General features: G+C 64.9%; 40 protein-coding genes and 1 pseudogene. 19 read left to right on the plus strand and 22 right to left on the minus strand.

The features are described from left to right. The 8 genes from RSW2DRAFT_RS14780 to RSW2DRAFT_RS14815 all read right to left on the minus strand — a co-directional run. The coding region (locus RSW2DRAFT_RS14780) for a DUF7507 domain-containing protein (protein WP_232209695.1) at positions 1 to 5,352 on the minus strand (5,352 nt) is incomplete at its 3' end. Positions 5,353 to 5,623: 271 nt separating this feature from the next. Further along, positions 5,624 to 6,508: a 3-hydroxy-5-phosphonooxypentane-2,4-dione thiolase gene (gene lsrF / locus RSW2DRAFT_RS14785; protein WP_008032364.1), complete on the minus strand. Its 885-nt coding sequence runs from the start codon at positions 6,506 to 6,508 to the stop codon at positions 5,624 to 5,626. Positions 6,509 to 6,583: 75 nt separating this feature from the next. Continuing rightward, positions 6,584 to 7,621, minus strand: coding sequence for an autoinducer 2 ABC transporter substrate-binding protein LsrB (gene lsrB, locus RSW2DRAFT_RS14790; protein ID WP_008032366.1), 1,038 nt, complete (start codon positions 7,619 to 7,621; stop codon positions 6,584 to 6,586). An 84-nt stretch (positions 7,622 to 7,705) separates the two neighbouring features. Next, positions 7,706 to 8,770, minus strand: a complete 1,065-nt coding sequence (locus RSW2DRAFT_RS14795) for an ABC transporter permease (protein ID WP_008032368.1) — start codon at positions 8,768 to 8,770, stop codon at positions 7,706 to 7,708. Further along, the gene (locus RSW2DRAFT_RS14800; protein ID WP_008032370.1) at positions 8,767 to 9,780 is read right to left on the minus strand and encodes an ABC transporter permease subunit; all 1,014 of its coding nucleotides are present in this window, start codon (positions 9,778 to 9,780) and stop codon (positions 8,767 to 8,769) included. Before RSW2DRAFT_RS14800 ends, RSW2DRAFT_RS14795 begins: the two co-directional genes overlap by 4 nt. After that, positions 9,777 to 11,261 (minus strand): sugar ABC transporter ATP-binding protein, encoded by a 1,485-nt coding sequence (locus tag RSW2DRAFT_RS14805; RefSeq protein WP_008032373.1) that lies wholly within the window; start codon positions 11,259 to 11,261, stop codon positions 9,777 to 9,779. Before RSW2DRAFT_RS14805 ends, RSW2DRAFT_RS14800 begins: the two co-directional genes overlap by 4 nt. Then, positions 11,251 to 11,979, minus strand: a complete 729-nt coding sequence (locus RSW2DRAFT_RS14810) for a ribulose-phosphate 3-epimerase (protein WP_008032375.1) — start codon at positions 11,977 to 11,979, stop codon at positions 11,251 to 11,253. Before RSW2DRAFT_RS14810 ends, RSW2DRAFT_RS14805 begins: the two co-directional genes overlap by 11 nt. A gap of 4 nt (positions 11,980 to 11,983) precedes the next feature. After that, on the minus strand, positions 11,984 to 12,349 hold the full coding sequence (locus RSW2DRAFT_RS14815; protein ID WP_008032376.1) for an antibiotic biosynthesis monooxygenase: 366 nt from the start codon (positions 12,347 to 12,349) through the stop codon (positions 11,984 to 11,986). A gap of 209 nt (positions 12,350 to 12,558) precedes the next feature. Here RSW2DRAFT_RS14815 and RSW2DRAFT_RS14820 point away from each other — a divergent pair, with 209 nt between their 5' ends. The 8 genes from RSW2DRAFT_RS14820 (at position 12,559) to RSW2DRAFT_RS14855 (ending at position 18,929) form a co-directional block, all read left to right on the plus strand. After that, positions 12,559 to 13,518 carry a sugar-binding transcriptional regulator gene (locus RSW2DRAFT_RS14820; RefSeq protein WP_008032378.1) on the plus strand — a complete coding sequence of 320 codons (960 nt, stop codon included), beginning with the start codon at positions 12,559 to 12,561 and terminating at the stop codon, positions 13,516 to 13,518. After that, positions 13,515 to 15,080, plus strand: a complete 1,566-nt coding sequence (gene lsrK / locus RSW2DRAFT_RS14825) for an autoinducer-2 kinase (RefSeq protein ID WP_008032380.1) — start codon at positions 13,515 to 13,517, stop codon at positions 15,078 to 15,080. Before RSW2DRAFT_RS14820 ends, lsrK begins: the two co-directional genes overlap by 4 nt. A gap of 380 nt (positions 15,081 to 15,460) precedes the next feature. After that, positions 15,461 to 15,751: an ArsR/SmtB family transcription factor gene (locus tag RSW2DRAFT_RS14830; protein ID WP_008032382.1), complete on the plus strand. Its 291-nt coding sequence runs from the start codon at positions 15,461 to 15,463 to the stop codon at positions 15,749 to 15,751. Continuing rightward, positions 15,748 to 16,809: a permease gene (locus RSW2DRAFT_RS14835; protein WP_008032383.1), complete on the plus strand. Its 1,062-nt coding sequence runs from the start codon at positions 15,748 to 15,750 to the stop codon at positions 16,807 to 16,809. The genes RSW2DRAFT_RS14830 and RSW2DRAFT_RS14835 overlap by 4 nt, the downstream gene beginning before the upstream one ends. A gap of 11 nt (positions 16,810 to 16,820) precedes the next feature. Further along, complete coding sequence (locus RSW2DRAFT_RS14840) at positions 16,821 to 17,051, plus strand: thioredoxin family protein (protein ID WP_008032386.1); 231 nt, start codon at positions 16,821 to 16,823, stop codon at positions 17,049 to 17,051. An 11-nt stretch (positions 17,052 to 17,062) separates the two neighbouring features. Then, a complete protein-coding gene (locus RSW2DRAFT_RS14845) occupies positions 17,063 to 17,572 on the plus strand; it encodes a rhodanese-like domain-containing protein (protein ID WP_008032388.1) in 510 nt (169 codons plus the stop codon). Positions 17,573 to 17,621: 49 nt separating this feature from the next. Further along, positions 17,622 to 18,026 carry an OsmC family protein gene (locus tag RSW2DRAFT_RS14850; RefSeq protein WP_008032389.1) on the plus strand — a complete coding sequence of 135 codons (405 nt, stop codon included), beginning with the start codon at positions 17,622 to 17,624 and terminating at the stop codon, positions 18,024 to 18,026. Positions 18,027 to 18,029: 3 nt separating this feature from the next. Beyond that, positions 18,030 to 18,929: a cation diffusion facilitator family transporter gene (locus RSW2DRAFT_RS14855; protein WP_008032390.1), complete on the plus strand. Its 900-nt coding sequence runs from the start codon at positions 18,030 to 18,032 to the stop codon at positions 18,927 to 18,929. A 220-nt stretch (positions 18,930 to 19,149) separates the two neighbouring features. On the opposite strand, the gene RSW2DRAFT_RS14860 is transcribed toward RSW2DRAFT_RS14855, so the two are convergent. The 8 genes and pseudogenes from RSW2DRAFT_RS14860 to fabG all read right to left on the minus strand — a co-directional run bounded on the left by RSW2DRAFT_RS14860 (position 19,150) and on the right by fabG (position 25,304). Beyond that, on the minus strand, positions 19,150 to 19,476 hold the full coding sequence (locus tag RSW2DRAFT_RS14860; RefSeq protein WP_040672365.1) for a hypothetical protein: 327 nt from the start codon (positions 19,474 to 19,476) through the stop codon (positions 19,150 to 19,152). Positions 19,477 to 19,496: 20 nt separating this feature from the next. Further along, positions 19,497 to 19,844: pseudogene (locus RSW2DRAFT_RS14865) on the minus strand (terminase large subunit domain-containing protein); the annotation flags it as partial. After that, on the minus strand, positions 19,837 to 20,163 hold the full coding sequence (locus RSW2DRAFT_RS18580; RefSeq protein ID WP_008032392.1) for a hypothetical protein: 327 nt from the start codon (positions 20,161 to 20,163) through the stop codon (positions 19,837 to 19,839). The pseudogene RSW2DRAFT_RS14865 and the gene RSW2DRAFT_RS18580, both read right to left, overlap by 8 nt. 196 nt (positions 20,164 to 20,359) lie before the next feature. After that, a complete protein-coding gene (gene mltG / locus RSW2DRAFT_RS14875) occupies positions 20,360 to 21,535 on the minus strand; it encodes an endolytic transglycosylase MltG (protein ID WP_008032393.1) in 1,176 nt (391 codons plus the stop codon). Next, positions 21,535 to 22,797 carry a beta-ketoacyl-ACP synthase II gene (gene fabF / locus RSW2DRAFT_RS14880; protein WP_040672369.1) on the minus strand — a complete coding sequence of 421 codons (1,263 nt, stop codon included), beginning with the start codon at positions 22,795 to 22,797 and terminating at the stop codon, positions 21,535 to 21,537. The genes mltG and fabF overlap by 1 nt, the downstream gene beginning before the upstream one ends. Before the next feature lie 275 nt (positions 22,798 to 23,072). Beyond that, positions 23,073 to 24,011 carry an agmatinase gene (locus RSW2DRAFT_RS14885; RefSeq protein WP_008032395.1) on the minus strand — a complete coding sequence of 313 codons (939 nt, stop codon included), beginning with the start codon at positions 24,009 to 24,011 and terminating at the stop codon, positions 23,073 to 23,075. A 146-nt stretch (positions 24,012 to 24,157) separates the two neighbouring features. After that, positions 24,158 to 24,391: an acyl carrier protein gene (locus RSW2DRAFT_RS14890; RefSeq protein ID WP_008032396.1), complete on the minus strand. Its 234-nt coding sequence runs from the start codon at positions 24,389 to 24,391 to the stop codon at positions 24,158 to 24,160. A 175-nt stretch (positions 24,392 to 24,566) separates the two neighbouring features. After that, the gene (fabG, locus tag RSW2DRAFT_RS14895) at positions 24,567 to 25,304 is read right to left on the minus strand and encodes a 3-oxoacyl-[acyl-carrier-protein] reductase (RefSeq protein WP_008032398.1); all 738 of its coding nucleotides are present in this window, start codon (positions 25,302 to 25,304) and stop codon (positions 24,567 to 24,569) included. 535 nt (positions 25,305 to 25,839) lie between these two features. Here fabG and RSW2DRAFT_RS14900 point away from each other — a divergent pair. Next, on the plus strand, positions 25,840 to 26,721 hold the full coding sequence (locus RSW2DRAFT_RS14900; RefSeq protein ID WP_008032400.1) for a lysophospholipid acyltransferase family protein: 882 nt from the start codon (positions 25,840 to 25,842) through the stop codon (positions 26,719 to 26,721). A gap of 64 nt (positions 26,722 to 26,785) precedes the next feature. Here RSW2DRAFT_RS14900 and RSW2DRAFT_RS14905 read toward each other — a convergent pair whose 3' ends face one another. Next, complete coding sequence (locus tag RSW2DRAFT_RS14905; RefSeq protein WP_008032401.1) at positions 26,786 to 27,496, minus strand: DUF1223 domain-containing protein; 711 nt, start codon at positions 27,494 to 27,496, stop codon at positions 26,786 to 26,788. Positions 27,497 to 27,739: 243 nt separating this feature from the next. Here RSW2DRAFT_RS14905 and acnA point away from each other — a divergent pair, with 243 nt between their 5' ends. Then, positions 27,740 to 30,424 carry an aconitate hydratase AcnA gene (acnA, locus tag RSW2DRAFT_RS14910; RefSeq protein ID WP_008032402.1) on the plus strand — a complete coding sequence of 895 codons (2,685 nt, stop codon included), beginning with the start codon at positions 27,740 to 27,742 and terminating at the stop codon, positions 30,422 to 30,424. Positions 30,425 to 30,439: 15 nt separating this feature from the next. On the opposite strand, the gene RSW2DRAFT_RS18060 is transcribed toward acnA, so the two are convergent. Beyond that, positions 30,440 to 30,805, minus strand: a complete 366-nt coding sequence (locus tag RSW2DRAFT_RS18060) for a hypothetical protein (protein ID WP_156790751.1) — start codon at positions 30,803 to 30,805, stop codon at positions 30,440 to 30,442. Between the two features lie 85 nt (positions 30,806 to 30,890). Between RSW2DRAFT_RS18060 and RSW2DRAFT_RS14915 the strand changes: the two genes are divergently transcribed. The 6 genes from RSW2DRAFT_RS14915 to RSW2DRAFT_RS17270 all read left to right on the plus strand — a co-directional run bounded on the left by RSW2DRAFT_RS14915 (position 30,891) and on the right by RSW2DRAFT_RS17270 (position 39,776). Further along, the gene (locus RSW2DRAFT_RS14915) at positions 30,891 to 32,516 is read left to right on the plus strand and encodes a glucan biosynthesis protein (RefSeq protein WP_008032403.1); all 1,626 of its coding nucleotides are present in this window, start codon (positions 30,891 to 30,893) and stop codon (positions 32,514 to 32,516) included. Next, positions 32,513 to 32,686 (plus strand): hypothetical protein, encoded by a 174-nt coding sequence (locus RSW2DRAFT_RS18065; RefSeq protein WP_156790752.1) that lies wholly within the window; start codon positions 32,513 to 32,515, stop codon positions 32,684 to 32,686. The genes RSW2DRAFT_RS14915 and RSW2DRAFT_RS18065 overlap by 4 nt, the downstream gene beginning before the upstream one ends. A gap of 41 nt (positions 32,687 to 32,727) precedes the next feature. Further along, positions 32,728 to 34,491 (plus strand): glucans biosynthesis glucosyltransferase MdoH, encoded by a 1,764-nt coding sequence (mdoH, locus tag RSW2DRAFT_RS14920; protein WP_008032406.1) that lies wholly within the window; start codon positions 32,728 to 32,730, stop codon positions 34,489 to 34,491. Further along, the gene (locus tag RSW2DRAFT_RS14925) at positions 34,484 to 35,617 is read left to right on the plus strand and encodes an OpgC family protein (protein ID WP_008032409.1); all 1,134 of its coding nucleotides are present in this window, start codon (positions 34,484 to 34,486) and stop codon (positions 35,615 to 35,617) included. The genes mdoH and RSW2DRAFT_RS14925 overlap by 8 nt, the downstream gene beginning before the upstream one ends. Positions 35,618 to 36,134: 517 nt before the next feature. Next, complete coding sequence (locus tag RSW2DRAFT_RS18070) at positions 36,135 to 37,061, plus strand: hypothetical protein (protein ID WP_156790753.1); 927 nt, start codon at positions 36,135 to 36,137, stop codon at positions 37,059 to 37,061. A 189-nt stretch (positions 37,062 to 37,250) separates the two neighbouring features. Continuing rightward, on the plus strand, positions 37,251 to 39,776 hold the full coding sequence (locus RSW2DRAFT_RS17270) for a M10 family metallopeptidase C-terminal domain-containing protein (RefSeq protein ID WP_008032413.1): 2,526 nt from the start codon (positions 37,251 to 37,253) through the stop codon (positions 39,774 to 39,776). Between the two features lie 110 nt (positions 39,777 to 39,886). Here RSW2DRAFT_RS17270 and RSW2DRAFT_RS14940 read toward each other — a convergent pair whose 3' ends face one another. The 3 genes from RSW2DRAFT_RS14940 to ftsY all read right to left on the minus strand — a co-directional run bounded on the left by RSW2DRAFT_RS14940 (position 39,887) and on the right by ftsY (position 42,509). Next, on the minus strand, positions 39,887 to 40,495 hold the full coding sequence (locus RSW2DRAFT_RS14940) for an inner membrane-spanning protein YciB (RefSeq protein ID WP_008032415.1): 609 nt from the start codon (positions 40,493 to 40,495) through the stop codon (positions 39,887 to 39,889). A 3-nt stretch (positions 40,496 to 40,498) separates the two neighbouring features. Next, on the minus strand, positions 40,499 to 41,398 hold the full coding sequence (locus RSW2DRAFT_RS14945; RefSeq protein ID WP_008032419.1) for an EamA family transporter: 900 nt from the start codon (positions 41,396 to 41,398) through the stop codon (positions 40,499 to 40,501). 91 nt (positions 41,399 to 41,489) lie between these two features. Next, positions 41,490 to 42,509 (minus strand): signal recognition particle-docking protein FtsY, encoded by a 1,020-nt coding sequence (ftsY, locus tag RSW2DRAFT_RS14950; protein WP_008032421.1) that lies wholly within the window; start codon positions 42,507 to 42,509, stop codon positions 41,490 to 41,492. A 235-nt stretch (positions 42,510 to 42,744) separates the two neighbouring features. Here ftsY and RSW2DRAFT_RS14955 point away from each other — a divergent pair, with 235 nt between their 5' ends. From RSW2DRAFT_RS14955 to RSW2DRAFT_RS14965, 3 genes are all read left to right on the plus strand, one after another. Next, positions 42,745 to 43,953 (plus strand): alkane 1-monooxygenase, encoded by a 1,209-nt coding sequence (locus tag RSW2DRAFT_RS14955; protein WP_008032423.1) that lies wholly within the window; start codon positions 42,745 to 42,747, stop codon positions 43,951 to 43,953. Between the two features lie 76 nt (positions 43,954 to 44,029). Next, entirely contained in the window at positions 44,030 to 44,425 is a 396-nt protein-coding gene (locus RSW2DRAFT_RS14960) for a hypothetical protein (protein WP_008032425.1), read from the plus strand. A 61-nt stretch (positions 44,426 to 44,486) separates the two neighbouring features. Further along, positions 44,487 to 44,879: a hypothetical protein gene (locus RSW2DRAFT_RS14965; protein ID WP_008032427.1), complete on the plus strand. Its 393-nt coding sequence runs from the start codon at positions 44,487 to 44,489 to the stop codon at positions 44,877 to 44,879. Positions 44,880 to 44,882: 3 nt separating this feature from the next. On the opposite strand, the gene RSW2DRAFT_RS14970 is transcribed toward RSW2DRAFT_RS14965, so the two are convergent. Beyond that, positions 44,883 to 45,471 (minus strand): exodeoxyribonuclease VII large subunit (locus RSW2DRAFT_RS14970; RefSeq protein ID WP_008032430.1); only part of this gene is annotated, 589 nt, incomplete at its 5' end.

Below are 45,471 nucleotides of genomic sequence, written 5' to 3' on the forward strand. Positions count from 1 at the left end.
GTCCAGGATCGGATCGCCGGACGAGGTGACCGCAGCCCCCGTGGCCGTCGCCGTGTTCTGCACATAGCCGCGGTCCACGTCGGCTTGCGTCAGCACATAGGCCGCGGTGAAGCTGGTGCTGTCGGTGGCGCCAATGGCCAGGCTGACCGGCCCGCCCGAGACCGACACCAGCAGATCGCTGACCGTCACGCCTGCCAGCGCCACGTTGCCGGTATTGGTCACCGTGAAGCCATAGTTCGCCGTATCCCCCGCCCCGATCTGCCCGTCACCCGTGGTATCCACCAGCGAAGACAAGGACTTGATCAGCTCGATCCGCGGCGCTTGCGTCAGCGGCACAACGGTATCGGCATCCTCGGTCACATTGGCACCGGACTCGTCCTGCACGCTGATCGGATCGCCACCGTCGTCGGTGCCGTAAACCCCGTCCGCCGTGGCCCGGTTGATCACCTCGCCCGCGTCGATATCGGCCTGTGTCAGCGCATAGGTCGCCGTGAAGGTAGAGCTATCGGTTGCCCCCACCGCCAGCGACGGAATCGGGCCGCCTGTCAGCACGGCATCCGTCAGGATGTCGGACAGGGTCACATTGGTCAGCGGCACATTGCCGGTGTTGGTCACGGCAAAGTCATAGCTGATGATGTCGCCCACTTGTGGCGGCACCGACAGGAGCGAGGCATCGGCCGCTTTCACCAGCGCGATATCGGCAAAGCTGGTCGCGACCGTGTCCGGATCGGACACCTTCTGCGGATTGCCGCCGGCGTCCAGGCCCCAGGTGCCGGTCGCGGTGGCGGTGTTCGACAGGGTGTTGGCGGTCAGGTCGGCCGCGCTGAGCGGATAGGTGGCGGTGAAGCTGGTGCTGTCCACCTGCCCCGGTGCCAGCGTGATCGGCCCGCCAGTCACCACGGCTCCGGCCAGCGCATCGCTGAGGGTCACGTCGGTCAGCGTGATGTTGCCGCTGTTGGTTACCGTAAAGGTGAACGAGATCGGGCTGTCCGCCGCGATGGGCGAGGGCAGCACACTGAGGTCGATCGCCTTGGTCAGGGTGATCGCCGGGTTATAGACCGGGGTCACCGGCGTTGGGTCGTTCTCGCCCGCTTCATTGCCGCGGCCGTTGCCGTTGGCGTCGGCGCTGGTGCCGTTGTCCGACAGGTCGGTCAGCTGCGGGTTGCTGGCCGAGGTCTGGCCTGACAGCACGCCTTGCGCGTCGACCGTGGCCTGGTTGAGATAGCGCCCGGCACCGGTGAGCGGCGGCAAGGGCTGGGTTGGCTGCACCCGCAGTTGCAGGTCAATGGTGCAGGTCGCCCCGGCCGCAATGGCAAAACCCGAGGCCACAGTGGCCGGGCCTGCGCCGGTGAAGCCACCGTTCAACCCGCCGCAACTGCCCGAGGGGGCTGCGACCATGGTGTAGGTGCCGGGCACGGTGGGGGCGGCCAGCGCCACATAGGTGCCAAACAGCGGCGCCGCCCCTTCCAGCGGGTCGGTGACGGCCACGTTGGTCAGCCCTTCAAGGCTGGGGTTCTGCACCCGCAGCCGGAAGGTGACGTTGTAAGACCCGTCGGCGTTGATCATGGGTCCGGCCTGCACCGCCTTGGCGATGGCCACCCGCGCCTGCGGCACTTTGGGGAAGATGTAGCCGGGGCTGGCCGTGGCCGGCAGCAGCGGGATCGCGGTGATCTGGGTCGGTGCAGGCGTGCCGCCGCCCGGCCCCGCCGCTGTGGCGCCATTGGTCAGGTAAGACTCGCTGATGGCGCCTTGACTGATGGAATAGGTGCCCTCGGGCAGGAAGTCGAAGGCATAGGCCCCGCCCGCGCCGGTGGTGACGGTGCGGCTGACCGGCGTGCCGTCCAGCGCGGTGCCGGTCAGCGTCATGGTCACGCCGACGATGCCGGTGTCGCTGCCGTCCAGCGTGCCGTTGGCGGCAAAATCGCGGAACACCGTGCCCGACAGGCTGGAGGAATTTGCCACCACCGGGCCGGAGTTGGAATTGTTGCCCGGCAACACGTCCAGCGAACTGGTGCTGACGCTGGCGGTGTTGGTGAAGGTCTGCCCCAATGCCGTGACGGTCACGATCCGCGCCGGAACCGTGACATGCACCACAGCACCCGAACTGACCGTGCCAAGCGCGCAGGTAAAGCTTGTGCTGCCCGATGCCCCGGTGCAGGTGCTGGTGGTCGTAGTGCCGCTGATCACGCTGACGGTGGGGGCGCCGGAAAGTTGCATGCCCGAAGGCAGCGTATCCGAGACCACCACATCATCCGCCTCGGCCAGACCGGTTCCGGTGTTGTTTTCCACCACGATCAGATAGCTGAACGGATCGCGCAGGTTCACCGTCGCCGGCGTGGCGGTTTTCGAGGCCACCTCCATGTCGGCGCGGGTGCGGATCGAGGTCTGCTCGGTTGTCGAGTTGTTGCCGGTGTTCGGCTCGTAGCCAAGGGCGGTTTCGGCCGAACTGACCGAAACGGAGTTGAGGCCCACGCCCTTCGCCACGCCGCGCGCAGTGATGCTGATGGTGCGGCTTTCGCCCGCCGGAATGACCGGGAAGGTGCAGGCCAGTGTTTGGCCCAACGAATCCAACGCCGGAACGCTGTTGCAGGTCGCGCCTGTCGCCACATGGCTTTGATAGGTCAACCGGCTGGGCGGCATCGTGTCGGTGACAAGGACGTTTTCCGCTGACGACGGGCCAAGGTTCGCTACCGTCACCAGATAGGTCGTGTCATCGCCGATCGGCAATGGGTCCACCGTGTCGTCCTTGTTGACGATCAGGTCGATCCTTGGCGGCGAGACGAAGGTTGTAGCCGAAGCGGTATCGTTCCCCGTTTCGATGTCGGGCACAGCGCCGCTGTAGGCGACATCGTTTTGCAGCGTCGTGTTGCGGGTGATCAGGTTGGGACGCACGATCACCGTGACGGTCTGCTGCGCGCCGTTGCCGATGCTGCCAAGAACGCAACTGACGGTTCGGCTGCCGGCCGTCGTGGTGGAATTGGCGGGCGGCGTGGTGCCGCAGGTGCCCGACGACGGCGAGGCCGAGACGAAGGTCACGTTCAGCGGCAGGGTGTCGGTGATGGTCACGCCGGTGGCTGTGGACAGACCGTTGGCCAGGTTCTGCGCCGTAATCACATAGGTCAGGTTCTGCCCCGCCGCCGCCGGATCAGGGCTGTCGGCCTTGGACACCGCAACATCGACACGCGGTGCCAGCGTGAAGGGCGCGCTGTCGGCGTTGTTGCCGAGGTTCGAATCCGGCACGGTCTGGGAAATCGCGCTGGCGGTGTTGGTCCGCGCGCCACCGTCGCCGCCGGGGCGGACCTGAACGGTAAAGACCGGGCAATCGACGCCCGCGGTGCAGATCGGCAATGTGTCGATGACACAGCTCAGCTCGCGGCTGGTGCCGCCGGTGGCTGCGGTGCTGCAACTTATGCCGCCGGCCGCTCCGGTGGTGAAGCTGTCACTGATATAGCCTGCACCGGCGGCGCCGACGCTGCTGTTGATCAGGCCCTGCAGGTTGTCGGTCATTTCCACATCGGTCGAGACGACGGGCCCGTTGTTCACCACCTCGATGGTGAAGGTCTGCACCTCGCCTGCGTTCAGGCTGGCCAGTGTGGCGGACTTGATCACGCTGATATCGGCCGAATCCGGGCCTTCGCTGCTGGAAACCGCATAGGTCGTGGTGTTGTTGTCCAGGATCAACGGGTCTTTCAACGGGTCTTCCGGCAGGTTGCTGTCGGGCGACAGCACGGACATCGTGTTGACAACGCTGCCCGCAGTGGTGGCCGTGGTGGTCAGCGTCACGCTGGGGGTGGTGGCACCGGCGGCCAGCGGTGCGCCGGCCGTATAGACCCGGCTGCACAGGATCGACGCAGGCCCAACCACCGAAACGGCGGGCGTGCAGGTCCAGCCATTTTCGGCATAGGCCGTCACCGTCAGCCCGGCGGGCAGGGTGTCGGTCATCTCCAGCGTGCCAAAGAACGCGGCATTGCCGACGTTCGAGGTGCTGATGGTGAAATCATAGGAATTGCCCACCACCACCAGCGCCGGGAACGGGCCGGATTTGTTGGCCTGCAGATCCACAACCGGCTCTTCGATGGTCGCCCCGCCGTCGGTGGCGGAGTTGTTGCCCGGAACCGGATCATCCGGGCCAGCCGCGGTGATGCTGGTGGTGTTGGTGGGGGTGCCCGGCGTCGCCACCGTGGTGGCAATGCTGATCGGCCCCAGCGGCACGTTGGCCCCCGCCCCGCTGCCGGTGGTGCGGCTACATTCGACCACCTGCCCGGTGACCGTGCAGATCCAGCCCGGCGCCGTGACGGTGTCGATCGTGTAGTTGGCGGGAATGGAATCCGTCACCACAATGCCATTGGGCGAATCGCCGGTATAGCTGGGCGTCAGCGTGAACACCGCCGGGTTGCCAACCAGAAGCGACCCCGACGGGCTGCGCGATTTGGCGATCGTCAGGTCGCTTCCGGCGGTGACAGAGGTGTTGAGGCTGGCATTGTCATTGCTGTCGATCGGGTCGGACGGGTTGCCCGCGCCGACGCTGCCGATCGCGGTGACCGTCGATCCCGACGCCGCCGAGATCTGGCCGGTGAAATCCACGTTGACCGATGCGCCCACCGCGACCGGGCCGGGAATCGTGCAATCATAGGTCGTTGCCGTCAGCACGCAGCCCGCAGGTGCCACCACATTGGTGACGCCGCTGGGAATGGGGAACTGCAAGACGAGATCGGTCACCGGATCGGGGCCGTTGTTGGTGGCAGCGAAGGAATAAGAGATCACCTCGCCCGCCGAGGCCGTGGCAGGGCCGCGCAGAACCAGCCCGACATCGGCGCCTGCGGTGATGGTGGTCTGCTCGGTCAGGTCGTTGTCGGCCGGATCGGTGTCGCCCACCGGTGGAACCGAGGCGCTGAAGAAGACATCTCCGGACACCGACGTCAGCAGGTTGGCAGAAAGCGTTGCCACAGCGCTGGGGGCAAGCGGAGGCACGTTGCAGGTGACCGACGACGGGCCGATCGAGGGTGTGGGCGCGCAGCCGGTGATGCTTCCCGTGGCGCCTGTGAACCTGGTGTTGGCCGGAATCTGCAGCGTGATCGACGTGGGCGGTGCCGCATCAAAGCCGTCATTGGTCACCGACATCGTGTAGGCAATCGTGCCGCCCGCCGCCACCGGGTCTGACCCCGCATCGGACAGACTGAGCACCCAGTTCACGTCCTGCGCCTGCGCCTGCCCGGTGCCACCGATCAGAACCGACGCCAGCATGATCAAGGCCAGCAGACCCTGCGTCACCCGGCGAGGAACACCAAGAATTGTGGGTTTTTTCGGAGACCCTGCGGTCCAGCTTATCGTCGGGCAGGCAGAATCAAACACGGAATGTTACCCTTGAATGAACAGAGACCACTAGCGGTAGGTGTCGAGCACCATACAATCTACTGTTGAATGTGGCAATTTACAATTAGACTAAAATTCGTGGCTTCAGGGACACATTGTTTCCGCTGACATGCAAAAGGGCGGCCAGGCCGGGTCACTTCCGCAAGGTCATTCTGTGGTTGCGGGTCATGGCGGGCCGTTTGCCGGCCGCCAATACCGTCGCGGTTCACGCCAGCGATCTGCCGTTGCGTGAACCGCCCTGCGGCAGGGTTCAGACGCCCTGCGCCTTCAGATCAAGGTAAAACCTGTAGGCCTGGTCAGGCCGTTCGAGTTCGTGCACAACCTTGCCCACCGCCCTGATCATCGCGACCGGCGCATCGGACTGGAAGATGTTGCGCCCCATGTCCACGCCCGCGGCCCCCTGGTCGATGGCGCGATAGGCCATCTCCAGCGCCTCGCGTTCGGGCAGTTTCTTGCCGCCGGCGATCACCAGCGGCACCGGGCAACCGGCCACCACCTTCTCGAAGCCGTCCTCGACGAAGTAGGTCTTGACGTAATGCGCGCCCAGTTCGGCGGCGATTCTGGTGGCCAGACCGAAATAGCGGGCATCGCGGGCCATGTCCTTGCCCACGCCGGTCACCGCCAGCGTCGGGATGCCGTAGCGCGTGCCGGTGTCGATCAACTTGATCACGTTGGTGATGGATTTGTGTTCGTATTCCGAGCCGATGTAAACTTGGGCCGCCATGGCACAGGCACCGAGGCGGACGGCGTCCTCGATATCCACCGCCACAGTCTCGTTCGACAGTTCCGAAAGGATCGAGTTGCCGCCAGAGCAGCGCAGCGCCACGGGTTTTGTCACGGTCGGCGGAATGGTGGAGCGCAGCGCGCCACGGGTGCACATCATCACATCGCAAAAGGGCACCAGCGGCAGGATGCTCAGGTCCATCCGCTCAAGCCCGGTGGCCGGGCCCTGAAAATAGCCATGATCGAAGGCCAGCATGACGGTGCGGCCCGAGACCGGGTTGAAGATGCGGCTGAGGCGGTTCTTCATGCCCCAATCGTGATTGGCCGCACCTTTCAGAAAGAATCCCTGGGTATCGGCAGGTCGATCCAGCCCGAAATCCTTGCCTTCCTTGATGTCGTCGAGATCGGCCATGTGCTTTCCTTTCCACTGGCAGGACAAATGCAAGGGGCCGCCGCGCCGGCGCAGCGGCCCCTAAAGGTCAAACGATCAGAAGTCGAAGTTGTCGATATTCTCGGCGGTGAACACGGTGCGTTCCGGCAACAGGATGATGCCGTTGCCCTCGGCCTCGTAGCTGTAGCCCTGAATCGCGTTCGGGCTGACCTCGACGGTGCCGATGCCGGGGACGTCGATCTTGTCACCGACCTTGAACACCTTGCCATTCACCATTTCGTTGGCGATGAACACCGACAGCTTGCCCTGCACCACCACGTCCCACAGCCCGAACGCCTTGACGGTGCCGGATTTCACGTATTGCCGCATGGTGTTCGGCGTCGAGAAGCCGGTGATGATCACCTTGCCGGCGATGCCGAGGTTCTCGGCGGCCTGCGCCGTGCCGGGCAGGGCGTTGGCATCGGGGCAGATCACCGCGTCAAGGTCGGGGTAGGTCTGGAACAGCGCGGTCGGCACCTGCACGGCCTTCTGCGCGTCCTGGTTCGAGAACTCGGTCGCCACCACTTCCCAGCTGGGATAGTCCTTGGCAATGATCGCCTTGGCCACTTCGGCCCACTGGTTCTGGTCGGTCACTGTCGGCGAGGAATAGTGGAACGCCACCTTTTTCGGCGCGGTCGGGTCTTCCATCTGGTCGGCTGCCATGCTGACCAGCAGCGCGCCCAACTGCTCGGCGGTGCCCTGGTTGATGTAGTAGCTGCGACATTCGGGGTTCACGTCGCTGTCCCAGGTCAGCACCTTGACGCCCTTTTCCTGGGCACGCTTCAACGATTCACACAGCCCGTCGGGCGACAGCGACGAGATGGCGATGGCGTTGTAGCCCTGGTTGACGAAGTTGTTGATGAATTCGACCTGACCGCTGACGCTGGCTTCGCTGGGGCCGTCGTATTTGACGTCGATGCCCAGTTGCGTGCCCATTTCCATGGCACCCTTGCCGCCGGATTCAAAGAAGCCGACGCCGGTCAGCTTGGGGATGAAGGCGATCTTCGCACCGTCGGCAAATGCCGCGCCGGCCAGCAGCCCAAGGCCAAGCGCCGAGGCGACAGCGGTTCGGATGGTGATGCGTGAAAGGTTCATTTCATTGGTCCTCCTCATGGGTGTTTTCGTTCGGTGTCCGGTCTTGGCGGGCCGTTGATCGGCCTCTGGTCGTAATGGCGGTCGTCACGGTCGGGCGACGGTTTCCTCCACGGCGCGCCGCCCGGTCTCCAGCGCGTTGCGGTTGGCGCGGTTCATGGCCAGCGCGGCGCTGCCGATTTTCAGCGCTACGCTGCCGACCAGCAGGGCGCCGATGATCACCGGCACGACGTCGCTGGTGATGCCCAGCGCCAGCAGGCCTTGCCGCAGGTATCCCAGCACCAGACCGGCAAGAAATGTTCCCAGCACGGACCCCGAGCCGCCCTGGATCGACGTGCCGCCCAGCACGACGGCGGTGATGATGTTCAGCAGCGCCTCGCTTCCCAGATCGGAACGGGCCGAGGTGAAATAGGCGGTCAGCACCAGCCCGGCGATCGCCGCGCACAACCCGTTGAAGGCATAGACCAGGATCAGGGTCCGCCGCACCGGCACGCCGGTGAACCGCGCCACATCGGCACTGACGCCGATGAAGTAGAGGAACCGACCGAACCGGGTGCGCGACAGCAGTGCGCCGCCAGCCAGGGCCACCATCACGGTCACGATCAGCGGCAGCGGCACCCAGCCGATGCTGCCGGTGCCCAGCCAGGTGAAGGATTTCGGCAGGCCGGTGATGCCTTCATATTGATAAGCCTCGAAGCCGCCCGCGCCATAGGCCTTGAACCCCAGCAGGTCCAGCAGCGTCGGCAAGCCGGTGGCGATGCCGGAAAACAGGAACAGCGTCGCCAGGGTGATCACCAGCGGGTTCACATCGGTGCGTGCCACGACCACGCCGTTGAAGGCCCCTGCCCCAAGTCCGGTTGCCAATGCCACCGCCACCGCCAGCCCGATCGGCGCGCCGGCCACAAAGGCCAGCCCCATCACGATCGAGGCCAGCCCCATCACCGAGACACCCGAGATGTCGATGCCACCGGTGATGACCACCAGCGTGAGCCCGACCGCTGCAATGATCACATGCGCAAAATCGCTGGTCGAAAACAGCAGGTTCTCGATATTCAGGAAAGCGGGCGAGATCATGCCCAGAACGGCGATTTCAACCACCAAGGCGACCGCCAGCATCGCTTCCCAACTGCGCAGCCAACCAGGCAGGGTCATGGCGCCACCTCGCGGCCAAGTGCTGCATCGGCATCGGCGCGGCGCAACTCGGCGGCGCGCAGCACCAGCTGGCGGTTGCGCACGGTGCGGCGGATCAGGTAGTCGGCCACCACCACCGCCAGCAGCACCGCCCCGGCCACCGCGTTGTTCCACGACCCCGGCACGTGCAGGAAGATCATCATGCTGTCCACTGTCGTCAGGAACAACGCCCCGATCACCGCCGACCAGATATTGCCGGTGCCGCCCATCAGGCTGACCCCGCCCAGCACCACTGCGGCGATGGCCTTCAGTTCCTGCCCCTGGCCGGTCTGCATCGGCACAAAGCCGATCTGCGCCACAAAGACGATGGCGGCCATGCCGGCAAACAGCCCCGACAGCGCATAGGCGGCAAACTCGGTTCCGGCGACGTTCAGACCCAGAAGATAGGCACCTTCGCGGTTGTCTCCGACCGCATAGAAGGATCGTGCGGCCTTGATCCGCGCCAGCAGGATCGCGGCCACAATGATCACCGCCGCGGTCGCCCAGACCAGGATCGGCACGCTGAGCACCCGTGTCACCGACATCGCCTTGATCGACTGCGGCACCTGCTCGATCCAGCTGCCGCCGGTCAGCACCCGCATCAGGCCGCGAAAAATGCCAAGCGTGGACAGCGTCATGATGATCGGCGGGATACCCACCAGCACCACGCCCACGGCATTGACCGCCCCGGCCAACACCCCGGTCAGCATCGCGGCCAGCATTGCCAGCGGCAAGGGCACGCCCCCGTTCAGCGCAAAGCCGAAGATCACGGCGGCAATCCCGGCGATGGCACCTACAGACACGTCAATGCCGCGGGTCAGGATCACGAACATCTGCCCGATCGCCAGCAGGATCAGGAAGATCGACGAATTCAGGATGTTGATCAGCGTGATCGGATAAAGCACCGCCCGGTTCACCGTGGCGACCCCAAGGATCATCACCCCCAGCAGGACCAGCACCAGAAACTCGCGGCTTTTCAGGATGCGCATCATGCCGCGGCACCCCGTCTGGACGCAAAGGTGGCGGCCGAGATCTCCTCGACACTGCGGCGCCCGGTAGGCAATGCCATCATCCGGCCGCGCAGCATCACCAGCACGCGGTCACTGATTTCAGCGACCTCGCCCATCTCGGACGAGATCACCACGACGCCGACGCCCTGTGCCGTCAACTCGCGGATGATGCGATAGACATCCTGACGGGCGCGGGCATCAATGCCGCGTGTCGGCTCGTCCATGATGACGATGCGCGGTTCGGGGGCCAGCATCTTGGCCAGCACGATCTTTTGCTGGTTGCCCCCTGACAAGATGCGCGCCACCTGCGCGGTCGAACTCAGCTTGATGCGCAACCGATCGACAAAACGGCTGGCCAGCTCGCCTTCCATGCGCGGCGCCAGGAATTTCCGGCGCCCCAGCGCCAGCAGCCCCGCCGAGATCGTCCGGGCACTGGGCAGCGTCAGGAAGATGCCGTGGGCGTGCCGATCCTCGGGAACGTAGGAAAGCCCCATTGCCTGACAGCTTTGCGGCGCGCGGTGCGGGGCGGCCTTGCCATTGATCCGCACCTCGCCCGTCACATCCGTGTCGATGCCATAGATCGCTTGCGCCAGTTCGGTCCGCCCCGAGCCGACAACGCCCGCGATCCCCACCACTTCGCCCGGCAAGACGTTGAAGGACACATCGCGGAACGCCCGCCCGGTCAGCCCGCTGACCTCCAGAACCGGATTGCGCCCCTGCGGTGCCACGGTGCTTTCGGTTGCGGGCAGAAAATCGGCCGGCAGCATCGCCTCGACCAGTTTTTCCGGCGTCAGTTCGGCGGCAGGCGCAGACAGCACGAAATGGCCGTCGCGCAACACGCTGACCCGGTCGGCCAGATCCAGCACCTCGTCCAGCCGGTGCGAGATGAACAGGATGCCGATGCCGCGTGCCGTCAGCGTTCGCATCTCGATGGCCAGCGCATCCACCTCGCGCCGGGTCAGCGACGAGGTCGGCTCGTCCAGGATCAGCACCCGCGCCTTGCGCAGCAGGCCGCGGATGATCTCGACCAGTTGCTGGTTGGCGATCGACAACCCGCCGCCGGGCATGGCAAAATCGACGGACAGCCCGATCTCGTCGGCAATCCGCCGTGCCTGGGCCGCATTGGCCACGCCGCCCGCCAGGCCCATCGTCAGGTTTTCCAGCACCGTCAGGTTCGGAAAGATGTGCGGCTCTTGCGGCACCATGTAGATGCCTTGCTGGTGCGCGTCCGAGGGGCGCGGCAGCACGGTGGTCCTTGCGCCGATTTCGATCCGGCCCGCGGTCGGCTGATAGGCGCCCGACAGGATCTTGACGATGGTTGACTTGCCCGAGCCATTGCCGCCCAGCAGCGCATGGACTTCGCCGGGGCGGATGTCGAAGTCGATCCCGCGCAGCACCGGGACGCCCTCGAACACCTTCCAGACGCCGCGCAGCGCGACCAGCGGGGCAGGATCAGCGGCCATCGGCGGCCTCCGCAAGCTTTCTGCGGCCTTCGGCCCAGGCATCGGTCAGCCGGCCAAAGGCTGCGGCGGGATCGGCGGCCCCGAAGATGGCGCTGCCCGAAACGATGACGTCAGGACCGCAGGCGGCGGCCTGGGCAACGGTGGCTTCGGTTATCCCGCCGTCGATGGCGAAGACGGTGCCCGCGGCAGCACCGGCGCGCAATGCCGCAAGCCGGGCACAGGCGGCCGGCAGATCGGCGGGCAGGCTGTTGCGCGGATCCAGCGACAGCACCAGGATCAGGTCGGGCTGCAGCGCCAGCAGCGGTTCAAGCTGTTCCAGAGCAGTTCCGGGCATGACCGCGAGGCCGGCCAGAATGGCGCGGCCCAGGCGTTCGGACACGGCGCGGATCGCCGCCAGCGCCGCAGCCGCACCGGCAGCTTCGGCATGAACGGTCAGGATGTCCGCGCCGGCGCGGGCAAAGGCCTCGATCTGGCGTTCCGGAAGCGCCACCATCAGGTGGACGTCGCGCAGCAGACTGTTGTGGCTCACCGCCAGAAACGCCGGGCCACCGGTGATCTGCGGCACGAATTCGCCATCCATCACGTCGAAATGCACAATCCCGCCGCCCCAGTGCCGCAACTGGTCTGCGGCCGCCTCCAGTCTGCCCGAAGATGCAGCGAACAGGCCCGCGCTGATGCCCGAGCAGCGTTTGCGCAAAGGCTGGAGGTCGGGGGCCATCACGTCATTCCCCAGTCTTTGCAACCGCAGGATCGGGCGCAGGATCGGGCGCAGGATCGGGCGCAGGATCGGGCGCAGGATCGGGCATGACAAGACGGAAGAAGTCCTTGTCGCGGCCGCCTTCCGAAAGATCGGCCAGCCCCGCGACGGTCAGGCGGTAATGCTCGGTCTTGCGATGCTCGTCCACCGCCGCCTTGGACGCAAAGGCCTCGTAGATTACGAAATGATGGTCGTCTTCGGCATCCTGCAGAACGTCAAAGCGATAGTTGCCCGGCTCTTGCCGCGTGCCGTCGAAGTTGACCCGGAACACCCGCAGAAAATCCGCAACGCGGCCCGGTTTGACCCGGATGTGCACAAGTTGAACAAACATGAACCAGTCCTCCACATGTGGGGCGAGACGACGCTTGACGCCACGTGCCGACCTCGATGCCGATCATATGTTCAATGCAAGATTATTTGAACACACCTGTCAAGTGACACATCAAAGCCACAAACGAAGGGCAGCACCGAAACTGGTAACTATTGACAGACGCGGCTACAAATGATCGCTTCACGCTTGGATCAAGAGGCGCACACCACATGTCCACCGCAGAGGTCATTCCCGAATCGCCGCAGGTGTCGGACATCGAGGAGGTCGAACTGATCACCCGGGCCGCCTGGCATTATTACAACGACGGCCTTACCCAGAATCAGATCGCTGACATGCTGGGGCTGTCGCGCATCAAGGTGTCGCGCCTGCTGGAGAAGGGCCGCCAGACCGGGTTGATCGAGCTTCGGATAAACTCGCCCTTCGAAGGCTGCCTTGGCTTGCAGCAGGATCTGATCGGCGCCTTCGGGCTTGCCGACGCGCGGGTGGTGCCGGCAGTAGAGGGCCTGGCAGCGCCGCCGCGGATCGGGCGGGCGGCGGCCAGCCTGCTGATGCAGCAACTGGTTCCGAACGACCTGCTGGCCATCGGCTGGGGCGAGGCGACCAGCACCACCCTGCGCTTCATGGCCCCGGTGTTTCCGCAATCGCACATTTCGCTGGTCAGCCTGACCGGCGGCGTCTCGGCCTATATCGGCAACACCGGTCTATATGGTCCGCAGAATTTCGCCCACTTGATCCCGACGCCGCTGCGGGTGTCCTCGCCGGAACTGGCCGAGATGCTGCGGATCGAACCCTATGTGCATCACGTGCTGGAAATGGCGATCACGGCCCGAACGGCGCTGATCGGGGTCGGATCGGTGGCGCGCTCGGCCTCGCTGGTGCGCTATGGCTACTGCACGAATGACGAGATCGAACTGTTTACCCGGCGCGGCGCGGTGGGCGACCTGCTGGGGCATTTCTACGACCGGGACGGTGCGATCCTCGACCTGGACTTGCACCGGCACCTTATCGCGGTCACGCCCGATGACATGCGGCGTATCCCATCGGTGGTGGCGGCGGCGGCGGGGCCGGAGAAGGTGGAAGCCATCCTTGGGCTTTTGCGCGGCAAGCTGGCCAACACCTTGGTAACAGACGAGGAAACCGCCAGAGACCTGCTGCGGAGGCAAACATGAAAAGCCATTTTCTTGTGCTGGACGCCGGAACTGGCAGCGGCAGGGCGGTCGTCTTTGATCGCGAAGGCAACCAGATCGGCCTTGCTCAGGAAGAGTGGCGTCATCAGCCCGAAGACGGGGTTCCCGGCTCGATGGTCTTTGACGTCGTCGGTGGCTGGGCCTTGTTGAACCGCTGCATCGGCAAAGCGCTGAAGGGCTGCGGCCTGCGCGGCCGCGACATTGCCGCCATCAGTTCGACCTCGATGCGCGAGGCCATCGTGCTTTACGGCGATGACGGGCGCGAGGTCTGGGCCTGTGCCAATGTTGACAGCCGGGCAACGGCCGAAGTGTTGGAACTCAAATCCAGAAGTCCGGAATTCGAGCGCGATTTCTACAGGATCAGCGGCGAGACTTTCGCGCTTGGCGCCTTGCCGCGGCTGAACTGGCTGCGGCACCACCGGCCCGAAATCTGGGCGCGGGTGCGCAAGCTGTCGATGGTGAACGACTGGATTGCCGCGCGGCTGACCGGCGAGATCACGGTCGAGCCGACCAACGGCAGCACCAACGGGCTGATGGACCTGGGTCGGCGCGACTGGTCGGATGTGCTGATCGCGCGGGCGGGTCTTGATCACGCGTTGTTTCCGCGCGTGGTCGAGCCGGGCACCATCGTCGGCCTGGTCACTGCTGCGGCGGCGGTGGAAACCGGACTGGCCGAAGGCACTCCCTTTGTGGCAGGCGGCGGCGATGTGCAGTTGGGCTCGATCGGGCTTGGGGTGCTGCAACTGGCGGATGCCGCCGTGCTGGGGGGCACCTTCTGGCAGCAGGTGGTCAATATTCCCACCGGCTCGGTCGATGGCTCCATGCGGGTGCGGGTCAACAGCGCTGCCGTGCCGCAGATGAATCAGGCCGAGTCGATCAGTTTCTTTGTCGGCCTGACCGCCCGCTGGTTCCGTGACGCCTTCTGCACCGAAGAAAAGCGCCAGGCCAAAGCGCAGGGGCGGGATGCTTATGAACTGATGGAAGACCTGGCGATGCAAGTTCCGGTGGGGGCGCATGGCATCATCCCGATCTATTCCGACGCGATGAATTTCGGCAACTGGTATCATGCGGCGCCCTCGCTTCTGAACCTCAGCCTTGATCCGGCGGTCTGCAGCAAGGGCGCGATTTTCCGGGCAATTCAGGAGAATGCCGCCATCGTGGCCGCCGAGAACCTCGCCCGGGTCGAAGCCTTTGCCGGCGTCGACAGCAGCGGGCCGCTGATCCTGGGCGGCGGGGCGGCCAAGGGGCGGCTTTGGCCGCAGATCCTGGCCGACGTGACCGGGCGCGAGGTGCGCATCCCGAAGGTGCGCGAGGCCACCGCCCTTGGTGCCGCCGCCGCCGCCGCCACCGGCATCGGCCAGTTCGCCGGCCTGTCGGAGGCCGGTCGCGCCTTTGTGCAGACCGATCGCACCGTCACGCCGAACCCGGACAATCGGGCGGCTTACGACGATGCCCGGGCACGCTGGCGGGTGGCCTATGCGGCGCAGAAGGCGTTGGTCGATCAGGGTATCACGGTGTCGATGTGGCGTGCACCGGGCAGTTGAGCGGTTGATCCTGAATGATGCCCCCCGGGCTGCCCGGCCCGGCCTTGGCCCGGGCAGGTGCAGACTTTGGCCGATGGCAGCTTGCCCCTTGCAACAGACGGTCTGACCCATGCCGAATGGCCGCTGTCCAGGGCAAACGACGCTCCTCGATTGAGGTCTGCCGCTGTGGATTCTTGCGGCGATAGCCCTTGAAATTCTGCCTGGCAGGGATTGTCCGGGCCTGCCCGCACGGCTGCAGGTGATGTCGGAAAGCGGCCCAATGATGGCCCATCCGGCCGAAACCACCGCCCTGCGGTCGGCTGACCGGGTATGATATGCGGCTTGCCGCATGTATCCGGATGGAGTATTCATGTTCAGGCGCATATGCGCAGGAGATCATGATGCCCATCGCCATCCTTTCCGCCCTTGCCGAGCCGACGCGCCTTGGCGCGATCCAGATCCTTGCCGATGGGCAGGAACATTGCGTTTGCCAACTGATGGCGCGGCTGGATGCGACGCAAAGCCGGATGTCGCGGCACATGCAGACCTTGAAACAGGCGGGGCTGGTGGTGGATCGGCGCGATGCGCAATGGGTGCGCTACCGGTTGAACCCGGCCCTCGCCCCCGAGGTGCTGGCGATTCTTGACGCGGTTCTGATCGCTGCCGCTGCCGACGAAAGGAGCGCCGCATGAGTGCGGATATCCCCGCCTCTCGCCCCGCACCGCGCCCCGATTGGGTCTGGCACGCGGGCCTGATCGCTTTCGTCGTGGTCTGGTATGCGGTTTACAAGCAACTGATGCCGCTTTCGGAAGGGATCACCGCGCTGTTGCCGGTCGAACGCCACAGCCACACCGGCGAGGCGGTTGCCTTCTTCTTTTACGACGTGCCCAAGGTAATGATGCTGCTGACGCTGATCGTGTTCGGCATGGGTGTCATTCGCAGCTACTTTTCGCCCGAACGCACCCGCGCCCTGCTGGCCGGCAAGCGCGAGGGGATCGGCAACGTGCTGGCCGCAGGCCTTGGCGTGATGACGCCGTTCTGTTCCTGCTCGGCGGTGCCGCTGTTTATCGGGCTGGTGTCGGCGGGGGTGCCTTTGGGGGTGACGTTCTCGTTCCTGATCTCGGCCCCGATGGTCAACGAGGTGGCGCTGGTGCTGCTGTTCGGGCTGGTGGGCTGGCAGGTCGCCGTGACCTACGCCGCGTTTGGCCTGATCATTGCCGTCGTCGCGGGCTGGGTGATCGGCAAGCTGCATCTGGAAGGCTGGTTGCAGGACTGGGTGCGCGACATCCATTCCGGCGCCACCGCCCCCGACGCCACCGATGATGCGCCGCTGACGATGGTGGACCGCTATCATCTGGGGATCGAGGCCGTGCGCGAGATTTTCGGCCGCGTCTGGGTCTGGATCATCCTTGGCATCGGCATGGGTGCCTTGATTCACGGCTATGTGCCGCAAGACCTGATGGTGCGGATCATGGGGGCAGATGCGTGGTGGAGCGTGCCCGCCGCCGTGGTGATCGGCATCCCGATGTACACCAATGCCGCCGGTGTCATTCCGATCGTCGAGGCGCTGTTGGGCAAGGGGGCCGCGCTTGGCACCGTGCTGGCCTTCATGATGAGCGTGATTGCCCTCAGCCTGCCCGAGATGATCATCCTGAAACAAGTGCTGACCCTGCGCCTGATCGCGGTGTTCATCGGCGTGGTCGGCAGCGGCATCCTGGCCGTCGGCTATCTGTTCAACCTTCTGTTCTGAAAGGACAAACCATGGAAATCAAGGTTCTGGGGCCGGGCTGCGCCAAGTGCAAGGCCACCGCTGATCTGATCACCCGCGTGGCGGCGGAAACCGGCAAGCCGGTGACCATCGAAAAGATCGAGGACATGCGCCAGATCGTCAGCTTTGGCGTGATGACCACCCCCGCCGTCGTGATGGGCGGCAAGGTCGTGCACAAGGGCTCGGTCCCGTCGCACGATCAGGTGTTGAGTTGGCTGAACTGAGGGAGGGCGCCATGAGCGACGTTGTGCAGAAAGATCTGGCTGAAGCGCGTGAAGTCTGCCCCACCACCTCGCAGCGTCTGCTCAAGGAAGGCGCGCTGCTGGTCGATGTGCGCGAACCCGATGAGGTGGCGCAGGTGGGCTTTGCCGGGTGCGAGGTGGTGAACATCCCGCTGTCGCAGTTCGAGGACCGCTGGCAGGAAGTGCCGCGCGACCGCGACGTGATTCTGGCCTGCGCTGCGGGCGTGCGCAGCCTGAAGGCCACCTACTTCCTGATGTATCAGGGCTACACCCGGGTGATGAACATGAAGCCCGGCATTGACCGCTGGGTGCAGCGCGGCTTTCCGATAACCGGTTCGGCCGAGGCAGTTGGCGGGTCGGCAGCAGCCTCGTCGTGCTGTGGCGGAACGGCCGAGGCAAAGCCTCCTCCCGCTGCCGCTGCTTGTGTCTGTGGTGATGGCGATGTCACCACAGCCTCTGCCTGCTGCGGTGGTGCGGCCCAGAGCAAATCGTCCTGCTGCTGAACCGCGGCGCGCCCGGCCCTTCGGGCGCGCGTTTCCCAAGGGAATGCCAATGCTGGAATACCACGTCTCTGCCCGTCGCATAGACAGCCATGGCTCGGAAGCCACCACCAAGGACGCGCGGATCACGCTGGACACCGACATGGCCGGGCGGACGGATGCCTTCAACCCGGCCGAAATGCTGCTGGCCAGCCTTGCCGCCTGCATCCTGAAGGGCACCGAGCGGGTGATCCCGATGCTGCAATTCGACCTGCGCGGGATTGCGGTCAACCTTCACGGGGTCCGACAGGACAGCCCGCCCAAGATGATCAGTATCGCCAACGAAATCGTGGTGGACACCGACGAAACCGGCGCCAGACTGGCGCTGCTGCAGAAGAACCTGCAGAAATACGGCACCATTTACAACACCTTGGCGGGGTCCGTAGACCTTTCCGGCACCATCCGCCGGAAGACCTGACCAATGGCCCACGATCACGCCCACGACCACAAACCACCGGCCGACCTTGGACCGACGTTCCTTTGGGCGGTGGGGCTGAACACTGCCTACGTCATCGTCGAGGCAACCGCCGGTTTCCTGACCGGCTCGCTGGCGCTCTTGGCCGATGCCGCGCATAATCTGACCGATGTCGCGGGATTGCTGATTGCCTGGGGGGCGGCGGTGCTGGCCAAACGCGCGGGCAGCGCCTCCTACACCTTCGGCTTTGGCCGCGCCACCATTCTGGCCGCCATGCTGAACGCTATCGCAATCCTGATCGGCGTCGTGGTGGTGGTATGGCAGGCAGCGCAGCGCTTTCAAACCGTGGTCGAGGTGCCGGGGCCGGCCATCCTCCTGGTGGCGCTGGTCGGCATCGGGGTGAACACCGGCTCGGCGCTGTTGTTCATGGCATCCAAAAAGGACGACCTGAACGCCAAGGGCGCCTATCTGCACATGGCCGCCGACGCTGCGGTGTCGGGGGCGGTGGTGCTGGCGGCGGCTGGCATCCTGCTGACCGGGTGGCAATGGCTGGACCCGGCGGTGGCCATCGCCGTCAGCGTGCTGATCGCCTGGACGGCCTGGGGATTGCTGCGCGACTCGCTGCGGCTGGAACTGGACGGGGTGCCTGAGGCGATCGACCGGCAGGCCGTGGCCGACTGGCTGGGCGCGCAACCGGGCGTCAGCAATGTGCACGACCTGCATATCTGGGCGCTGTCCACCACCCGCACCGCACTGGCCGTGCATCTGGTCTGGGACGGCGCCGACGCGGATGCCTTCCTTGATCATGTCACGGACAAGTTGGCGCAGCACTTCGCCATCATTCACGCCACCGTGCAACTGGAGCAGGCCCCCTGCGAGCGGGCTGGAGCCTGCCTGGTGGAATGAGGGAACGAAAGCCGCACGGATAGCCTCTGTGCCTCCTCTCGCCGGTTTGGATGCCGCTGTAACCGCTGCACCGAGGGGAACCCGGCGCCAGGAAATTGCGACTCGGCGGCATCGCCGCAATGGTTCGCGGTTCGGAAAGCGGCATCAACCAGCGGCAACGGATCGCGAGAAAGATGTCACACTGCAAGCTGAAGTTGCGCCACAACCCTCCTCCCGTCTCTCAGACATGTATCCACAGACTGCGGAACGATCCGGGGCCAAATCGATCAGACACCTGCGCAACCTCCACCTTGAAATCATTCCCGGCACCATCCGCCAGGCGCAGGGTCTGCGGGTAGAACCAGCTTTGCGCGGCAACGATATCCTCGCGCAGGACCACGCCGCCCACGACAACGCGCACCATGTAGATTTCCTGATCCTCGCCAAGCGGCACTTCCGTTGACTGCCAGGAATCGCCGTCAACCCGTGTCCGCCGCACCCAGCGCAGCGAAATATCGCTCGCGGCATCAATGTCATAGCTCAGATGCCCGGGCGCGTAGGGCCGCAAGCCGATGCCATTGAACGCCTCCAGACCAGCCGCTTGCGCCCGGCCTCCCATTCCGGCCGCCGATCGGGCGGCGCGCAGGCCAGCAGCCCGCTTTCGCCGAACACCATCACTTCGCGCACCTGATCAATCGTCTCGCCGACCAGCGCCACGCGCTTCGCCCTGCCGGGGTCAAGCGGTCCCGCACCTTCCACCTCGGCGCGCACCCACTCGGCCCCGGCCCGCGTCTTGCCCGCCCCGCGCCCGCCCATGATGACCCAGGTCTTCCAGGCCCCCTCGGGTGGCAACTGGTGCGGCAGCGCCCAGAACTCGAACATCCACGGCAGGGCCAGAAACGCCTCATTGCTCAGCCCTGCCAGAAACTCATCCACCACCTGCGGCGTCGCGGAGGCAAGCCAGCCTGCGCCCGATTTCAACCCTTGCGGCGTCGAAGTCGAGCGCGCCGTCGTGAACAGCCCCGGCAACTTGTTTGCGGAGTTTGTCAACGCGCGTCCTTTCATCCATCACCATCTGGAAGGCGGCCCGCAGGTCTTTCACCGCCTGCATGGCGGTCCTGGCCTCGGCCGTTTCGCCTGCACGGACCTTGCGGACCGCCAGGATCAACTCTTCCGCGATTTCCCGATACAACTCTTCCGTCGCCCGAAGCAGAACCTCGGGCGTTGCGTCCCCGGCGGGGATATTCATGTCCATCGTTTGCTGCGCCCGCCTCTCATGCCCGTCCGCACGAGAGAAATGCAAAAGCGGCACCGGGGTCACCCCCGAGCCGCTCGCCCACTTCTTCTAGCATGCCCGAAGGTATAGCTTGGACCGTTCCGCAAGTCAAACGAAATCTGCCGTGATATCAACGGCTTGGCGCACGCAGGCTTAACCGCTTGTTAACCACGGTTCAGTTGCCCTGCACGCCGCCTTCGTCCGCCGCCCCCTGCGCCGCCTCCAGCGCCCGCCATTTGGCGACATTCTCGTTATGCGCCTCCAGCGTCTCGGCAAAGGCATGCCCACCCGAGCCATCGGCCACGAAATACAGATACTTGGTCACATCCGGGTTCAACGCCGCCTCGATGCTCAGCCGCCCCGGATTGGCAATCGGCGTCGGCGGCAGCCCGTCGATGACATAGGTGTTGTAGGGCGTCTCGCGCCGCAACTCGCTTTGCCGCAAGCCGCGCCCCAGCGCGCCCTTGCCCTTGGTGATGCCGTAGATCACCGCAGGGTCGGTCTGCAACTTCATCCCCTGCCGCAACCGGTTGATGAACACGCTGGCCACCTGCTTGCGCTCGCTGGCAATCCCGGTTTCCTTCTCGACAATCGAGGCCATGACCAGCGCCTGCTCGGGCGTGTCATAGGGCAAGCCATCCGCCCGCGCCGCCCACAGATCGGCCAGCACCTGCAACTGCCGCGCCTGCATAGCCGCGATCAACGCACCCCGGTCCGACCCGCGCGCCACTTCATAACCCTCGGGCGCCAGACTTCCTTCCGGCGGAACCTCGGCCACGGTGCCTTCCAGGAAATTCGCCTGCTTCAGGCTTTCCACCACCTGCCAGCTTGTCACCCCCTCGGCCAGCGTCACCTGCCAACGCAGATCGGCATCCGCCGCGGCTTCGGTAAATTCCGCCGGCGCCGCCGCTGTGGGATCAAACTTCACCACATCGACATAGGCATCGGTCGCCGGGTCCAGCTCGCGCAGCACCACCTCGGATTTCAGCACGCCGATACGGAAATTCACCTCGCGCCCGCAGGTCGATTGCCCGCCCGCCGTCAGCGCCTCCAGCACCTGCGCCATCGAGGCGCCCGGCGGCACCAAGTAACTGCCGAACTTCAACTGCGCCGCCCGCCCCGAGTAATCCGCACCAATGCGGAAGATCCGCGCGTCACTGACCGCGCCCTGCTCCTCCAGCGTGCGCGAAACCGAACTCAGGCTGGCCCCCTTGTCCACCTTGACGCAGATCGACTGCGCCAGCGGCCCCGGCCCGCTGAACTGCTGCCGCCCCCAGGCCAGCATCGCCGCCGCCACCACCAGAATGACGATGAACAGCGTCAAGGCGTTCGAGGCGACCGATCTCCACATCAGCCCGCCGCCTTGCCCAGCACCAGGCTGGCATTGGTGCCGCCAAAGCCGAACGAGTTGGAAAGTGCGACGTCGATCCGCCGCCGCCGCGCCACGTTCGGTGCCAGATCAAGCGCCGTCACCACCGCCGGATTGTCCAGATTGATGGTCGGCGGCGCCACCTGATCGCGGATCGCCAGGATCGAGAAGATCGCCTCGATCGCCCCCGCCGCCCCCAGCAGATGCCCGGTGGCGGATTTGGTCGAACTCATCGTCGCCGTCGCCGCGGCATTTCCCAGCAACCGCTCGACCGCCGCCAGTTCGATGGTGTCGGCCATGGTCGAGGTGCCATGGGCGTTGATGTAATCCACCGCCGAAGGTTCCAGACCCGCCCGCTTCAACGCTGCCGCCATGCTGCGATAGGCGCCGTCGCCGGTCTCGGACGGCGCAGTGATGTGATAGGCGTCGCCCGACATGCCATAGCCCAGCACCTCGGCGTAAATCTTCGCCCCGCGTGCCTTGGCGTGCTCGTATTCTTCCAGCACCACCACGCCCGCGCCCTCGCCCATCACGAAGCCGTCGCGGTCGGCGTCATAGGGGCGGCTGGCGCGGGTCGGATCATCGGCCCATTTGGTGCTCAGCGCCTTGCAGGCGTTGAAGCCCGCGATGCCTATTTCCGAGATCGGGCTTTCCGCCCCGCCCGCCAGCATCACATCGGCATCGCCCCACTGGATCAGCCGTGCCGCATCGCCAATGGCATGCGCGCCGGTCGAACAGGCGGTGACAACGGCATGGTTCGGCCCCTTGAAGCCATAACGGATCGACACATGCCCCGAGATCAGGTTGATCAGCGCGCTGGGAATGAAGAACGGCGACACCCGCCGCGGCCCCTTGTCCCTGATCAGCAACGCGGTTTCCGAAATCGCCGACAAGCCGCCGATACCCGATCCGATCATCACCCCGGTGCGGCAGCGATCCTCCTCGCCCTGCGGCTCCCATCCTGCATCCCGCACCGCCTGCACCGCCGCCGCGACACCATACAGAATGAAGTCATCGACCTTGCGCCGGTCCTTCGGCTCCATCCAGTCATCGGGGTTGAAGGTGCCGTCCGAGCCATCGCCCAGCGGAATTTCGCAGGCGTATTTCGTCACCACCTCGGAGGCGTCGAACCGGGTGATCAGCCCCGCCCCCGATTGCCCGGCCAGAAGCCTGCTCCAGGTCTGTTCGACCCCGCAAGCCAAAGGTGTGACCATGCCCAATCCGGTGACAACAACCCGACGCATCCGCAATCCCCTTTTTCGGCCCAGTTCCGGACCTTGCCTCCACCCGCTTGTTACACGGCCCCTTCCGGCTGCGCAACAATCCCCGCCCGCTGCCGCAAGCATCCGCTGCCCGGGGCCGCCGGTCTCGGGGGCATCGAGCCCCCTCGCCCGGCCTTGGCACCCGGCACCCACCGCTTGCCAGCTTCATCTGTTCTCAAATATCCCCGCCGGAGGCACCGGCAACCACCGCCAGAGCCTCCGGCGGGGACATTTATCCAAAGGAGAATGGGAAAGGCTCAGGGTTGGCGGGCGATCAGACCGATTACCGCAGCCAAGAGTTGTGCCGCCACCATGGCGCCCTGGCCGTCGATATCGCGTTCGGGCATGAACTCCACCAGACCGAACCCGGCGATGCGGGATTTTTCCGCCACCGCCCCGATCAGTTCCAGCACCTGCCAGTAGCCCATGCCGCCCGCGCTGCGCCCGATCACCGCAGGCATCACCGAAGGGTCGAGCGCATCGCAATCGAAGCAGATGATCACCTCGGCGCCATCGGGGATCAGGTCCACCGCCCGCCAGATGCCGGTGCGCGCCACCTCGCCGCCCGGCACGAACTCGACGCCCCATTCCACCGCATCGCGCAGATCCTCGATCCGGGCCGAGCCGGTGCCGCGCTGGCCGATCTGCACCATGCGTTCGACATGCGCCATCTCGCTGGCCCGCCGCATGGTCGAGCTCAGCCCCAGCCGCTCGCCGCCCACCTCGTCGCGCCAGTCGATATGGGCGTCGATCTGCAACACCGTGTAGGATTTGCCGCGGCTGCCGTAGGCTTCCAGCATCGGGATCGGCAGGGAATCATCGCCGCCGATCAGCACCGGCACGCCACCGCGATCCAGAATTTGCGACACCGCCCCGAAAATCCGCGCCCGGTTGCCCGCAGGGTCGGCTTCGTCCTGCGGCAGGTCGCCCGCATCCACCGCGCCAAAGCCCAGGGGCAGCATCGGCCCGCCCAGATCGAAATTCACATGGCCGATGCTGCCGGCAAAGGCCGCCCCCGCTGCGCGGATCACCTGCGGCCCACCGGCGCAGTAGAACCCGACCGCCGGATAGGGCGTGCAACCATCGGCGCCGATCAGCGCCACCTTGGCCTCCAGCCGCGACAGATCGCGGCAGCGCGGCAGGCCCATGAAGGTTTCCACCCGGCCCGCGCCGAACATCTCGCCCAGACTTGCCATGCTGCCCCCTTGCGTCGTTCAGGGCCAACATGGCGCAAATCCCGCCCGCTTTGGGCAGAATTTTCCGCCCCCGACAGGTTTCCGCCGACGCCCAAATGCAAAAGGGCGCCCCGAAGGACGCCCCGTGCAAAACCCTGCCTGAAAGATCAGGCGGCCGAGGTGATGAACTTCACCGCATCGCCGAAGGTCTGGATGGTTTCGGCAGCGTCATCCGGGATCTCGATGCCGAATTCCTCTTCGAACGCCATCACCAGCTCGACCGTATCAAGGCTGTCCGCCCCCAGATCGTCGATGAACGAGGCAGTCTCGGTCACCTTGTCTTCTTCGACGCCAAGATGCTCGACGACGATCTTCTTCACGCGAACGGCGATGTCGCTCATGGTAGTTCCTCATACGTTGCGGGAAAATCCCGGTCTTTGTCCCTTGCCCCTGAAGGCGGCTTGTCCCGGCATTTTTGTCGGGCACCGGAAGCTTGCAACCCCCGGCGTATTCAATGGCGGCTATAGCAAGCGCCCGTTCCCTTGGCAAACGCTTTCCCGTGCGGCAAAGCGGCGGTCACAGCATGTCGCCGCCACCGTTCACGTCCAGCGTGGCACCGGTCACATAGGCGGCCTCAAGACTGGCCAGATACAGCACGGCGGCGGCCACTTCGCGCGGCATCCCCATCCGGCCGGTGGGCACGTCATCGAGGATGCTCTTGCGCTGCTCGTCGTTCAGCTTTTCGGTCATCGGCGTCTCGACCAGACCCGGTGCCACGCAGTTGACGGTGATTCCCCGGCTGGCCACTTCCTGCGCCAGACTGCGCGACATGCCCGCAACACCCGCCTTGGCTGCGGCATAATTGGCCTGCCCGGGATTGCCCGCCTGCGCCACCACCGAGGTGATGTTGATGATCCGGCCCCAGCGCGCCTTCATCATGCCGCGCAACACCGCCCGCATCAGCCGGAAGGTCGAGGTCAGGTTGACCTCGATCACCGAAGCCCAGTCGGCATCGCTCATCCGCATCATCAGCCCGTCACGGGTGATGCCGGCGTTGTTCACCAGAATGTCGATCGACCCCATCGCGGCAATCGCCGCCTTGGGCAGCGCCTCTACCGCCACGGCATCCGACAGATCGCAGGGCAGCACATGCACCCGATCCCCCAGTTCGGCAGCCAGAGCCTGCAGCGGTTCCAGCCGCGTCCCCGACAGCGCCACCACGGCCCCGGCCTCGTGCAGCACCCGTGCGATCTCGCTGCCGATCCCGCCCGAAGCTCCGGTGACCAGCGCGCATTTTCCTGTCAGATCGAACATGTCCTGCCTCCGCAACCGAATTTCCCGGTTGCTTAACAGCCAAACCGTCACCGCGCCACCCGCCAGACTGCGTGGAAAACGCGCAGTTCCACAGAAATCCGCCGGTTCTATCGCCACCCGCGAAAACCCGCGCGCCGTGCGACGCCAGAGGTTGCAATTTCGGCGGAAAATCGCGTGCGCGGCGATGGCCGCAGAACGGGCGCAAGTTTCCCCCGATGGCTGCAGAATCGCCCCAGGCTACCGCCCCCACCCCCGAGGTCGGGTGGCCTTGCCCCGCCCCGACCGCACCAACAGGCGCGGACGATCCGCACCACTGAAAGCCGCACGATGCCCGGCTTTTCCAAAGCCGCCTTTCCGAAACTGGCTTTCCGAGAACTGCCCGCCGGGGCGGGTCGGCCAGCTTTTCAGGCATCGTGCTGTTCGGTCCTTGTCCCGACCTCTGGCGCCTTGTCGGCGCGCTTGTGATCGTCGCGGCCGGGCTTTATGTCTGGGCCAGCGAAACCTCGGCGGCGCGCGCTGCCGCTTGAAGGCCCCGATGCAACATTCCTCTCCCTTCCGGCTGGACCTCTGGTTGCAGGACCGCGCCTTGCGGGGCCTGATCCGGCTGTTGCTGTGGCTGCCCTACCGGGTCCGGGTGCCGCTGTGCGGCTGGATGATGGCGCAGCTGATCGCCCCGCTGGCAGGCTATCGGCGGCGGGTGCGGAAAAATCTGGCGCGGGTCATGCCTGACCTGCCGCCGGACGAGGTGCGCAGGCTGTGCCGCGCCGTGCCCGACAATGTCGGCCGCACCATCATCGAGCTGTATTCCGGGGCCGAATTCGTCGCCGTGGCCCGCAAGACGCCGCCGCGTGGCCCGGGTCTGGCGGCATTGGACGCGGCACACCGCGCCAACCGCCCGGTCATTCTGGTCACCGGGCATTTCGGCAATTACGACGCCAGCCGGGCGGCGCTGCTCGGGCGCGGCTTTCGGGTGGGTGGCCTGTATCGGCCGATGAAGAACCACTGGTTCAACGATCATTACGTGGCGGCGATTTCCCGGATCGGCACACCGCTGTTTGCGCGCGGCAAGCGTGGACTGGCCGGAATGGTGCGGTTCTTGCGGGGCGGCGGCATGTTGGGCATGGTGATCGACCAGCACATGCGCCGCGGCACCCGGCTGCGGTTTTTCGGCCATGACGCGCTCACAGCGCTTTCCGCCGCCGAACTGGCGCTGAAATACGATGCCCTGCTGGTGCCAACCTATGCGATCCGCCAGCCGGACGGGCTGTCCTTCGACATCGTGGTCGAGGCGCCGATCCCGCAGGACACCCCCGAGGCGATGACCCAGGCGCTGAATGACTCGCTGGAGGTGCTGGTGCGCGACCACATGGACCAGTGGTTCTGGATTCACCGCCGCTGGAAGGCACCGCCGCTGTGACTTTGTGCCTTCGGCGAGGATATTTGCACAAAGGTGAAAGGGCTTGGCGGTTAAGGTCTGCCGTTCAGTCCAGCCGTGCCGCGGCAAGGATGTCTGCGGGGCCGTCCTGTTGCAGGATCACCACCACCGGGTCATCGCCCGCGGCTTCGGTCTGCAGCGACAGCGGCTCAGTGCCCGACCATTCGCCCACCACCTGCCAGGAGGTGACGATATTGCTGTAGGTCAGGGTCTGGCCCTCGTTCTCGCCATGGCCGATGGTCACCGACTGTTCCGGGCGATAGCGCACCAGTTGCACCCGCACTTCATCGTGCAAGGGCGGGTTGGCGGTGGCTGTGATCAGCACCTGCGTGCCATTGCGGCTGAGGCTCATCCGCACCTGATGCGCCTTTGCCAGATGGCTGCGGATCAGGTCTTCGACCAGTTCGGGCTGGTGGCCCTCGACCCGGTCCTGCCCTTCGACGATCATCTGCGGCGTATAGATGGTGCGGCTGCCCGCAGCATGGGCATAGGCCTTCTGCCGTTCGGTAAAGCGCGGGTCGGCAAAACTGTCGGCCCAGCCGATGTAATCCCAATAGTCCACATGCAGCGCCAGCGCGATCACCGCCGGGTCGCGCGCCAGATGCTGCAGAAAGGCGTCGGCGGGCGGGCAGGACGAACAGCCCTGCGAGGTGAACAGTTCGACCACCACCACGGGTTCCGAGGCTACGGTCTGCGCATGGCCTGCTCCGGCACAGGCGAACCACAGGCCACACATGGCGCTGACAAACTGACGCATCCTGATTTCCCGATCCCCATCTGGTTCTTTGCTTGTAGTCAAAGCCCCCCGCCTCTGCCAATCAAGGTTTTGCGAGGCGGCGTGCTTTTGCGGCATTTCCGGCCCGCACCACAAGATGCCGCAGGGCGGAATCAGGGGCTGGATTTTCGGCATACTATTGCATACAATGCCTGCGATTCCCTTGCGTCCCGTGCCATCCTGCGGCATGACGCTGCCATTCACCCTGCCGCCCAGGAGGCCCGCATGACCGTCACCGTCGGACACGATAAAGCCAAGACCCGCCAGACCCTGACCGCGGGCGGCAAATCGGTTGCCTTCTATTCGATCCCCGCCGCACAGGCCGCGGGGCTTGGCGACTTCTCGCGCCTGCCCGCCAGCCTGAAGGTGGTGCTGGAGAACATGCTGCGGTTCGAGGATGGCAAGACCGTGACGCTGGACGACATCCGCGCCTTTGCCGAATGGGGTGCCAAGGGCGGCCAGAACCCGCGCGAGATCGCCTATCGCCCGGCCCGCGTGCTGATGCAGGATTTCACCGGGGTTCCGGCGGTGGTTGACCTTGCGGCGATGCGCGACGGCATCCTGGGGCTTGGCGGCAACGCGCAGAAGATCAACCCGCTGGCCCCGGTCGATCTGGTGATCGACCATTCGGTGATGATCGACGAATTTGGCAACCCGCGCGCCTTCCAGATGAACGTCGATCGCGAATATGAACGCAACATCGAGCGTTACCAGTTCCTGAAATGGGGCCAGGGCGCCTTCAACAACTTCCGCGTGGTGCCGCCCGGCACCGGCATCTGCCATCAGGTGAACCTGGAATATCTGGCGCAGACCGTCTGGACCGACAAAGACCAGAACGGTGCCGAAGTGGCCTATCCCGATACGCTGGTCGGCACCGACAGCCACACCACCATGGTCAACGGTCTGGCCGTGCTGGGCTGGGGCGTCGGCGGCATCGAGGCCGAGGCCGCGATGCTGGGCCAGCCGGTTTCCATGCTGATCCCCGAGGTCGTCGGCTTCAAGCTGACCGGCAGCATGGTCGAAGGCACCACCGCCACCGATCTGGTGCTGAAGGTCGTGCAGATGCTGCGCAAGCATGGCGTGGTGAACAAGTTCGTCGAGTTCTGGGGCGACGGGCTGGACCGCCTGCCGCTGGCCGACCGCGCCACCATCGCCAACATGGCCCCGGAATATGGCGCCACCTGCGGCTTCTTCCCGGTCGATGACGAAACCCTGCGCTACCTGCGCAATACCGGCCGCGACGAGGCCCGCGTGGCGCTGGTCGAGGCCTATGCCAAGGCCAACGGCATGTGGCGCGGTGCCGATTACGCGCCGATCTACACCAGCACCCTGCATCTGGACATGGGCGAAATCGTGCCCGCCATCTCGGGGCCGAAACGGCCGCAGGATTACCTGGCCCTGACCGCAGCGAAGGCGTCCTTTGCCAAGGAAATGGAGGCCTCGTTCAAGCGCCCGCAAGGCGTGCAAGTGGCGGTGAAGGGGCAGGATTACACCATGTCCTCGGGCAAGGTGGTGATCGCCTCGATCACCTCCTGCACCAACACCTCCAACCCCTCGGTGATGATCGCCGCCGGGTTGGTGGCGCGCAAGGCCCGGGCGCTGGGGCTGACCCGCAAGCCTTGGGTGAAAACTTCGCTGGCCCCCGGTAGCCAAGTGGTTTCGGAATATCTGGAGGCCGCTGGCCTGCAGGTCGATCTGGATGCCGTGGGCTTCAACCTGGTGGGTTACGGCTGCACCACCTGCATCGGCAACTCCGGCCCCTTGGAACCGGCGATTTCGGCGGCGATTGCCGAAGGCGATCTGGTCGCCACCGCCGTGCTGTCGGGCAACCGCAACTTCGAGGGCCGCATTTCCCCCGACGTGCGCGCCAACTATCTGGCCTCGCCGCCGCTGGTGGTGGCCTATGCGCTGGCCGGTGACATGAACATCGACCTGACCACCGAACCCCTTGGCATGGGCACCAACGGCCCGGTCTATCTGCGCGACGTCTGGCCGAGCAATGCCGAGATTGCAGCACTGGTCGAGGCCACCGTCACCCGCGCCGCCTTCCAGAAGAAATACGCCGACGTGTTCAAGGGCGATGCCAAGTGGCAAGCGGTGCAGACCACCGACAGCGAGACCTATGACTGGCCCGCCAGTTCCACCTATATCCAGAACCCGCCTTACTTCCGCGGCATGTCGAAAACCCCCGGCGTAATCTCCAACATCACCGGCGCGCGGGTGCTGGCGGTGCTGGGCGACATGATCACCACCGACCACATCTCGCCCGCCGGGTCGTTCAAAGCTTCAACTCCGGCTGGCAAGTATCTGACGGAACGGCAAGTTCCGGTGTCCGAGTTCAACTCCTACGGCTCGCGGCGCGGCAACCACGAGGTGATGATGCGCGGCACTTTCGCCAACATCCGCATCAAGAACGAGATGCTGGACGGGGTGGAAGGCGGCTATACCATTGGGCCGGACGGGGTGCAGACCTCGATCTTCGACGCCTCGATGGCCTATCAGGCGGCGGGCACGCCGCTGGTGATCTTTGGCGGCATCGAATACGGCGCGGGGTCTTCGCGCGACTGGGCGGCCAAGGGCACGGCATTGCTGGGCGTCAAGGCGGTGATCGCCGAAAGCTTCGAGCGTATCCACCGCTCGAACCTGGTGGGCATGGGGGTGATTCCCTTCGAGTTCACCGGCGGCGAGACCCGCAAATCGCTGGGGCTGAAGGGCAATGAAGTGATTTCGATCAGTGGCTTGGACGGCGATCTTAAACCGCTTTCCATGGTGCCCTGCACCATCGCCTACGCCGATGGCCGCAGCAAGACCATCCAGATCAAGTGCCGGATCGACACCGAAATCGAGATCGAATACGTCGAACACGGCGGCGTGCTGCACTATGTGCTGCGCGATCTGGCCAAGGCCTGAGCTTAGGCGCACCACCTAAGGGCGGCAATTTCCCCTCGCCGGGAAAATTGCCGCCCCGCCAAAGCCGCGGCACCCGCTCCAGATGGCAAGACCCGGCTGAACTGCGCCCCAAATCTTCGCGCCATCGGCGGTATTCTGCAGTGCGGCGCGGAATTCCGCCCATTGTGTGCCGATTTGGGGCCGGCCATCAGGAAACTGTGAACTGCGACGTCTTGACCTTTTCGGGCGAATAATGGAATTCGATTTGAAAACCGCAGCTTGGAGTGGTGAATTTTTATGCGAACCTTGTTTCGCGGCCAATGCGACGTCGAAAGACTTGAACGGATTGCGGCAGGCGGTGTAACGCTGCGGGCAGCTATGCTGCGGCTGCATATCAGCCATGTTTCTTTCTCGTGGCCTCGCGGGCCGCGAACCACGGTAAACCCTGCCGCTCGTGCTGCGTAACAAAATGGAGTCGAAGGTCATCATGGCGTCTGTTCGGGCCGGTTCGGTCCATACCTCCCGCCGGTTTGTGCTTGGTGGATTTGCGGCGCTGACGGCATCGACTGCCCTGACCGGTCGGCTGTGGGCGCAAGAGGCCGCGACGCCGCCCGTGACGCCCGAAGCTGCCGCAGCACCGGCGGTGGACCCCGGCACGCCCTTCACCTTCGATCTGCTGACCGAAGAGATGAAGGCCCTCGCCTTGCAGCCCGACACGCCCGCCGCCAAGGCCGGCAGCTTTCTGGAGCAGTTGACCTACGACGACTACAAGAAGATCAAGTTCCGAGACGAGGCCGCGCGCTGGATTGCCGACGACTCGGCGTTCCGCATCTATCCGTTCCACATGGGCTGGCTGTTCGAAGTGCCGGTGCACATCTACGAGGTCGAGGCCAATGCCGCCCGACCGATGGAATTCTCGACCGACGATTTCGAATATATCGGCGATCTGGCCGCCCGGGTGCCACAGCACGGCAAATTGCCCGGCGTGGCGGGGTTCCGGCTGAACGCACCGCTGAACCGCGCCGATCTGTTTGATGAAGTGGTGGCCTTTCTGGGAGCTTCGTATTTCCGCGCTCTGGGTCGGGGCAACACCTTCGGTCTGTCGGCCCGCGGCCTTGCGATCAACACCGCCCTGCCACGGGGCGAGGAATTCCCGCGCTTCTCGCGGTTCTATCTGGAAAGGCCGGTGCCGTTTGCCCGCGAAGTCACGGTCTATGCCGCGCTGGAAAGTGCCTCCTGCACCGGCGCCTATCGCTTCGTGGTGCGGCCCGGTGCCGAGACCACCATCGAAGTCACCGCCCGGCTGTTCTTCCGCAACGCGGTCGATGAAATCGGCGTGGCGCCGCTGACCTCGATGTTCCTGTTTTCCGAAAAGAACCGCGCCTCGTTCGACGATTACCGCCCCAATGTGCACGACAGCGAGGGCCTGCGGATCGAGCGGCGCGATGGCGACGTGATCTGGCGGCCCTTGAACAACCCGATCCGGCTGACCGGCTCGTATTTCGTCGAGGAAAACCCGCGCTCCTTCGGGCTGATGCAGCGCGACCGCGATTTCGAGGCCTATCAGGACGCCTCGGCGCATTACGAAAAGCGGCCCTCGCTGGTGATCGAACCGCTGGCCGACTGGGGCAAGGGGTCGGTGCGGCTGGTGGAAATTCCCACCGATCTGGAAGGCAACGACAATATCGTGGCGTTCTGGGTGCCTGGCACCAAGGTGCAGCCGGGCGAGATGCGCGAATTTGCCTACCGGATGCGCTGGGGCATGATGGAACCGGAATGGAACGACGATCTGGCCTTTGTCCACGAGACGCGGGCCGGGATCGGCGGCGTGTCGGGGGTGGAAAACACCGACGGCAGCCGCAAGTTCGTGGTGGATTTCGGCGGCGGCCTGCTGGCCACCCTGCCCGATGATGCCGAGGTCGAGGCCGTGGTCAACATCTCGGGCGGCGAGGTGCTGGCGCAGACTCTGTCGAAAATCCCCGGCCAGCCGATCTGGCGGCTGGTGATCGACCTGAAGGGCGTCAAGGAATCGGTCGTCGAAATGGGCGCCCATATCAGCGGCTATGGCCGCAAACTGACCGAGAAATGGCTTTATCAATGGATCGTGGCATGAGGAACGCGGATATGCGCGACGACAGCAGCTTTTGCGACGATGATCTGGTGATCGCGCCGCCGCTGGCACCGCTGGCGATGCCCAAGCAGGTGCTGGAATACGGTCATGGCGGCCTGCTGGTCGGGCTGGTGGCGCGGCTTGTGCAGCGGTCTGCGCGCTCCGAAGGCTGAGATAGATGAACATGGCGCCAGCCAACAGTGCTGGGGGCGGGATGGAAACATCCCTCTCCCGCTTTCTGGCATTGGCGGCCAGCATCATCGCGGCGATCACCGCCGGGCTGGTGTTCTACAGCTATGGCACCGCCGACGGGCCGGACCGGATGGATGTGGTCCGCGCGGCGCTGATCACCATCACCACCTGGTGGCTGGCCTGGGGCGCGGCGCAGGGCTTGCTGGGCCTGACCTCGCGTGCCAAGCCGCCGGTGCAGCGGCTGGCGGGGCCGATCCTTGGCCGCACCGTCATCATCGTGCCGGTCTATAACGAAGACCCGCAGATCACCTTCGCCCGCATCGCCGCGATGAACGCCTCGCTGGTCGCCACCGGCGAGACTGCGGTTTTCCATTTCGCCGTGCTGTCGGACACCCGCTCCGACCTGATCGCCCGGGCCGAGCGCCAATGGTTCGCCCGTCTGGTGCGCGAGACCGGCGCCGAGGGGCGGCTGTTCTACCGTCGCCGGGCGCTGAACACCGGCAAGAAGGCCGGCAATGTCGAGGATTTCATTACCAATTCCGGCGCAGCCTATGACTACGCGCTGATCCTGGATGCTGACAGCCTGATGGAAGGCGCCACCATCGTCGAGATGGTGCGGCGGATGGAGGCGGCACCCGATCTGGGCCTGCTGCAAAGCCTGCCCAAGATCGTGCGCGCCACCTCGCGCTTTGGCCGGGCGATGCAATTTTCCGCGGCGTTCTATTCGCCGGTGTTCGCGCGGGGCCTTGCGATCATGCAGGGCAAGACCGGGCCGTTCTGGGGCCATAACGCGCTGGTGCGGGTGCGGGCTTTTGCCGAAAGCTGCGGTCTGCCGGTTCTGGCAGGCTCGCCGCCGTTCGGGGGGCATATCCTGAGCCATGACTATGTCGAGGCCGCCCTGCTGGCCCGTGCCGGCTGGGTTGTGCGGCTGGATGACGATCTGGAAGGCTCGTATGAGGAAGGCCCGGAAAACATCGTCGATCACGCCAAGCGCGACCGCCGCTGGTGCCAGGGCAACCTGCAACACAGCCGTCTGGTGCTGGCCCCCGGTCTGCGCCCCTGGAGCCGGTTCGTCTTTGTGCAGGGCATCTTTGCCTATATTGCGCCGGTGTTCTGGATGGCCTTCATCATCGCCTCGATCATGGCGCCGCATTTCGCGCCGGGGCCGGATTACTTCCCCGATCCCGACTGGCCGTTCCCGGTGTTTCCGCCCGATGCCTCGTTCAAGGCGATCGGCATCGCGGTGGGGGTGTTCGGGCTGCTGATCCTGCCCAAGCTGTTGATCGTGGTCGATGCCGCGGCCTCGGGGCGCGCCGCCGGGTTCGGGCGCAGCCTGCGGGCAGGGCTTTCGACGCTGGCGGAACTGTTGCTGTCGTCGCTGACAGCACCAGTGTTCCTGATGTATCAAAGCCGCTCGGTGGCGCAGGTGGTGCTGCGGCGCGATGGCGGCTGGCCCACCAACAACCGCGGCGACGGCACGTTGACGCTGGGCGATGCCTGGGCGGCAAGCTGGTGGATCAGCCTGACCGGGGTGCTGGCGCTGGCGGTGACCTGGTATTCGGCGCCGGGGCTTTTGTTCTGGATGCTGCCGGTGGCGCTGCCGATGATCGCGGCGCCCTGGATCATCGCCTGGTCGTCGCGTGCGCAAAAGTCGGGGGGGCTGTTCGAAACCCCCTCAGATGCTAACATGCCGCCGGTGCTGCACCTGCATGACACCTGGCTTGCCCGCTGGTCCGCGCCTGCGGCCGAGGTCCCCGCGACGGAGAACACCCGCCTGAATGCTTGATACCTATCCCGCCGCCAAAGGGCCGTCCGCGCGCGACCTGCGGCTTGACGTGTTCCGCGGCCTGTGCCTCGTGATGATCTTCATGAACCATATTCCGGGCACGGTTTATGAGAACCTGACCTCGCGCAATTTCGGGTTTTCCGATGCCGCCGAGGGCTTTGTGCTGATGTCGGGTGTGGCAGCGGGGCTGGCCTATTCGGCGGCGTTCCGCGCCGGGTTCACCTGGCAGGCGGTGGGGCGGGTGTGGCGGCGGGCCTGGACGCTTTACATGGTGCATGCGGTGACGATGGCGGCGGGGCTGGGCATCCTGTCCTATGGCGCGCTGAACCTTGGCACCGAGCTGGGGCTGAACGGCACCAACTTCGGCACGCTGCTGAAATACCCGCTGGCCACCCATGTCGGCATCCCGCTGCTGAGCTATCAGATCGGCTATGTGAACATCCTGCCGCTGTATATGGTGATGCTGCTGGCCGCCCCGGTGATGCTGTGGCTGGCGCTGCGGCGGCCCTTGCTGCTGTGGGCGCTGTCGGGGGCCGTCTGGGTCGTGGCGGGGGTATGGTATTGGGATCTGCCGAACTATCCCAACGCCGGCGGCTGGTTCTTCAACCCGATCTCGTGGCAGGTGATCTTCTGCACCGGCCTGCTGATCGGCGTTCTGCTGAAAAGCGGCAAACGGCTGGTGCCGGTGCTGCCGTGGTTGCAGGTGCTGACGGGGCTGTTCTTGCTGCTGGCGGCGGTGGCCACGCAAATCCCGGCTGTGGCCGGCAAGGTCGGCTATGCGCTGTGGCAGGTGCAGGATCTTGGCGTGCCGACGCTGTTCACCAAATTCGACAAGACCTATGTCAGCGGCCCGCGGCTGCTGCATATTCTGGCGCTGGCCTATTTCCTGTCGTCCTTCGGCTTTGTCAAAACCCTGTCGGCATCGCCGGTGATGCAACCGCTGGCGCTGCTGGGCCGCAATGCGCTGCCGGTGTTTGCGTTGGGCTCGATGCTGGCGCTGGCGGGGCAAGTCACCAAGGCCGCCCTGCCCGGCAGCCTTGCTCTGGACAGCGCGCTGATCCTTGGTGGCCTGGCGCTGCAACTGGCCTTTGCCTGGGGGCTGGAAAAGGGCAAATTGCGGCACTGAGTCGCGCTGCAGCCGGATCAGCGGCGCGGGAAAACCACGCGGATCATTTGTTTTCCCGATCGGACCATTCCGCGGCCAGACCGGGTGACGGGTGCCGGACAACCGGCAACTCCCGTTCGTTTCGCCCCCGCCTCGCAGAAAAGCGTCTGCCCGCGCATGCCAGGCCGTCCCGCCGATGAACCAACACGCTCTGCCCTTGCGAAAGCATCGGAGGCGCGCAAGTGCGCGTGGCTGGGCACTTGCATCCGCCCAGCTATTGTTCCCAACGGGAAACTGCCCGAGCGAATACATGTATTTTAAAATGCGGATTTTATGAGATCCATCTGCCAGCCTCAACAAACCTGTGCAGCGCCTTGGGCAAAGACCGCCGCGGCATATTGCGGGCGGGAATCCGCCTTGACTTTTATTGCCTTGTCCGTGATAGCTTCAAGTGGTTCTATCGACTGACTCTGATGACGTCGTGGCATATGCGCAGTCTGTGCCATGGATTTTTGCCTCCCGGTGTTCGAGTTCGATAATGATCTGGCGGATCAAGAATTGCGGTTTTGGTTCTCACAGTTGTGATCAGAAAAGCGATTTATCTCATAATGCACGGCCCAGTTGTGTAAGCAGAATTGATTTCATTCTCAGGATGCTTCCGACTCTTGATTTTGTTCGAAAACTGTTATGTCTTCTTTTATTAGTTGCGCCAGGCGTTTCGTCAGCAGCCACTGACCTTAAAATCGGCACCCGGCAGGATGCGATTTTTGCTTTCGCAGCGTCCGACAAGCCGCAACAAATCCACTGCGAAAAGTTCACTCAGGGTTGGGCATTTACCGGCCTGGGCAGAATCGACGGCCCGATGATGATGTGCCCCAGGAACAAGGAAGATTCCCGGGGCGTTGATCCAGCATCCTGTTTCCTGCCTGCAGCAGAAAGCCGCTTTCGGTCGAATTTCCTGAAACTGCTACCATTCGCTGAGACCGCCGCTTTCGTTCAGTCGGCCAGAAGAGCTTTCAACAGCATCATGTTACTTGCAGCGGAACGTCATCCCGCGGCGTTTTTCTCGGCGGGTGGGGCCACGGATGCCCAAGAGGAAAAACCGATCATGGCTGGTTTGGAACAGGATCTCTGGCTGGTTTGCCGGATTTCGGAAGGCGACGGGCGCGAATCGATCATGCGCGGGTTTTGCAACCGTTTGGCAGCCGATCTGGCTGCGGCATCGGGACAAAGTGTACGAACCGAGGGGGCCATTCCCATCGGCGCCGATGTGGTCGCGGTGACGGTCACTCCGGCCAGTTCTGTCCGGGCTGCTGCGATCTTGCAGGTCGGCAAACAAGTGTCGGATGGCATGAAGTTTTCAAACCAACAGGACCTGTGGATCACGGTGATGGACGGAAATTTGCAACCTGACAGCGCCACGGCACTGATTTATCCGCTGATGAAAATGCTTGAAACGCCATGAAACCCACCCCCCTCCAGGACGCGCCAATCAGGCTGATATCCCCGAGTTGCAGGGGCGATGCGGCTGGCAATTCGCCCGTTAATCCTTTCAGCACAGTATTTCATGGCGGGTGCTGCCGTGCGCAAGGAAGTCCGATCCCGAAATCTCTTTTCGCCAATTAACCATCAAGCCAATCAAGAGGATTTTTCAATGCCCGCTCTGGATGACCTTTCGCAGAATACAGCAGTGCTCGCCCTGCCCTTGCCGATAGGCGATGTGGGCGAGACGTTGGGCACGGCATCGTCCATCTCGCTTGGACGCAGTGTCTATGGAACAATTGGTGCCTCTGGCGATCTTGATTGGTATGCCATCACCCTCGTGGCAGGACAGACCTATGATTTTCGTCTTGGCGGGGTCGGGCGCACACCTTTGCCGGACACCTATATATCGTTGCTCGATTCGACCGGGGCCGTGCTCGGCGTGAACGACGATGCCGGTGGTGAGGTCGGCTACAATTCGATGCTGGTTTTCACGGCAACGACCACTGGAACCTACTACATCTCGGCGCGGGGTTTTGGCACCAACACCGGTGACTTCCTGCTGACGGCGGTCAATCACAACAGCGCCGGCCTGGTCCTGACCGCCGACGAGGTGGCCTGGCAACTGACCAACAACTTCGAACGCTACTTCTCGGGCGCGGGGTCCGCGAATATTCCGGCAACCGCCTATGACCTGTCCGGCGGGCGGCAGATCAGCTACAATGTAACCGGATTGACAGCGCCCGGCGCCGCTCTGGCCCAGCAGGCGTTGCAGATGTGGAGCGATGTGACCGGCATCACCTTTCAGCAAACCAGTGGCGCCGCACAGATCACCTTCCAGAACGACTCCGTCGATGTCGAAGCGTTCAACTCCAACGTGACATCGCCCGATGGCACAATCATTTCCTCCACGCTGCAGGTTTCAACAGGCTGGCTGACGACGTTCGGGACGACGATGGACAGTTATTCCTTTGAAACCTATGTTCACGAACTGGGCCATTCGCTTGGCCTGGGTCACGGCGGGAATTACAACGGTTCGGCCACCTATGGCGTGGACAATTACTACCTGAACGACTCGCCGCATCTGTCGATCATGTCCTACATGCAGGCAGTAAATGACGAGTTCGACGACGCCAACACCTTCGTAAACGCCCAGTTCCGCTATGTGCTGACCCCGATGATCGCCGACATTCTGGCGATGCGAAACCTGTATGGCCTATCCACGACAACCCGCACCGGCAACACGACCTACGGTTACAATTCCAACACCGGCAACGCCGCGCTGGATGCGGCGGTCACATTGAATGATCCCGCCAACAACAACTATGTCGCTTTCACGGTGTTCGACAATGGCGGCACCGATACGATCAACCTGTCGGGCTATTCCGGGAGCCAGAGGATTGATCTGAACCAGGGGGCATCCTCCGACGTGCTTGGTGGCAGGCTGAACATGGGCATCGCCTATGGCACCGTGGTGGAAAATGCCATTGGCGGCAGCGCCGCGGACAGCATGACCGGAAACAGTGCCGCCAATTCGTTGTCAGGCCTCGGCGGCAACGACACCCTGAACGGCAATACCGGCGTCGATACGCTGATCGGCGGTCTGGGCGATGACGTCTATGTCACCGACGGTGGCGACATCATCGTCGAAGCGGCGGCAGCGGGCACCGACCGGGTGATGAGTTCGGCCAGCGCCTCGCTAAGCGCCAATATCGAAAACCTGACCCTGACCGGGGCGGCGGCGATCAACGCCTACGGCAATGCCCTCAACAACGTCATCACCGGCAACAGCGCCAACAACGTGCTAAGCGGCGGCGGCGGCAACGACACGCTGAACGGCACCACCGGCACCGATACCATGATCGGCGGCCTGGGCGATGACGTCTATACCACCGATGGCGGCGACACCCTTACCGAGGCGGCGGCGGCGGGCACCGACCGGGTGATGAGTTCGGCCAGCTACGGGCTTTCCGTCAACCTTGAAAACCTGACCCTGACCGGCACGGCGGCAATCAACGGCTACGGCAATATTCTCAACAACATCATCACCGGCAACAGCGGCAACAACGTGCTGGGCGGTGGCAACGGCAACGACACGCTGAATGGCACCACCGGCGCCGATACAATGATCGGCGGTCTGGGCGATGACGTCTATACCACCGATGGCGGCGATGCCATCACCGAGGCGGCGGCGGCCGGCACTGACCGGGTGCTGAGTTCGGCCAGCACCTCGCTGAGCGCCAACGTCGAGAACCTGACCCTGACCGGGGCTGCGGCGATCAACGGCTATGGCAACACGCTTGCCAACCAGATCAGCGGCAACTCCGGCAACAATGTCCTGAACGGCGGGGCCGGCAATGATACCCTGTCGGGTGGGGCGGGGGCGGATGTCTTCATCTTCAACACCGCGCCAAGTGCTGCCAACATCGACCGGATCACCGATTTCGCCGCGGTCAATGACACCATCTATCTGGGGTCTGCAGTGTTCGCGGGCCTTGCCGCAGGCGGGCTGGCGGCGACGGCTTTTGCCTCCAACCTGACCGGGCTTGCCACCGATGCGCTGGACCGCATCATCTACGAATCCGACACCGGGCGGCTGATGTTCGACGCCGACGGAACTGGCGCGGGTGCGGGCGTGCAGTTCGGCCTGCTTGCCACCAGTCTGACGCTGACCAATGGCGACTTCTTCGTGGTGTAGGCCGCAGGCAAGGGGGGCCAAGGCGGGCGGGCACAGAGGATGTGTCCGCCACGCATCTGCAAAGGGCTTGGTGACGGTTCTGCCACCGCCCGGCAGGGCGGCGCGGCGTCTCAGGCCGCTTCGTCGTCTTTCTCGATGCCGTATTTCTGCATCAACCGCCCCTGCGTCATGAAGAACAGGAACAGGGCCGCGGTCAGCCCGAAGGTCTTGAAATTCACCCAGGCCTCGGTCGAGAAATTGCGCCAGATCACCTCGTTGGCCACGGCAAGGCCGAAGAAGAACGCGGTGATGCGGCGGGTCAGGATCATCCAGCCCTCGGCCTGCATCGGCAGCGCCTCGTCCATCACCAGCCGCAGATAGCTTTTGCCGCGCAACAGGCCAAAGCCGAGGATGCCGCCGAACAGCAGGTAGATCAGCGTCGGCTTGGCCTTGAAGAACCGCTCGTCCTTCAGCCAGACCGACAGCCCGCCGAACACCACCACCAGCACCACCGTGGCCACCTGCATTTTCGACAGCTTGCCGGTCAACGCCCAGACGATGCCGGTGGTCAGCAGCAGAAGCGGGATGAACAGCGCGGTCATCACCAGGAACCCGCTGTAATCATTGCCGAAGATGGTGAAGGTCTGATCCTTCATCCGGCCGAAACCGATAAAGAACACCAGCACCGGCCCCAGCTCGAGCGCCAGTTTCAGCCAGGGGTTGATCTGCTTTTCCGCCATCGCCTATCCCATCACTTCCACGATCACCGCACCGGCGGCAATCAGCGCCATCAGCCCCAACTGGCCGCGGCTGACTTTTTCCCCCAGCACCAGCCAGCCGATCAGGGCGGCAAACACCGTCGAGGTCTCGCGCAGCACCGCCGCCTGCCCCACCATGTCGATCCGCGTCGCCAGCATGATGGCGCCAAAGCTGAACCATGCCACCACCGCGCCCAGCAGACCGCGCCGCAGCAGCGGCAGCAGCTCCGAGGATGGCAGATACCGCCAGCGCGCCCGCGTGACAACCGGCATGAACAGCCCGTCGATCATGAAGAACCAGGCCAGGAAGGTGAAGGGGTCCGGCGTGGCGCGGATGCCATAGGCGTCGTAGGTGGTGTAAAGTGCCACGAAAGCGCCGGTGGCGACGGCGAAGCCCAAGGCGGGCACCAGCGTGTCGCGGTCCACCTTGACGTGGGCCAGGTTGTAAAGCGCCAGCCCGAAGATGCCGCCCAGCAGCACCGCCACCCCCGCCCATTGGCCAAGGGTGAAGCTTTCGCCAAAGATCACCCCGGCGCCGATCACCGCGAACAGCGGCCCGGTGCCGCGCACCACCGGATAGACCACGGTATAGGCGCCGCGGGCATAGGTCATCGCCTGCAACAGTTTGTAGGCCGAATGGATGACGAAGGCGCCGGCAAAGATCGGCCACATCCGCGGCTCGGGCCAGGCCACCAGAAACAGCGCGAAGGGAATGGCCATCACGCCGTAGCTGGCGTCAATCGCCGCCCGGCTGAGCCAGGGATCGTGCCGCCCCTTCTGCAGGGCGCCGAACACCGCATGCAGCAGCGCCGCCGCCAGCGCCAGCAGCAGCGCCACCTGATGGCCCTGCGCCGTGCCTTCCAGACTGCGCAGCCAGTCGCTCATGCCGAAGGGCGGGATGGCGGACAGGCCGGGGGCGCTGCCCCCGGACCCCCGGGATATTTATGCAAAGGTGAACGGGCAGGGGGAGTGAGGCTCACGCTTCCAGACCGACCAGGGCGCGGGCGAAGTCTTCGGGGTCGAAGGGGGCCAGATCGTCGATCTGTTCGCCCACCCCGATGGCATGGATCGGCAGGCCGAACTTGTCGGCCAGCGCCACCAGGATGCCGCCCTTGGCGGTGCCGTCCAGCTTGGTCATAACCAGACCCGAGACATCGGCCAGTTTGCGGAAGATCTCGACCTGATTGATGGCGTTCTGGCCGGTGGTGGCGTCCAGCACCAGGATGGTGTTGTGCGGCGCGTCGGGGTCTTTCTTGCGGATGACGCGGACGATCTTCGACAGCTCTTCCATCAGGTCGGCGCGGTTCTGCAACCGGCCAGCGGTGTCGATCATCAGCAGGTCGGCGCCGTCGGCCTGCGCCTTGGTCATGGCATCAAAGGCCAGGCTGGCGGGGTCGGAGCCTTCCGGCGCCGTCAGCACCGGCACGCCCGCCCTTTGGCCCCAGACCTGAAGCTGTTCCACCGCGGCGGCGCGGAAGGTGTCGCCCGCGGCGATCACCACCGATTTGCCCGCCGCCTTGAACTGCGACGCCAGCTTGCCGATGGTCGTGGTCTTGCCCGAGCCGTTGACGCCGACCACCAGCACCACCTGCGGCCTGCTGGGGTAAAGCGGCAAGGGTCGCGCCACCGGCGTCATGATCCGGGCGATCTCGGTCGCGAGGGCTTCTTTCAGCTCGGCGGTGGAGACGCGCTTGCCCATCCGGCCCTCGGCGATGTTGGCGGTGACGCGCAGCGCGCAATCCACCCCCATGTCGGCCTCGATCAGCACTTCCTCCAGCCGCTCCAGCATGGCGTCATCCAGCACCCGGCGGCTGGTTTCGACGCTCTGGCCCAGCAGGCGACCCAGGATGCCGGGCTTGGCCGCGGCGGTTTCGGCGGCGGCAGGGGTGGGGGCGGCGACCGCGGGCGCATCCGCCTCGACCAGCGCATCCAGTTCCTCGCTGATCCGGTCGGACGAGCGGAACATCTTGTCACGCAGCTTCTTGAAGAACGACATCGCGGGCCTCGCTGGCTTTTCCCCTTTCACCTAGTCAATTTGGCGCCGCGAGGGAAGGGCCAAGCCCGGTGCAGATCGCCGCTGCCCGCGCGGGCCAGAACTGGCCGAAGACCGCATGAGCCAGAACCGGCCAACGGCCGCATGGGCAAGAATCGGCCCATCCGCGCGGATGCTGCAATTTCGCCGCAGGCCGAAGGGCTGGCGGAGTTGCGTTGTTGTGCTAGGCTGCGCCATCATGACACAAAAATTCACCCGCTCGCTTCCGCTGCCCGCGTCGGTCCTGTTCCCTCTGGCGACGCTGGCTCCCCTTGTCCTGCTGCTGCTTGGCGTCTCGGTGGGCGGCCTCTGGCCGTTGATCGCCGTGGCCTATCTGGCCGGTCTGACCTTTGCGCTGGACCGCTATATGCCGCTGGTGGCCCCCGATGCGTCGATCCTGCCCGAGGCTGTGCCCCAGCCCACGGCAGCGGCGGTCTCCGATCAGGGCGAGGGGCCTGATCTGGTGATCATCTCGGGCGCGCCGAAAATCGCGCCCGACAAGATCGGCCCGGATTGGCTGATGGCTTTGCCGGCTTCGGAAAAGCTGCTGATGGCGATCGGGGCCACCCAGTTGCTGATGATGCCGGTCATGCTGTACGCGATTGCCGGCACCAGCGAGGTGGGGTTCCTGAACCGGATCATCCTGTTCCTCGGGTTCGGCATGTATCTGGGTCAGGTCTGCATCCCGGCGGCACACGAGTTGATCCACCGCGGTGACAAGCCGATGTTCCAGATGGGCCTGGCGATGTTCACCACGCTGCTGTTCGGCCATCACACCTCGGCGCACCGGATGGTGCATCACCGCCATGTCGGCAGTGTCGATGACCCCAACACCGCGCGCGACGGCGAAACCTTCTACGTCTTCTTCCCGCGCGCCTGGGTCGGCAGCTTCAAGGCCGGTCTGGAGGCCGAGAACAAGCTGCGCGCCGCCAACACCGGCATCAAGGGCATCCATCCCTATGCGGTCTATCTGGGCGGGGCGGCGTTCATGCTGCTGCTGGCGGCGGCGATCGGTGGCTACACCGGCATCGTCGTCATGCTGGCGCTGGCGCTTTATGCGCAGGCGCAACTGCTGCTGACCGACTATGTGCAGCACTATGGCCTGATGCGCGCCAAGGCCGCCGATGGCTCGCTGGAGCCGGTGGCCTTCAAGCACAGCTGGAACGCGCCGCACTGGTATTCCTCGGCGGTGATGCTGAATGCGCCGCGCCATTCCGACCACCATGCCCACCCGTCGCGTCCCTATCCGCAACTGCAACTGCCCGACGAGTCGCAGGACACCTGGCTGCCCTATTCGCTTCCCGTCAGCTGCGCCTTCGCGCTGTCGCCCAGGCACTGGAAGGCGCTGATGGCGGCCCCCTTGGCCAAGCTGCGCAATCCGGCGGCGGAACCGGCGACCCCGGCGTAACCCGATCACGCATCCGAGACTGGTCAAGCCTGCCCGCCCGTGGCAGGCTTGCTCCATTCTGGACCGGAGATTGCCGATGCGTCTTGCCCTTGCTGCCCTGCTGCTGACCGCCCTGCCTGCACTCGCCGTCGAAACCCCGCTGAGCGCGCAGCAATTCGAGGCCTATGCCACCGGCAAGACCCTGACCTATTCGCTGTCGGGCGAGGTATTTGGCACCGAGCAGTATCTGCCCAACCGCCGGGTGCGCTGGGCCTATACCGGCGACATCTGCCAGGAGGGGCACTGGTACGAGGACGCGGACCTGATCTGTTTTGTCTATGACGGCGAACCCGAACCGCAGTGCTGGCAGTTCTGGCAAACCGAAACCGGGCTGCACGCGCGCTTCAACAACGACCCCGAAGGCACCGAACTGTCCGAGGTCGAGCAGACCGAAAAGCCACTGTATTGCGCCGGGCCGGATGTCGGTGTGTAAGCCGCTGGTCAGACCGCTGCGGCTCTGGCAAGGTGATCGCATCCCGGTTTCGGAGGCCACGATGACCCCTGCCAGCCTGTGCCTTGCCCTTGCCCTGCTTGCGCCCTTGCCCGCGCTGGCGCAAACCCCGCTGACCGCCGCCGAATTCGAGGCTTTTGTCAGCGGCAAGACCTTGACTTACGCCACGCAAGGCGAGGTTTACGGCGCCGAGACCTATCTGCCGGGCCGCAAGGTGGTCTGGCACGGCCCTGACGAAGGCTGCGTCAAAGGCAGTTGGACCGAGACGGACGGCCAGTTGTGCTTTGTCTATGACGACGACCCGGCGCCGATCTGCTGGACGCTGGTGCCGGTGGGGGCCGGGCTGGAGGGGCAGATCACCGGCGATCCGCCCGATACCGAAGCCACCGTGCTGACCCCCACCGACCAGCCGGTGCCCTGCGACCTGACGAAATAGCCGCTAGAAAAGACTGCCCTGATCCGGCCCCGGCTCGCCTGCCTTGCGCGGTTTCGCGGCGCGCAGCCCCAGCGCCATGCGGCCATCGTGGAACTCCAGCTCCAGCGCCGCCGCCCGTTCTGCCAAGGCCTTCGAGGTGACCACCGCGCCATCGCCGCGCACCACCACATAGCCGCGCCGCAGGGTCTCGGCATAGCCCAGCGTCGCCCGAGTGCGCTCCAGCGCCTCCAGCCGGTCCGACAGCCGCGCCAACCGCTGCTTCTGCGCCGCCTGCAACCGCGCGTCCAAAGCGGCCAGATCGGCCCGCCCGCGCTGCACCTGCCGCCCGGCATCGGCCAGCAGCCGCGCCAGCGCCGGGGCCAGTCGCGCCGAAAGTGCCAAGGCCCGGTCCCCCGCCCGCTCCAGCCGCCGCGCCTGCCCGGCCTCCAGCCCGCGGCCCAGATCGGCCAGCCGCTCGCCGCGCCGCGCCAGCATGTCGGCCAGCACCCGCACCCGCAGATGCGCCGCCAGCGGCTGCAGCCGCGCTCGCTGCCGCGCCACCGCCGCCGCCAGCGCCGGCGACAGCCGCCCCGCCCACAGATCGAACCGCTGC

It is taken from the genome of Rhodobacter ferrooxidans, from assembly GCF_000176015.1.
GTDB classification, from domain to species: Bacteria; Pseudomonadota; Alphaproteobacteria; order Rhodobacterales; family Rhodobacteraceae; genus Pseudorhodobacter_B; species Pseudorhodobacter_B ferrooxidans.

Excerpts from the sequence above, each read along its gene's own strand:
- lsrF (WP_008032364.1), bottom strand. The coding sequence starts at position 6,508 with ATGGCCGATCTCGACGACATCAAGGAAGGCAAGGATTTCGGGCTGGAT.
- lsrB (WP_008032366.1), bottom strand. The coding sequence starts at position 7,621 with ATGAACCTTTCACGCATCACCATCCGAACCGCTGTCGCCTCGGCGCTT.
- RSW2DRAFT_RS14795 (WP_008032368.1), bottom strand. The coding sequence starts at position 8,770 with ATGACCCTGCCTGGTTGGCTGCGCAGTTGGGAAGCGATGCTGGCGGTC.
- RSW2DRAFT_RS14800 (WP_008032370.1), bottom strand. The coding sequence starts at position 9,780 with ATGATGCGCATCCTGAAAAGCCGCGAGTTTCTGGTGCTGGTCCTGCTG.
- RSW2DRAFT_RS14805 (WP_008032373.1), bottom strand. The coding sequence starts at position 11,261 with ATGGCCGCTGATCCTGCCCCGCTGGTCGCGCTGCGCGGCGTCTGGAAG.
- RSW2DRAFT_RS14810 (WP_008032375.1), bottom strand. The coding sequence starts at position 11,979 with ATGGCCCCCGACCTCCAGCCTTTGCGCAAACGCTGCTCGGGCATCAGC.
- RSW2DRAFT_RS14815 (WP_008032376.1), bottom strand. The coding sequence starts at position 12,349 with ATGTTTGTTCAACTTGTGCACATCCGGGTCAAACCGGGCCGCGTTGCG.
- RSW2DRAFT_RS14820 (WP_008032378.1), top strand. The coding sequence starts at position 12,559 with ATGTCCACCGCAGAGGTCATTCCCGAATCGCCGCAGGTGTCGGACATC.
- lsrK (WP_008032380.1), top strand. The coding sequence starts at position 13,515 with ATGAAAAGCCATTTTCTTGTGCTGGACGCCGGAACTGGCAGCGGCAGG.
- RSW2DRAFT_RS14830 (WP_008032382.1), top strand. The coding sequence starts at position 15,461 with ATGCCCATCGCCATCCTTTCCGCCCTTGCCGAGCCGACGCGCCTTGGC.
- RSW2DRAFT_RS14835 (WP_008032383.1), top strand. The coding sequence starts at position 15,748 with ATGAGTGCGGATATCCCCGCCTCTCGCCCCGCACCGCGCCCCGATTGG.
- RSW2DRAFT_RS14840 (WP_008032386.1), top strand. The coding sequence starts at position 16,821 with ATGGAAATCAAGGTTCTGGGGCCGGGCTGCGCCAAGTGCAAGGCCACC.
- RSW2DRAFT_RS14845 (WP_008032388.1), top strand. The coding sequence starts at position 17,063 with ATGAGCGACGTTGTGCAGAAAGATCTGGCTGAAGCGCGTGAAGTCTGC.
- RSW2DRAFT_RS14850 (WP_008032389.1), top strand. The coding sequence starts at position 17,622 with ATGCTGGAATACCACGTCTCTGCCCGTCGCATAGACAGCCATGGCTCG.
- RSW2DRAFT_RS14855 (WP_008032390.1), top strand. The coding sequence starts at position 18,030 with ATGGCCCACGATCACGCCCACGACCACAAACCACCGGCCGACCTTGGA.
- RSW2DRAFT_RS18580 (WP_008032392.1), bottom strand. The coding sequence starts at position 20,163 with ATGGACATGAATATCCCCGCCGGGGACGCAACGCCCGAGGTTCTGCTT.
- mltG (WP_008032393.1), bottom strand. The coding sequence starts at position 21,535 with ATGTGGAGATCGGTCGCCTCGAACGCCTTGACGCTGTTCATCGTCATT.
- fabF (WP_040672369.1), bottom strand. The coding sequence starts at position 22,797 with ATGCGTCGGGTTGTTGTCACCGGATTGGGCATGGTCACACCTTTGGCT.
- RSW2DRAFT_RS14885 (WP_008032395.1), bottom strand. The coding sequence starts at position 24,011 with ATGGCAAGTCTGGGCGAGATGTTCGGCGCGGGCCGGGTGGAAACCTTC.
- RSW2DRAFT_RS14890 (WP_008032396.1), bottom strand. The coding sequence starts at position 24,391 with ATGAGCGACATCGCCGTTCGCGTGAAGAAGATCGTCGTCGAGCATCTT.
- fabG (WP_008032398.1), bottom strand. The coding sequence starts at position 25,304 with ATGTTCGATCTGACAGGAAAATGCGCGCTGGTCACCGGAGCTTCGGGC.
- RSW2DRAFT_RS14900 (WP_008032400.1), top strand. The coding sequence starts at position 25,840 with ATGCAACATTCCTCTCCCTTCCGGCTGGACCTCTGGTTGCAGGACCGC.
- RSW2DRAFT_RS14905 (WP_008032401.1), bottom strand. The coding sequence starts at position 27,496 with ATGCGTCAGTTTGTCAGCGCCATGTGTGGCCTGTGGTTCGCCTGTGCC.
- acnA (WP_008032402.1), top strand. The coding sequence starts at position 27,740 with ATGACCGTCACCGTCGGACACGATAAAGCCAAGACCCGCCAGACCCTG.
- RSW2DRAFT_RS18060 (WP_156790751.1), bottom strand. The coding sequence starts at position 30,805 with ATGGCTGATATGCAGCCGCAGCATAGCTGCCCGCAGCGTTACACCGCC.
- RSW2DRAFT_RS14915 (WP_008032403.1), top strand. The coding sequence starts at position 30,891 with ATGGCGTCTGTTCGGGCCGGTTCGGTCCATACCTCCCGCCGGTTTGTG.
- RSW2DRAFT_RS18065 (WP_156790752.1), top strand. The coding sequence starts at position 32,513 with ATGAGGAACGCGGATATGCGCGACGACAGCAGCTTTTGCGACGATGAT.
- mdoH (WP_008032406.1), top strand. The coding sequence starts at position 32,728 with ATGGAAACATCCCTCTCCCGCTTTCTGGCATTGGCGGCCAGCATCATC.
- RSW2DRAFT_RS14925 (WP_008032409.1), top strand. The coding sequence starts at position 34,484 with ATGCTTGATACCTATCCCGCCGCCAAAGGGCCGTCCGCGCGCGACCTG.
- RSW2DRAFT_RS18070 (WP_156790753.1), top strand. The coding sequence starts at position 36,135 with ATGATCTGGCGGATCAAGAATTGCGGTTTTGGTTCTCACAGTTGTGAT.
- RSW2DRAFT_RS17270 (WP_008032413.1), top strand. The coding sequence starts at position 37,251 with ATGCCCGCTCTGGATGACCTTTCGCAGAATACAGCAGTGCTCGCCCTG.
- RSW2DRAFT_RS14940 (WP_008032415.1), bottom strand. The coding sequence starts at position 40,495 with ATGGCGGAAAAGCAGATCAACCCCTGGCTGAAACTGGCGCTCGAGCTG.
- RSW2DRAFT_RS14945 (WP_008032419.1), bottom strand. The coding sequence starts at position 41,398 with ATGAGCGACTGGCTGCGCAGTCTGGAAGGCACGGCGCAGGGCCATCAG.
- ftsY (WP_008032421.1), bottom strand. The coding sequence starts at position 42,509 with ATGTCGTTCTTCAAGAAGCTGCGTGACAAGATGTTCCGCTCGTCCGAC.
- RSW2DRAFT_RS14955 (WP_008032423.1), top strand. The coding sequence starts at position 42,745 with ATGACACAAAAATTCACCCGCTCGCTTCCGCTGCCCGCGTCGGTCCTG.
- RSW2DRAFT_RS14960 (WP_008032425.1), top strand. The coding sequence starts at position 44,030 with ATGCGTCTTGCCCTTGCTGCCCTGCTGCTGACCGCCCTGCCTGCACTC.
- RSW2DRAFT_RS14965 (WP_008032427.1), top strand. The coding sequence starts at position 44,487 with ATGACCCCTGCCAGCCTGTGCCTTGCCCTTGCCCTGCTTGCGCCCTTG.